This is a genomic window from Streptomyces sp. NPDC006372, from assembly GCF_040612515.1.
Classification (GTDB): domain Bacteria; phylum Actinomycetota; class Actinomycetes; order Streptomycetales; family Streptomycetaceae; genus Streptomyces.
This window is the reverse complement of sequence record NZ_JBEXQJ010000013.1, coordinates 1-55,830: the sequence shown is the minus strand read 5'-3', so window position 1 is coordinate 55,830 and position 55,830 is coordinate 1. Positions and strand designations below refer to the sequence as shown.

50 protein-coding genes and 1 pseudogene (1 of these 51 only partly in view) are annotated in these 55,830 nt (G+C 71.7%); 20 read left to right on the top strand and 31 right to left on the bottom strand.

Annotated features, from left to right (window positions below):
• Nucleotides 1-1,272, top strand: the 3' portion of a protein-coding gene (locus ABZ016_RS20625) for a zf-HC2 domain-containing protein (protein ID WP_356918078.1). The gene continues 84 nt to the left of window position 1, outside the view; 1,272 of the gene's 1,356 nt are visible here — the last part of the coding sequence; its start codon lies beyond the left edge, outside the window; the stop codon is at nt 1,270-1,272.
• A gap of 99 nt (nt 1,273-1,371) precedes the next feature.
• On the opposite strand, the gene purU is transcribed toward ABZ016_RS20625, so the two are convergent.
• Complete coding sequence (gene purU / locus ABZ016_RS20620) at nt 1,372-2,253, bottom strand: formyltetrahydrofolate deformylase (protein WP_356918077.1); 882 nt, start codon at nt 2,251-2,253, stop codon at nt 1,372-1,374.
• 46 nt (nt 2,254-2,299) lie between these two features.
• Nucleotides 2,300-2,800 carry a hypothetical protein gene (locus ABZ016_RS20615; protein WP_345662706.1) on the bottom strand — a complete coding sequence of 167 codons (501 nt, stop codon included), beginning with the start codon at nt 2,798-2,800 and terminating at the stop codon, nt 2,300-2,302.
• Nucleotides 2,801-2,917: 117 nt separating this feature from the next.
• On the opposite strand from ABZ016_RS20615, the gene ABZ016_RS20610 reads away from it, so the two are divergent.
• Nucleotides 2,918-4,228 (top strand): ABC transporter substrate-binding protein, encoded by a 1,311-nt coding sequence (locus ABZ016_RS20610; RefSeq protein ID WP_356918076.1) that lies wholly within the window; start codon nt 2,918-2,920, stop codon nt 4,226-4,228.
• 42 nt (nt 4,229-4,270) lie between these two features.
• On the opposite strand, the gene ABZ016_RS20605 is transcribed toward ABZ016_RS20610, so the two are convergent.
• Nucleotides 4,271-6,172 carry a hypothetical protein gene (locus ABZ016_RS20605; protein WP_356918075.1) on the bottom strand — a complete coding sequence of 634 codons (1,902 nt, stop codon included), beginning with the start codon at nt 6,170-6,172 and terminating at the stop codon, nt 4,271-4,273.
• A gap of 201 nt (nt 6,173-6,373) precedes the next feature.
• On the bottom strand, nt 6,374-7,759 hold the full coding sequence (locus ABZ016_RS20600; RefSeq protein ID WP_356918074.1) for a transcriptional regulator: 1,386 nt from the start codon (nt 7,757-7,759) through the stop codon (nt 6,374-6,376).
• Between the two features lie 427 nt (nt 7,760-8,186).
• On the opposite strand from ABZ016_RS20600, the gene ABZ016_RS20595 reads away from it, so the two are divergent.
• The 3 genes from ABZ016_RS20595 to ABZ016_RS20585 all read left to right on the top strand — a co-directional run bounded on the left by ABZ016_RS20595 (nt 8,187) and on the right by ABZ016_RS20585 (nt 11,335).
• A complete protein-coding gene (locus ABZ016_RS20595) occupies nt 8,187-8,849 on the top strand; it encodes a bifunctional DNA primase/polymerase (protein WP_356918073.1) in 663 nt (220 codons plus the stop codon).
• A 105-nt stretch (nt 8,850-8,954) separates the two neighbouring features.
• On the top strand, nt 8,955-9,746 hold the full coding sequence (locus ABZ016_RS20590) for an ABC transporter ATP-binding protein (RefSeq protein WP_356918072.1): 792 nt from the start codon (nt 8,955-8,957) through the stop codon (nt 9,744-9,746).
• The gene (locus ABZ016_RS20585) at nt 9,743-11,335 is read left to right on the top strand and encodes a transporter (RefSeq protein WP_356918071.1); all 1,593 of its coding nucleotides are present in this window, start codon (nt 9,743-9,745) and stop codon (nt 11,333-11,335) included. Before ABZ016_RS20590 ends, ABZ016_RS20585 begins: the two co-directional genes overlap by 4 nt.
• 24 nt (nt 11,336-11,359) lie before the next feature.
• On the opposite strand, the gene ABZ016_RS20580 is transcribed toward ABZ016_RS20585, so the two are convergent.
• Entirely contained in the window at nt 11,360-12,379 is a 1,020-nt protein-coding gene (locus ABZ016_RS20580; protein WP_356918070.1) for an alpha/beta hydrolase, read from the bottom strand.
• Nucleotides 12,380-12,964: 585 nt separating this feature from the next.
• Nucleotides 12,965-13,657: a metal-dependent transcriptional regulator gene (locus ABZ016_RS20575; RefSeq protein ID WP_356918069.1), complete on the bottom strand. Its 693-nt coding sequence runs from the start codon at nt 13,655-13,657 to the stop codon at nt 12,965-12,967.
• 303 nt (nt 13,658-13,960) lie between these two features.
• On the opposite strand from ABZ016_RS20575, the gene ABZ016_RS20570 reads away from it, so the two are divergent.
• Complete coding sequence (locus ABZ016_RS20570) at nt 13,961-14,716, top strand: SIS domain-containing protein (protein ID WP_356918068.1); 756 nt, start codon at nt 13,961-13,963, stop codon at nt 14,714-14,716.
• 39 nt (nt 14,717-14,755) lie between these two features.
• On the opposite strand, the gene ABZ016_RS20565 is transcribed toward ABZ016_RS20570, so the two are convergent.
• Nucleotides 14,756-16,219 carry a PAS domain-containing protein gene (locus ABZ016_RS20565; RefSeq protein WP_356918067.1) on the bottom strand — a complete coding sequence of 488 codons (1,464 nt, stop codon included), beginning with the start codon at nt 16,217-16,219 and terminating at the stop codon, nt 14,756-14,758.
• A gap of 75 nt (nt 16,220-16,294) precedes the next feature.
• Entirely contained in the window at nt 16,295-16,708 is a 414-nt protein-coding gene (locus ABZ016_RS20560) for a RidA family protein (protein ID WP_356918066.1), read from the bottom strand.
• Between the two features lie 73 nt (nt 16,709-16,781).
• Between ABZ016_RS20560 and ABZ016_RS20555 the strand changes: the two are divergent.
• Nucleotides 16,782-16,955: pseudogene (locus tag ABZ016_RS20555) on the top strand (LysR family transcriptional regulator); the annotation flags it as partial.
• Nucleotides 16,956-17,303: 348 nt separating this feature from the next.
• Nucleotides 17,304-17,777, top strand: a complete 474-nt coding sequence (locus ABZ016_RS20550; protein ID WP_356918065.1) for a diadenosine tetraphosphate hydrolase — start codon at nt 17,304-17,306, stop codon at nt 17,775-17,777.
• Between the two features lie 65 nt (nt 17,778-17,842).
• On the opposite strand, the gene ABZ016_RS20545 is transcribed toward ABZ016_RS20550, so the two are convergent.
• Nucleotides 17,843-18,943, bottom strand: coding sequence for a citrate synthase 2 (locus tag ABZ016_RS20545; protein ID WP_356918064.1), 1,101 nt, complete (start codon nt 18,941-18,943; stop codon nt 17,843-17,845).
• 286 nt (nt 18,944-19,229) lie between these two features.
• Between ABZ016_RS20545 and pdxH the strand changes: the two genes are divergently transcribed.
• Nucleotides 19,230-19,898: a pyridoxamine 5'-phosphate oxidase gene (gene pdxH, locus ABZ016_RS20540; protein ID WP_356918063.1), complete on the top strand. Its 669-nt coding sequence runs from the start codon at nt 19,230-19,232 to the stop codon at nt 19,896-19,898.
• Between the two features lie 40 nt (nt 19,899-19,938).
• On the opposite strand, the gene ABZ016_RS20535 is transcribed toward pdxH, so the two are convergent.
• The 8 genes from ABZ016_RS20535 to ABZ016_RS20500 form a co-directional block, all read right to left on the bottom strand.
• A complete protein-coding gene (locus ABZ016_RS20535; protein ID WP_356918062.1) occupies nt 19,939-20,550 on the bottom strand; it encodes a TetR/AcrR family transcriptional regulator in 612 nt (203 codons plus the stop codon).
• On the bottom strand, nt 20,538-21,272 hold the full coding sequence (locus ABZ016_RS20530) for an enoyl-CoA hydratase family protein (RefSeq protein ID WP_356918061.1): 735 nt from the start codon (nt 21,270-21,272) through the stop codon (nt 20,538-20,540). The genes ABZ016_RS20535 and ABZ016_RS20530 overlap by 13 nt, the downstream gene beginning before the upstream one ends.
• Nucleotides 21,269-22,837, bottom strand: coding sequence for a 4-coumarate--CoA ligase family protein (locus ABZ016_RS20525; RefSeq protein ID WP_356918060.1), 1,569 nt, complete (start codon nt 22,835-22,837; stop codon nt 21,269-21,271). The genes ABZ016_RS20530 and ABZ016_RS20525 overlap by 4 nt, the downstream gene beginning before the upstream one ends.
• 25 nt (nt 22,838-22,862) lie before the next feature.
• Complete coding sequence (locus tag ABZ016_RS20520; RefSeq protein WP_356918059.1) at nt 22,863-23,993, bottom strand: acyl-CoA dehydrogenase family protein; 1,131 nt, start codon at nt 23,991-23,993, stop codon at nt 22,863-22,865.
• Between the two features lie 70 nt (nt 23,994-24,063).
• Nucleotides 24,064-25,905, bottom strand: coding sequence for a biotin carboxylase N-terminal domain-containing protein (locus ABZ016_RS20515; RefSeq protein WP_356918058.1), 1,842 nt, complete (start codon nt 25,903-25,905; stop codon nt 24,064-24,066).
• An 11-nt stretch (nt 25,906-25,916) separates the two neighbouring features.
• Nucleotides 25,917-27,515, bottom strand: a complete 1,599-nt coding sequence (locus tag ABZ016_RS20510; protein ID WP_356918057.1) for a carboxyl transferase domain-containing protein — start codon at nt 27,513-27,515, stop codon at nt 25,917-25,919.
• Entirely contained in the window at nt 27,512-29,179 is a 1,668-nt protein-coding gene (locus tag ABZ016_RS20505) for an acyclic terpene utilization AtuA family protein (protein ID WP_356918056.1), read from the bottom strand. Before ABZ016_RS20505 ends, ABZ016_RS20510 begins: the two co-directional genes overlap by 4 nt.
• Nucleotides 29,176-29,970: a TIGR03084 family metal-binding protein gene (locus ABZ016_RS20500; RefSeq protein ID WP_356918055.1), complete on the bottom strand. Its 795-nt coding sequence runs from the start codon at nt 29,968-29,970 to the stop codon at nt 29,176-29,178. The genes ABZ016_RS20505 and ABZ016_RS20500 overlap by 4 nt, the downstream gene beginning before the upstream one ends.
• A 165-nt stretch (nt 29,971-30,135) precedes the next feature.
• Between ABZ016_RS20500 and ABZ016_RS20495 the strand changes: the two genes are divergently transcribed.
• Entirely contained in the window at nt 30,136-31,098 is a 963-nt protein-coding gene (locus ABZ016_RS20495; RefSeq protein ID WP_356918054.1) for a hypothetical protein, read from the top strand.
• A gap of 122 nt (nt 31,099-31,220) precedes the next feature.
• A complete protein-coding gene (locus tag ABZ016_RS20490) occupies nt 31,221-32,168 on the top strand; it encodes an aldo/keto reductase (RefSeq protein ID WP_356918053.1) in 948 nt (315 codons plus the stop codon).
• Between the two features lie 24 nt (nt 32,169-32,192).
• Here the strand turns inward: ABZ016_RS20490 and ABZ016_RS20485 are convergent, their stop codons facing one another.
• Nucleotides 32,193-32,651, bottom strand: coding sequence for a TIGR03618 family F420-dependent PPOX class oxidoreductase (locus tag ABZ016_RS20485; protein WP_356918052.1), 459 nt, complete (start codon nt 32,649-32,651; stop codon nt 32,193-32,195).
• A gap of 175 nt (nt 32,652-32,826) precedes the next feature.
• Between ABZ016_RS20485 and ABZ016_RS20480 the strand changes: the two genes are divergently transcribed.
• Entirely contained in the window at nt 32,827-33,207 is a 381-nt protein-coding gene (locus tag ABZ016_RS20480) for a VOC family protein (protein ID WP_356918051.1), read from the top strand.
• A gap of 33 nt (nt 33,208-33,240) precedes the next feature.
• Here the strand turns inward: ABZ016_RS20480 and ABZ016_RS20475 are convergent, their stop codons facing one another.
• The 3 genes from ABZ016_RS20475 to ABZ016_RS20465 form a co-directional block, all read right to left on the bottom strand.
• Nucleotides 33,241-34,224, bottom strand: a complete 984-nt coding sequence (locus tag ABZ016_RS20475) for an EamA family transporter (protein ID WP_356918050.1) — start codon at nt 34,222-34,224, stop codon at nt 33,241-33,243.
• A gap of 140 nt (nt 34,225-34,364) precedes the next feature.
• Nucleotides 34,365-35,510, bottom strand: a complete 1,146-nt coding sequence (locus tag ABZ016_RS20470; RefSeq protein ID WP_356918049.1) for a peptidoglycan bridge formation glycyltransferase FemA/FemB family protein — start codon at nt 35,508-35,510, stop codon at nt 34,365-34,367.
• A gap of 101 nt (nt 35,511-35,611) precedes the next feature.
• A complete protein-coding gene (locus tag ABZ016_RS20465) occupies nt 35,612-38,491 on the bottom strand; it encodes an FAD-binding and (Fe-S)-binding domain-containing protein (RefSeq protein ID WP_356918198.1) in 2,880 nt (959 codons plus the stop codon).
• A gap of 160 nt (nt 38,492-38,651) precedes the next feature.
• Between ABZ016_RS20465 and serC the strand changes: the two genes are divergently transcribed.
• Nucleotides 38,652-39,770: a phosphoserine transaminase gene (gene serC, locus ABZ016_RS20460; protein WP_356918048.1), complete on the top strand. Its 1,119-nt coding sequence runs from the start codon at nt 38,652-38,654 to the stop codon at nt 39,768-39,770.
• Nucleotides 39,771-39,865: 95 nt separating this feature from the next.
• Here serC and ABZ016_RS20455 read toward each other — a convergent pair whose 3' ends face one another.
• The 4 genes from ABZ016_RS20455 to ABZ016_RS20440 form a co-directional block, all read right to left on the bottom strand.
• On the bottom strand, nt 39,866-41,470 hold the full coding sequence (locus tag ABZ016_RS20455) for an alpha/beta hydrolase (protein ID WP_356918047.1): 1,605 nt from the start codon (nt 41,468-41,470) through the stop codon (nt 39,866-39,868).
• Nucleotides 41,471-41,698: 228 nt separating this feature from the next.
• On the bottom strand, nt 41,699-43,228 hold the full coding sequence (locus ABZ016_RS20450; protein ID WP_356918046.1) for a cellulase family glycosylhydrolase: 1,530 nt from the start codon (nt 43,226-43,228) through the stop codon (nt 41,699-41,701).
• 136 nt (nt 43,229-43,364) lie between these two features.
• The gene (locus ABZ016_RS20445) at nt 43,365-44,186 is read right to left on the bottom strand and encodes an ABC transporter permease (protein WP_356918045.1); all 822 of its coding nucleotides are present in this window, start codon (nt 44,184-44,186) and stop codon (nt 43,365-43,367) included.
• The gene (locus ABZ016_RS20440; protein ID WP_356918044.1) at nt 44,183-45,142 is read right to left on the bottom strand and encodes an ATP-binding cassette domain-containing protein; all 960 of its coding nucleotides are present in this window, start codon (nt 45,140-45,142) and stop codon (nt 44,183-44,185) included. The genes ABZ016_RS20445 and ABZ016_RS20440 overlap by 4 nt, the downstream gene beginning before the upstream one ends.
• Before the next feature lie 112 nt (nt 45,143-45,254).
• On the opposite strand from ABZ016_RS20440, the gene ABZ016_RS20435 reads away from it, so the two are divergent.
• Nucleotides 45,255-46,049, top strand: coding sequence for a TetR/AcrR family transcriptional regulator (locus ABZ016_RS20435; protein WP_356918043.1), 795 nt, complete (start codon nt 45,255-45,257; stop codon nt 46,047-46,049).
• 37 nt (nt 46,050-46,086) lie between these two features.
• Here ABZ016_RS20435 and ABZ016_RS20430 read toward each other — a convergent pair whose 3' ends face one another.
• Nucleotides 46,087-47,064, bottom strand: a complete 978-nt coding sequence (locus ABZ016_RS20430; RefSeq protein ID WP_356918042.1) for a WD40 repeat domain-containing protein — start codon at nt 47,062-47,064, stop codon at nt 46,087-46,089.
• 114 nt (nt 47,065-47,178) lie between these two features.
• Between ABZ016_RS20430 and ABZ016_RS20425 the strand changes: the two genes are divergently transcribed.
• On the top strand, nt 47,179-47,853 hold the full coding sequence (locus ABZ016_RS20425) for an SGNH/GDSL hydrolase family protein (RefSeq protein WP_356918041.1): 675 nt from the start codon (nt 47,179-47,181) through the stop codon (nt 47,851-47,853).
• On the opposite strand, the gene ABZ016_RS20420 is transcribed toward ABZ016_RS20425, so the two are convergent.
• Nucleotides 47,841-48,599 carry an aminoglycoside adenylyltransferase family protein gene (locus ABZ016_RS20420; RefSeq protein ID WP_356918040.1) on the bottom strand — a complete coding sequence of 253 codons (759 nt, stop codon included), beginning with the start codon at nt 48,597-48,599 and terminating at the stop codon, nt 47,841-47,843. The two genes, ABZ016_RS20425 and ABZ016_RS20420, sit on opposite strands and share 13 nt — an antisense overlap.
• Before the next feature lie 48 nt (nt 48,600-48,647).
• Between ABZ016_RS20420 and ABZ016_RS20415 the strand changes: the two genes are divergently transcribed.
• Complete coding sequence (locus ABZ016_RS20415) at nt 48,648-49,640, top strand: aldo/keto reductase (RefSeq protein ID WP_356918039.1); 993 nt, start codon at nt 48,648-48,650, stop codon at nt 49,638-49,640.
• Nucleotides 49,641-49,830: 190 nt separating this feature from the next.
• On the opposite strand, the gene thpR is transcribed toward ABZ016_RS20415, so the two are convergent.
• A complete protein-coding gene (gene thpR, locus ABZ016_RS20410; protein WP_356918038.1) occupies nt 49,831-50,403 on the bottom strand; it encodes an RNA 2',3'-cyclic phosphodiesterase in 573 nt (190 codons plus the stop codon).
• A 25-nt stretch (nt 50,404-50,428) separates the two neighbouring features.
• Here thpR and ABZ016_RS20405 point away from each other — a divergent pair, with 25 nt between their 5' ends.
• Together ABZ016_RS20405 and ABZ016_RS20400 are read left to right on the top strand one after the other, a co-directional pair.
• Complete coding sequence (locus ABZ016_RS20405; RefSeq protein ID WP_356918037.1) at nt 50,429-50,950, top strand: GNAT family N-acetyltransferase; 522 nt, start codon at nt 50,429-50,431, stop codon at nt 50,948-50,950.
• 95 nt (nt 50,951-51,045) lie between these two features.
• On the top strand, nt 51,046-51,633 hold the full coding sequence (locus tag ABZ016_RS20400; protein WP_356918036.1) for a Uma2 family endonuclease: 588 nt from the start codon (nt 51,046-51,048) through the stop codon (nt 51,631-51,633).
• 6 nt (nt 51,634-51,639) lie between these two features.
• Here ABZ016_RS20400 and ABZ016_RS20395 read toward each other — a convergent pair whose 3' ends face one another.
• On the bottom strand, nt 51,640-53,001 hold the full coding sequence (locus tag ABZ016_RS20395) for an MFS transporter (protein WP_356918035.1): 1,362 nt from the start codon (nt 52,999-53,001) through the stop codon (nt 51,640-51,642).
• A 30-nt stretch (nt 53,002-53,031) separates the two neighbouring features.
• Nucleotides 53,032-53,469, bottom strand: a complete 438-nt coding sequence (locus tag ABZ016_RS20390) for a MarR family transcriptional regulator (RefSeq protein ID WP_356918034.1) — start codon at nt 53,467-53,469, stop codon at nt 53,032-53,034.
• A 154-nt stretch (nt 53,470-53,623) separates the two neighbouring features.
• Between ABZ016_RS20390 and ABZ016_RS20385 the strand changes: the two genes are divergently transcribed.
• The gene (locus tag ABZ016_RS20385; RefSeq protein ID WP_356918033.1) at nt 53,624-53,806 is read left to right on the top strand and encodes a ribbon-helix-helix protein, CopG family; all 183 of its coding nucleotides are present in this window, start codon (nt 53,624-53,626) and stop codon (nt 53,804-53,806) included.
• A gap of 13 nt (nt 53,807-53,819) precedes the next feature.
• Here ABZ016_RS20385 and ABZ016_RS20380 read toward each other — a convergent pair whose 3' ends face one another.
• Nucleotides 53,820-55,271, bottom strand: a complete 1,452-nt coding sequence (locus ABZ016_RS20380; RefSeq protein ID WP_356918032.1) for an NCS2 family permease — start codon at nt 55,269-55,271, stop codon at nt 53,820-53,822.
• A 117-nt stretch (nt 55,272-55,388) separates the two neighbouring features.
• Between ABZ016_RS20380 and ABZ016_RS20375 the strand changes: the two genes are divergently transcribed.
• The gene (locus ABZ016_RS20375) at nt 55,389-55,685 is read left to right on the top strand and encodes a DUF2530 domain-containing protein (RefSeq protein WP_356918031.1); all 297 of its coding nucleotides are present in this window, start codon (nt 55,389-55,391) and stop codon (nt 55,683-55,685) included.
• Nucleotides 55,686-55,830 lie beyond the last annotated feature (145 nt).

The following is a 55,830-nucleotide window of genomic DNA, read 5'->3' as shown; positions in this document are numbered from 1 at the left end:
AACACCCGGAACACTCAGGACGAGAACGGCATTCAGGATGCGCCCGGCGGTCCGCCCCGGATTCCCCTGCCCCGGGCCTCCGTCGAGGACAGCGGTCTGCCGCTGCCCGAACCCGTGGACCTCGCGGATCTCGTGGACACGGCGCCACCGCCCGTGTGGCCCGTGCTCGAACACCCCGTGCTGAAGTCCCTGCTCGGCGCCTGGGCGCTGGCCGCCTGCTCGGCCGAGGAGGCCACGGCGGTCGAGCAGCACCTCGGGGAGTGCGGCGCGTGCGCCGACGAGGCGCGGCGGCTGCGCGAGGCGGTCGGGCTGCTGCAACGCCCCGAGAGCCTCGACCTGGACCCGGGCCTGCGCACCCGCGTGCTGGAGTCCTGCCTCGACCGCCGCCCGCCGCGCATCCCGGTGCCGGACTGGGCAGCGGCCTACGACGCCGAGACGGCTCGCCTGGACGCCCTGCTCCAGGACTTCGGCGACGCCGAGTGGCACGCGCCGGTGCGGCTGCGCTGGTTCCGGGGCGACGAGGCGACCAGCCGCCGCACCACCGTCGCCGGGGTCATCGCGCATCTGCTCAGCGTCGACGGCCTGGTGGCGGTCGCGCTCGGCCTCGACGACCCGATGGGCGACGTCACGTCCCAGCGGCCGACCCCGGCCGCCCGCACCGAGGCGTACTGGCGCGCCTCCCACTTCCCGCCCACCCGCGCGGTGCGGGCGCCCTGGCGGGAGCAGAGCCACCACCTCGTCCGCACGGTGTCCTTCACGGGCAGCGGCGTCGGCAGGATGCCCGTGCCGTACGGCGACTTCGAACTGCCCCTGCACGACGCGATGCTCGACCGGGCCTTCGAGTGCTGGGTGCACGCGGGGGACATCGCGGACGCGGTGGACTACCCCTACGATCCGCCCTCGCCCCGCCATCTGCACCGCATGATCGACCTGGCGGCCCGCATGCTCCCGGCCGCCCTGGCCCATCGCCGCCGCACCGGTCTGGCCGCCCCCGCCCACCACCGCCACCTGGTCGCGGCCGGCGAACCGGGCCGCAGCCTCCGCCTGGAGATCGAGGGCTCGGGCGGCGGCGAGTGGCTGATCCCACTGGACTCCCCCGCGGCCAAGGGCTCCGCCGAACACGAGGTGGCCCACATCGCCCTGGACGGAGTCGAGTTCTGCCACCTGGCAGCAGGCCACGTGCCGCCACAGGAGGCGGCGGCGGGTCAGGTGGGAGACAGGGACGCGATCAGGGACGTCCTGTTCGCCGCCGCATCATTGAGCAGGATGTAGAACCGACTGCGGGGCGGGACGCCCCCTCAGGGGCGCGGGGAACTGCGCGAACAACCACACACAACCCGCACCCGCCTCCGAAGGGAAGGCCCCGAGCTCCTAGGCGAAAATCACAGTCCGCCGCCCATTGAGCAGAATCCTCCGCTCGGCATGCCACTTCACACCCCGAGCCAGCGCCTGGCACTCGACATCACGCCCGATGGCGACCAGCCCCTCCGGCGTCACGTCATGCCCCACCCGCTCGACCTCCTGCTCGATGATCGGCCCCTCATCAAGATCAGCCGTCACGTAATGAGCGGTCGCCCCGATCAGCTTCACACCCCGGGCGTGCGCCTGGTGATACGGCTTCGCCCCCTTGAAGCTCGGCAGGAACGAGTGGTGGATGTTGATGATCCGCCCGCTCAGCTGCTTGCACAGGTCGTCCGACAGCACCTGCATGTACCGGGCGAGCACGACCAGCTCGACACCCTCCTCACGCACGATGTCGAGCAGCCGCCCCTCCGCCTCCGGCTTGGTGTCCTTCGTCACCGGAATGTGGTGGAACGGGATGTTGTAAGAGCCCACCAGCTCTTCGAAGTCCGTGTGATTGGACACCACTCCGGCGATCTCCACCGGCAACGCCCCGGTCTGCGCCCGGAACAGCAGGTCGTTCAGGCAGTGCCCGAACTTGCTCACCATCAGCAGGATGCGCATCTTCTGGTCGGCCCGGTTGATCTGCCACTCCATCTGGAAGGAGTCACCGATCGCCGCGAAGCTGGCCCGCAGCTTGTCCAGGCTCACCGGAGCGTCCGCCGAGAAGTGGACGCGCATGAAGAACAGTCCCGTGTCGTGGTCGCCGAACTGCTGGCTGTCCTCGATGTTGCAGCCGGTCATGAACAGGTAGCTCGACACGGCGTGCACGATGCCCTTGCGGTCCGGGCAGGAAAGGGTGAGGACGTACTGATCGGCCGGGACGGCGGCGCTGGTGGACTGCTCGTTCATGCAGGACAGGGTCCCACAAGGAGCCACGCCGCCGGCAATCGTCCCGTCAGGCGGACCTGGTCATGATCCGTAGCACTTCGAGGCTACGGGGCGGGGTGTCCGGCTCCTCGCCGTCGCTCGCGGCGAGCCGCGCGTGGGCGTCCCGGGCCGCCCGGACCGCCTCCGGCCACGCCTGGTGTTCGAGGTAGGCCGCGACCGGCGCGTCCGGCCCGACCTGGTGCATGATCCGCAGCACCCGCAGCACGGCGGTGTCGACGAGGGCCGCCTCCTGCGAGTCGCGGAAGATCGTGCCGACGTACTTCTCGGCGGACCAGTGGTCCAGCCAGGTGTCCTCCACCAGGCGGTACACCGCGTCGGTCACGTCGCCGTAGCCGTCCACGCCGGCCAGCCAGACGTCCCGCTGGAAGACGGGATCGGAAAGCATGTGCAGCGCCGAGCGCACGTTGCTGCGCCAGCGCCACCACGGCATGTCATTGACAGGCATGCCGCCCATGGTGGATGAGCGACGGCCACGACGGGAAGAGTTCTCCGAAGCTTGCACGGTCATCGATCGTACGTTCCCCTCCACATCAGTCACCCTTACCCCCGTAATTCACCTGCGCGTCACCCATTGTTGACCCGAGATCACTGACGGGTTAGTCATGTGGCGGAATCGTGCGGAACCATGACCGGCAGGCGACGCACCCGCAGCACATTCCTCCCCGGCCTCCTCACCCGTCACGCCAGACACGGCGTCCTCTCCGCGGGCACGGCGGTCGCGTGCGCGTCGCTGCTCGCCGGCTGCGGGGTCGTCCCCGGCACCACGGGGGGCGTCGGGGACGACCCGATCACCGTCATGACCTGGGCTCCCCAGGACACCAGGGCGACCAACAAGCCCGGCATGCCCGCCTTCGCCCGCGCCTACGCCCGCTGGGTCAACGCCAAGGGCGGGATCAACGGCCGCAAGCTCAACGTGCTGACCTGCAACGATCACAACGACAGCGTGGCCGCCGCGAAGTGCGCCCGGCGGGCCGCCAAGGAGAACGCCGTCGCGGTCGTAGGATCCTACAGCCAGTACGCCGACTCCTTCTTCCCGTCCCTGGAGGGCGCGGGCATCCCCTACATCGGCGGCTACGGCATCACCAACGCCGAGTTCACCAGCCCCCTGTCCTACCCGGTCAACGGCGGCCAGCCCGCGCTGCTCGCCGGTCTCGGCAGGTCGCTCGCCGACTGCGGGCCCGTGGCGCTGATCCGGCCCGACACCATCGCGGGCGACCAGCTGCCCCCGCTGCTCGACTCCGGCCTGAAGGCGGGCGGGCACCCGGCCTCCCGGGACCAGCGGGCGGCGGAGGACGCCACCGAGTACGACGGCCAGGCCGCGCGGGCGCTACGGGCGACGACCACCGACCCGGGGGACGAAGGGTGCGTGGTGCCCGCGCTCGGGGACCGCAACGGCACCTTCATGGACTCCTTCCGGCGGGCCCGCGAGGACTATCCCGGCGTCCGGACGGCGACCGTGCTCGGCAGCGTCGACCAGACGGTGATCGACGCGACGGGCGGGGCGTCGGGGCCGTACGAGGGTTCGTACATCACCGGCTGGTACCCGGTGGCGAGCGATGCGCGCTGGGACGGGATGAAGCGGGTCATCCGGGACGAGGCCTTCGACGACAACCGGATCGACCCGGCGGACGCCGGGGTGCAGACCACGTGGATCGCCTACACCGTGTTCCGGAAGGTCGTCGAGTCACTCGGCAGCGGCGAGGTGACCGCCGACACGGTGACGGAGGCCCTCGACAACGGCCTCAGGGTCAGCACGGGCGGTCTCACGCCCACGCTGCGGTGGCGGTTCCAGGACAAGCTCGCCTCCGTCGGCTTCCCGCGCCTGGTCAACGCGAACGTGACGCTCCAGGTGGTGCGGCAAGGGCGGCTGGTGTCGGCGCGCAAGGGCTTCGTCGACATGACCAGGACCCTGCAGAACGCCGACGTGAACTACTGAGCGCCCGGCGCAGCGGTTCGTCCCCGGCCGGATCGCCTCACGTCACAGCTGCGTCGGCCGGCGCTCGGTCAGGCCGTACTGCTTGGCGATCCCGTTCCACAGCTGGGCCGCCTTGGTCTTCTCGGTGCTCGCGACACCGCTGGCCCGGTTTCCGGCCTGGGTCTGGCCGGTGACCCGGGCCTGGCCCTTCTTGCAGCCCTTCTTGCCGGCGGTCTGGTCCGCCCAGGACGCGTAGTGGTTGTCGGCCGAGGCCGAGGCCTGCCACGCCTTGGTGAGGGCCGTGGTCAGCGCGGCGTGGTCGGGCAGCTTGTCGACCGTGATGCCGCCGAGCCGGGTGACCAGCTCGCCCCGCTGCCTGGCCGCGTCGCGCAGGTCCTTGGCGGCCTGGGCGAGGTTGTCGCAGGTCTTGACGTCGGCCACCGCGTTGATCACGGTGCTGCGGCTGTCCCCGCTGTCGGCGAGCAGCTTGTCCAGCTCGACCGCCTGCGCCCGGACCGGGTCGGCGGACGGTGAGGCGGACTTCTGCGTGGCGGGTGCCGAGGCGGCCACGGTCTTGTTGTCACCGCCGTCGTCGTCACCGCCTCCGCCACCGGCGAGCATCGCGCCCGCGCCGACGCCGAGGACGGCTATGCCGATGCCGACGGCCGCGATGACCGGCACGCGCGAGCCGGTACGGCCGCCTCGGCCGCCCCGGCCGCCGGGCTCGTCGGCCGGGGCGAAGGAGGGCTGCGGAGCGCCGTAGGAGGGCTGCTGCCTCGGCTGCGGCTGCTCGATGCGGGGCATCTGCTGGGTGGCCCCGGCCGGGCCCTCCGCGCCCTGCTCGCTGCGGAAGAGGTTCTCGAACCCGGCGGGCGGCTGCTGGTCCGTGCCGGGCACCGGCGCGATGTACTGCGTCGCCTCGGCGTCCGGGTTCGAGGCGGGCGGCAGCGGCCCGGCTCCCGCACCGGCCCGGGGCCCGGTCCCGAGGAAGGTGGTGGCTTCGGGGTCGTGTCCGGCGGGCGTCTCGGGCGGCAGTGCGCCCGGGCCCACCGGGGGTATGTACTGCGTCGCCCCCTCGTCGGCGGGTGCGGCGGCGACGGGCGGCAGGTACTGCGTGGCCGCCGCGGCCGCGTCCCCGGCGACGGGCGGCAGCGGGCCTCCCCCGGAAGGGGAGTTGTACGTGTCGCCGGCCTGCGGCTGCGAACCGCCCCCGGCCGGGGAGCCGTACGCGTCCGCGGCCGGCGGCAACGGGGCGCCCCCGGAGGGCGAGTTGTAGGTGTTCCCGGCCTGCGGCTGCGAACCGCCCCCGGCCGGGGGACCGTACTGGCCGGAGGGCGCGGGCAGGCCACCCCCGGCGGGAGCGCCGTACGGGTCGGCGGCCGGGGGCAACGGGCCTGCCCCGGACGGGGAGTTGTACGAGTCAGCGTTCGGCGGCTGCGAACCGTCCCCGGCGGCGGGGCCGTAGTGGCCCGGGGCGGCAGGCAGGCCGCCCCCGGCGGGAGCGCCGTAGGGGTCGGCGCCGGGAGTCGGGTGCGCCGTGCCCGGGGTGCCGTACGGGCCGGTTCCGGCTGGCGGCTGGGCGTCGCCCGCGGGGGTGCCGTACGGGTCGGTGTACGGGTTCGGGGGCTGGGTGCCCTCGGGGAACGCGCCGATGGCGGGCTGCTGGGCGTCCCAGGCCGGCGGTTCCGTCCACTGCTGGGGCGGCGGGGACTGCCAGCTCTGGCCCTGCGCCGGGGGCGGGGTCTGCTGGTCGGGACCCCACGGCTGGCCCCAGGTCTGGCCGCCGGCGGGGGCGGAGGCCGGGGGCTGGCCGGTCGGGGGCGGGCCGGGCCGGCGGCCGGCCGGGGCGTCACCGGGTCCGCCCGTCATGCCCGGCAGCAGGGGTTCGCCACCGTCGGAGGGCAGCACGATGCCTTCGCGCGCGGGGCGCGCCGAGGGCTCCTCGCCCTGTCCACTCTGCGTCACCGGGACTCCTACTTATGGGGGACCTTGTGAATCGTCGGGTCACGCTACCGGGTCCCCAGAGCCCCGTGCCACGCAGCACAGGGCCTGACCTCAAGCCCTGTGAGCGCGGTAACACAACCGGGTCATGGCGCGCTGTTCATGTCACCTCCTGCTCGCCAAGGGTCCGTTTCCCGCATGTTCACGCATCCGCGGACCCTGTGTTCACGCCGCCGTCTGGAGGTCCAGCCGCGCCCCGAACTCCCTGACCACCGCTTCGTCCCGGTACGGCTCCAGCCGCTGCTGGAAGTCCTCCAGGTACTCGGCGCCCCGGTTGGAGCGCACCCCTTCCAGCAGTTCCACGGCCTTCATGCCGGTGCTGCACGCCTCTTCGATCTCGCGCTGCTGCACCTGTGCCGTGGCCAACAGCACATATCCGATGGCCCGGCGGCGTGCCCGTGACTCGGGATGCCCGGCCAGCGACTCCTGTGCGCACCGCGCCGCCGCCTCGGCCTGCCCCAGGTCCCGGTGGCAGTGGGCCAACTCGTCGGCGAGGTAGGCCTCGTCGAAGTGCGCGATCCACACCGGGTCGTCCCCGGCGGCCGGGTCGGCCGACTCCAGGGCGCTCACCGCGCGCCCGGCCGCGACCTGGGCGGCGCGCGCGTCGCCCAGCAGGGCGTGCCCGCGCGCCTCCGCCGCGTGGAACATGGACTCCGCCCGGGGCGTCACGCGCCCCCGCGCCCCCTCCTGCGCCGCCCGCGCCAACTGGGCGATCTCCCGCGGGTTCCCGAGCTGCGCGGCGAGGTGGCTCATGGAGGCGGCCAGCACGTACCCGCCGTAGCCCCGGTCCCCGGCCGCCTGGGCCAGCCGCAGCGCCTGGATGTAGTAGCGCTGGGCCAGACCCGGCTGCCCGGTGTCCACGGCCATGTACCCGGCGAGTTCCGTCAGCCGCGCCACCGCCGCGAACAGGTCCCGGCCCACCGCCTCCCGGTACGAGCCCGCCAGCAGCCCGGAGACGACGCTGTTGAGGTAGTGCACGACGACGGGGCGCACATGCCCGCTGCCGTACTGGTGGTCGAGGTCCACCAGCGCCTGTGTCATGGCCTGCACCGCCTGCACGTCGGACTGCCCCACCCGCGGCCCCGCCGTGCGTGACACCTGGCCGTCGGGTGCGGAGATCAGCCAGTCGCGGCTGGGCTCGACCAGCGCGGACGCGGCGACGGACGAGCCGGACAGGAAGTCCCGCCGCCCCACGTCACTGCGCCACAGTTCGCAGACCTGCTCGATGGCCCCCAGCACCGTCGGCGAGAACTGCAGGCCCACGCCCGAGGCGAGGTTCTTGCCGTTGGCCATGCCGATCTCGTCGATCGTGACCGTACGGCCCAGCTTGCGGCCCAGCGCCTCGGCGATGATCGCCGGGGCCCGGCCCCGCGGCTGCTGCCCGCGCAGCCAGCGCGCCACCGACGTCTTGTCGTAGCGCAGGTCGAGACCGTGCTCGGCACCGCACATGTTGACCCGGCGGGCGAGGCCGGCGTTGGAGCATCCGGCTTCCTGGATGAGCGCCTGCAGCCGTTCGTTCGGCTGACGGGCGACGAGCGGCCTTGCGGCCATGGCGTACCCCCTGCTGTCTGGCGGTGCGCCTACGGGGCGCCGAAGCCTGTGCCGGGACGACGACCGTGCTCAGCCCTTCGGGTCTGCGCGCGCTCGTCGTCCCGGCACAGGCGCGCCCCTCGGCTCACCGCCGTGTGGCTGCGGTGCCTGCCCACGCACCGAGTTGACGTGTCTTCCGCGGCCGAACCCCTCGCGTCCCGGCGAAAAGATCCGGCCGTGAAGATCAATGCCCCGCCGACCAGGCGAAAATGCGAGGCATGTGAGGATTGCCGGGTAACGGCTGTTGCCGGCCCCACTCGTGGCTACCCAGCCGCGGCCACGGATCCTCCTGCGCGCCCCCGGACATGCACCCATGCGCCCCGACGACGGGCACGGTGCTCCTCCCCGCGCACGCGGGCGGGCGTAACCCCTGGTGACGACCAGAGTTGTGCTCATCGTGGAAGAGACGATCGCCGGCACCGAAGCCGCTCAGATCCCGAAGCAGCGCGGGGAATCGCTGCTGGAGACCGCTGTTCGCTACGCCGAGGAGCGCCACTGGGACGTGTTCCCCGGCACCTGGCTGGAAGCCGTCGACGGCGCTCAGCACTGCTCCTGCGGTGACGCCGCGTGCCCGGCGCCCGGCTCGCACCCGGCGCGCCCGGACTGGGCGACGCAGGCGACGGGCAGTGCGACCGTCGCGCGGCGGATGTGGCAGAAGCAGCCGACGGCGTCGATCCTGCTGCCGACGGGGCGGACGTTCGACGCGATCTCCGTGCCGGAGACGGCGGGGTTCCTCGCGCTCGCGCGGATGGAGCGGATGGAGCTGACGCTGGGGCCGGTGGCGTTGACTCCTGATCGCCGGATGGAGTTCTTCGTGTTGCCCGGTGCTTCGGTGAAGGTGCCTGATCTGGTGCGGAAGCTGGGGTGGTCGTTGGCGTCGCTGGATCTGACCGTGCTGGGGGAAGGGGCGTATGTGGCTGCGCCGCCCACGCGGTTCGGGTCGCGGGGGGCTGTGCAGTGGGCGTGCCGGCCTACGCCCGCGAATCGGTGGTTGCCGGATGCGGAGGAGTTGATCTCGCCGTTGGCTTATGCGTGCGGGCGGGATCGGTAAGCGCCCTGTCGTCTGCCTGGTTGCCGTTGTGTGGCGGCCGCGGGTTGTCCGTGGTTGATCGCGCAGTTCCCCGCGCCCCTGAAGAACGTCACCGTAGGGTGCAAGGTGACGGAGGGAGGCGCGGTGGGATCCAGCGCGGTGCGGGTGCGGGGGCTCTGGAAGCGGTTCGGGGAGCAGGCCGCTGTTGCCGGGGTCGATCTCGATCTGCCGGCGGGCAAGTTCATCGGGCTCGTCGGGCCGAACGGAGCGGGGAAGACCACCACCCTGTCGATGGTGACCGGGCTGCTCAGGCCCGACCACGGGACCGTCGAGGTGGTCGGGCACGACGTGTGGCGCGACCCCGTCGAGGTGAAGGCCCGGATCGGGGTGCTGCCGGAGGGACTGCGGCTGTTCGAGCGGCTGTCGGGGCGGGAACTGCTGGCGTACACCGGGCGGTTGCGCGGGCTGCCCGGGGCCGAGGTCGACAAGCGGGCCACCCAGCTCCTCGATGTTCTCGATCTCGCCGGTGCCCAGCACAAACTCGTCGTCGACTACTCGACCGGCATGCGCAAGAAGATCGGGCTCGCCGCCGCGCTCCTCCACAACCCCGAAGTGCTGTTCCTGGACGAACCATTCGAGGGCGTCGACCCGGTCTCCGCCCAGACCATCCGGGGCGTCCTGGAGCGGTACACCGCCTCGGGCGCCACGGTCGTGTTCTCTTCCCACGTCATGGAGCTCGTCGAGTCGCTGTGCGACTGGGTCGCCGTCATGGCCGCCGGGCGGATCCGTGCCACCGGCACCCTCGCCGAGGTGCGCGGGGACGCGCCCTCGCTGCAGCGGGCGTTCCTCGAACTCGTCGGGGCGCAGAGCCGGGACGCCGGGTCCGACCTCGACTGGCTGGGCGGCGGGTCGCGGTGAGCGCCCCCGCGATCACCCCCGTCTTCGTACGGCTGAAGCTGTCGCTGCTGCGGGGCGGGCTGCGGCAGTCCGGCGGGCGGAAGGCCGCCTACATCGCCTCGGCCGTCTTCGCCCTGCTGTTCGCCGCGCTGCAACTGATCGGCCTGATCGCGCTGCGCGGGCACGCGCACGCCGAGGCGCTGGTCATGCTGGCCGTGGCGGTGCTGGGACTCGGGTGGGCGGTGATGCCGCTGTTCTTCCCCAGCGGTGACGAGACGCTCGACCCGACCCGGCTGGTGATGCTGCCGCTGCGGCCCGGGCCGCTGGTGCGGGCCCTGCTCACGGCCTCGCTGGTGGGTATCGGGCCGCTGTTCACGCTGTGCCTGCTGATCGGTTCCGTGGTCGCGGTGGCGAGGGGCGGGGCGGCGTTCGCCGTCGGGGTCGTCGCAGTCGTCCTGGCGCTGCTGGTGTGCGTGGCCCTCGCGCGGGCCGTCGCCGCCGCCAACGTACGGCTGCTGACCAGCCGCAAGGGCCGGGACCTCGCGGTGCTGAGCGGACTCGTCGTCGCGATCGGCGCCCAGGTCGTCAACTTCGGCGCGCAACGGCTCGGCGCCTCGGGGCTCGGCGAGCTCGATCCGGCTGCGGACGTGCTGCGGTGGGTGCCGCCCGCGTCGGCGATCGGCGCCGTGCACGCGGTGGGCGAGGGGTCGTACGGGGTCGCCGCCGCCCAGCTGGCCCTGACCGCGGGTGCCCTGGCGGCGCTGCTCGCGGTGTGGTCCCGGCATCTGACCCGGCTGATGACCTCGCCCGACGGATCCACCCTGCCCACCGCCGGGACAGCCGCCCGCCGGAGGTCCTCGATCGGCCTCGGACGGCTGCTGCCCTCCGGCCGCACCGGCACGGTCATGGAGCGCAGCCTGCGGTACGTGTGGCGCGACCCGAAGACCAAGGCCGCGTGGGTGACGTCGCTGGCCATCGGCCTGATCGTGCCGGTGTTCAACGCCTGGCAGGGCACCGGGTCCGTGTACTTCGCCTGCTTCGCCGCCGGGATGCTCGGCATCCAGATGTACAACCAGTTCGGCCAGGACACCTCCGCGTTCTGGATGGTCGCGATGACGATCTCCTCGCCGCGTGACGCCTACGTCGAGCTGCGCGCCCGCGCGCTGGCCCTGCTGCTGATCACCCTGCCGTACGCCACCCTCGTCACCGTGGTGACGACCGCCCTGCTGGGCGACTGGGAGCGGCTGCCCGAGGCGCTGGGGCTGTCCTTCGCGCTGCTCGGCGCGATGCTCGCGACCGGGGCCTGGACATCCGCCCGCTTCCCCTACTCCATCCCGCAGGAGGGCTACAAGAACGTCGCCCCCGGGCAGACCGGGCTCGCCTGGATCTCCATCTTCGGCGGGATGATCGCGGCCGCCCTGCTGTGCGCGCCCGTCATCGCGCTCACGATCTGGCTGAACGTGAGCGCGGGGGGCGACGACTGGACGTGGCTGCTGTTCCCGGTGGGGTCGGCGTACGGGGCGGTGCTCACGGCGGCGGGGCTGCGACTGGCCGCTCCGCGGACGGCCCGGCGGCTGCCGGAGATCCTGGGGGCGGTCAGCAAGGGCTGAACCAGGGGCTGACCGCCGCCCGCGTCAGTCGGTGTCGAGGGCGTCCAGGAACGGCTGGATGGCCGCGCGCCAGGCCTCCGGCTGGTCGTAGTGCACCAGGTGGCCGGCGTCGGCGACCTCCGCGTACTGGCCTCGGGGCAGGACGCGGACCATCTCCTGTGCCTCGGCGCGGCCCAGCTCGCCGTCGAGGCCGCGCACCACCAGGGCCGGGCAGCGCACCTGGGCCAGCTCCTCCCAGTGCGCGTCGTACACCCAGGTCTCGCGGGAGCGGAGCATCTGGTCCGGGTCGAAGACGGGGCGCCAGCCGTCCGGGGACTCGGCCATCACCTCGGCGTAGAACTCGCCGCGGGCCGGATTGGGCCGCTCCACCCAGGGGTCGTCCTCGCCGAACCACTTGCGGACGTCGGCGAGCGTGGCGAACGGCAGCGGCCACGAGTCGAACCACTGGGCCCACTCGCGCTGCGACGCGGCACCGAGCGCGGAGGCCCGCATATCGCAGATGATCAGACCGCGGACCAGGTCGGGACGCCTGGCGGCGAGCTGCCAGGCGGTCAGCGCGCCCATGGCGTGGCCGATGAGGACGACCGGGGCGAGGCCGAGCTGTTCGAGAGCGGACTCGGCGTCGTCGACGTAGGCCTCGCGGGTGAAGGAGGCCCGCGGGGGCTTGTCGCTGCGGCCGTGGCCGCGCTGGTCGAGGGCGACCGCGCGGTACCGGCCGGAGAGCCAGCGGGCGGTGAACGCCCAGTGTGAGGCACGGCCCATGAGACCGTGCAGTAACAGCACGCCCGGGGAGCCGTTCGACGCGGACGGGGCGGCCTGCTGCCCGGCCGGGGCGGCTCGCCCGTCCTCCGGGGCCCGGCGCTCTCGGCCGTCCCTGCCGTCTCGGCGGTCCCTGCCGTCCTGAGGGCCATGCTCGCCCTGCGGGCCGTGGGCGTCCAGCGGCCCGTGGGCGTCCTGCGCCGGATCGGGCTTGGGCGGGTCGCCGAACTCCCAGGCCGCGAGGCGTACGCCGCCCGTCCCGGTCACGTCGATGCGTCGCGCCATGTCCTGGCACCCCCCAAGCTTCGCGCGGACCGTGGCCGTCGCGGGCCGGTCGGTCCTGTGAACCGTGTTCTGCCTGCTGTGCCTTGTGCTGTGCCTCTTGCTGAGTCTTGTGCTGAGTCGTGCGCTGTGACGGGCAGACTATCGAATGGGCATTCGAAGATGCTGTTCTCGCGGGCAACACCCCTCGTTCGAGTGACCATCCCTGGGGATTGATCGCCGCTGCCGAGGGGAGATCTTCAGCGGGAGGCGGACCGCTCGGGGAAACCGGTCCGAGGGGAATGACCCTGAGAGCTCGGGGCTCCGGGTCAGCACAGGGGAGGACAGGCCCCGGCGCCACACGGCGCCGGGGCCCTCCGCGTCTTCACGGCACATCCTCCCGCCCCTCCCCGGCCGGGCGACATCACTGCCGAGCCGCGGCCAAGCGCCCTCAGGTCATATGCCTCACGCGACAGCGTCGCACGGGAAGCGTACGAGCGCTGCCATTCGACGGACTGAACACCGGATCCGACAGGATCACGCCACAGCGCCAATCCCCACGAGAAGAGCGGGAGTTGACGCCGACCCCCGGCCGGCGGAAGGCCCGGATCAGGGCTTGGCCACGAACACGTGGGAGGCGATGTCCGACTCCAGCTCGGCCGCCTCGCCACCGCTGCCCACCAGCACACCGCCCGGCGACTCGGTCACGCTCACCACCGAGCCGGGCTGCACGCCCGCCCGGCGCAGCGTGTACATCAACTGCGCGTCCGTCTGGATCGGCTCGCCGATCCGGCGCACCACGACCGTCTTGCCCTCGGCACCCGGGTCGAGCGTGGCCAGCGACACCATGCCCTCGTCGAGGAACGGGTCCGCGCCGTCCTTCTCACCGAGCTCCTCAAGACCCGGGATCGGGTTGCCGTACGGCGACTCCGTCGGATGCCGCAGCAGGTCCAGCACACGGCGCTCCACGGCCTCGCTCATCACGTGCTCCCAGCGGCACGCCTCCGCGTGGACCTGCTCCCACTCCAGGCCGATCACGTCGACCAGCAGACACTCGGCGAGCCGGTGCTTGCGCATCACGCGCGTGGCGAGACGACGCCCCTCGTCGGTGAACTCCAGATGCCGGTCGCTGGCGACGGACACCAGACCGTCGCGCTCCATCCGCGCCACGGTCTGGCTGACCGTCGGCCCGCTCTGGTCGAGCCGTTCGGCGATACGCGCGCGCATGGGGACCACACCCTCTTCCTCCAGCTCGAGGATGGTGCGGAGATACATCTCCGTGGTGTCGATCAGTCCGGACATACATGCCCCTCGAATGAGTTCTGCCGGAGGCTGGACTGCTCACCGGCGCGTGCGCTGGCCCTCCACCCAATTCTGCCGGATACCACCGACAACCGTGCCGCGGTGGGAGAAGCAGGAGGTTACAAGGTCCGGCGGAAGGGTACGTACCGCCCCCACCGGCCCGTCGCACGCCCTCGGGAGCCCGCGCTCACGGCCTGTCCCGGCCCCTCGTGGCCCCCGACGGCCGTATTGACACCACCATGGTCCAGACCGCACCGTGATGCGCGACACGCGCCCACCGAGGCCACCCCGAAGGGACCCCAGATGAGCGACCGCGCGCCGGCCGGCCAGTTCCTCGACGCCGCGATCGGCCTGCTCCAGCGGGTCCGCGACGAGGAGGCCGACAGCATCGCGGCAGCCGGGACGCTCCTCGCCGACACCGTCGCCGACGGGGGCCGCCTCTTCGCCTTCGGCGCCGGGCACTCCTCCCTCGCCGCACAGGACCTCGTCTACCGCGCCGGCGGCCTCGCGCTCATGAACCTGCTCGCCGTACCGGGCGTCGTCGGCGTCGACGTCATGCCCGCGCCGCTCGGCTCCGCCCTCGAACGCGTCGACGGCCTCGCGAGCGCCGTCCTGGACAACTCCCCGCTCCGCGCCGGCGACGCCCTGCTGATCATCTCCCTCTCCGGGCGCAACGCACTCCCCGTGGAAATGGCCCTGCACGCGCGCGCCCTCGGCGCGAAGGTCATCGGCGTGACCTCGGTGGCGTACGCCTCGGAAACGAAGTCCCGGCACAGCTCGGGGACCTACCTCAAGGACCACTGCGACCTCGTCCTCGACTCGAAGATCGCCGTAGGCGACGCGGAACTCACCCTCGACAACGTCCCGGCCCCCTTCGCCCCCGCCTCCACGGTCGTCACCTCGGCCCTCCTCCAGGCCGTCATGGCCACGGCCTCCGCCACCCTCGCCGACCGCGGCATCGAACCCCCGCTGCTGCGTTCCGGCAACGTCGACGGAGGCCACGACTGGAACGACCGCGTGATGCGGCAGTACGCGGACCGCATCTTCTACCGGCACTGAGCCCAGCCCCCCCCCGGACGGGGAAGCCGAGGCCGCCGCTCACTCCGGCTCAGCCAACCCCGCGAGATCCAGCGCCGCGGCGATCCGCACCGCCACGTCCTCCGCGTACACCGCGTCGGAACGCTCGAAGGCACTGCGCCCCGCGCCCCGCAGGAACGTCACCACACCCAGCGTCCGGCCCCGGCTGCGCAGCACCGCGCACAGGGCATGCACGGCGTCCTGCGGCCACTGACGGGCCAATGCCCAGCCCCGGGCCTCCTCGGCCGGGACCGCGCCCGCGCTCGCCCGGACCGCACCGACCCGCTCCACACACTGCAACGCCGGATGCCCCTCCGCGTACCGCACGGGCAGACCCGCCCGGCCCGCCAGCCTGCTCGGCCCCGGCGCACCCGACGGGGTCGCCGCGACCCGGACCAGCCGCACCGGCCCCTCCGCCTCCGCATCCGTCAGCGCACCCCCGGCCACCCTGTCGATCAACGCGTGATCCGCGAACCCGGCCAGGGCGAAGTCCAGGTGGACGGTCGCCGCCTCCGCCGGATCCTCGCACTCGGCGGCGGCCCGCGACGCCCGGTGCAGCTGCTGCGTACGGAACCGCAGCAGCGACGCCTCCTGCTCACCCTGCTTGGCCTCCGTCACGTCCTGGAACAGCCAGCCCACACCCAGCGGCACCGGCTCCTCCGCCAGCGGCGACGCCAGCCGCAGGAACCCGCTCCGCCAGCAGCGCCGCCGCTCACCCTCCGGCGTACGCACACTCACCCACACCTCGGCCGGCGCGGGCGGCGCACCCTCCGCCAGCACATGCTGCAGCGCGCTCTCCAGCTCCTCCACGCCCTGCGCCAGCAGATCCCCGAGCGGCCGCCCCAGCACCGACGTACGCCCCGTACCCAGCGCCTTGGCCGCGTGCGCGTTCACCACGGCCGGCCGCAGATCGACGTCCACCAGCACCACACCCCAGCTGGCGTCCTCGAACAGCGCCTCGCTCAACGCGATCGACCGCTCCAGATCGATCTGCGCGTGCACCTCGCTGAAAGCGCAGTACACCCCCGCCGGCTTCCCGTCGGGCCCCAGCACCACCGCCGACTGCGTCCGCACGAGCACCCGCCCGCCGTCCTTCGTCACCAGCGCGAACTCGTGCACCTGACGCCCCGGGGCGTGCATCGCCGACAACAGCCGGCTCTCGACCTCCTCGGCGTCCGCACTGCGCACCGCCCACCCGGCCAGCCCACGCCGCCCCACGGCCTCGTCCGCGCTCCACCCCAGGATCCGCTCGGCCTCACGGTTCCAGTGCGTCACGACCCCGTCGGCGTCGAAGGCACACAGCGCCGCGTCCATACCGTCCAGCAGGGCGGCGAGCAGATCCGAACCGCCCGAGGCCGCACCGTCCCGCTCGGGCTCGTCGGGCCCCAGCTCGTCGGTGGTCCCACTACGCCGGGAAGCACTCACCTGAACCCCCTGCAGGCCGCGTCCGCACGTACCGCACGTCGGTTCGCTACTTGCAATCATTCAACTGGAAGGTGACCCAGCGCACACCGAGTTCCCACAACATTGAAAGAATCGTTGTACGAGGCGATCCCCACGTCAACGCCCCGGAGACGAGTCCCCGCCGCCGCTCCCCCTACGCGCGTCCACCTCGATCTCGATCTTCATCCGGGCATCCGCCAGCCCGCACACCACCATCGTCGCGGCCGGCCGAACCTCCCCGAAGCACTTTCTCAGCACCGGCCAGCACGGCTCGAAGTCCTCCCGATCGGACAGCAGGTACCGCACCCGCACGACATCCGCGAACGACGACCCGGCCTCCTCGAGAGCGGCCCCGATGTTCCGCAGACACTGCTCGGCCTGCTCCACCACGTCCTCGGAGATCGTCATGTCCGCGTAGTCGAACCCGGTCGTCCCCGACACATGGATCCGGTCCCCGTCCACCACGGCCCGGGCATACCCGATCCGCTCCTCGAACACCGAACCGCTGAGAATCGCCCGCCGCTCTGTCATGCGCCGAACGCTAGGGCGGAGATCGTCCATACGTCCACTACGAACCGAGGCATGCTCTGATGCCTCTGCCGATATGGACCGCCGCCCCGAACTGCTCGCCCTCCCGCAGTTCCACGCCTTCGTCGTCCTGGCCGAGGAACTGCACTTCGGACGCGCGGCCGACCGCCTCGGGATCGCCCAGCCACCTCTGAGCCAGGAGATCCGCCGCCTCGAGGACAAGGTGGGGTGCCCCCTGTTCACCGCGCGAGGGCCGGCAGGACCCTCTGGTGGCGCATCTCCTGGAGAGGATCTCCGTCGGATTCCACGCGCCGTCAACATCTCGAAAAAGCGGTTGAACGGCCGGACGGCGCTATCTAGGGTGGCAATCACTTCAGAAGGGAGGTGGTTCGGCAGATGTATGCATACCGGACGGAAGAGGTGGCTGCGGGCTAGCGGCCCGACACCACACACTGTGCGGTGCCGGACCAGCGCGTGAGGGATACGCGCAGCCGGCCCAATCTCCAGCAGTCACCCGACCCGCGAGCCGCCGGTACGTCCGGCCGGCCCTCCTCAGGAGGACCAGGCTCGCGGGTCGCCTGCGTTTTCGGGGGTGGTCGTGCAGGACGAATGGCGTGAGGACCGGGTCGGCAGTGCCCTGCGGGGTGCGAATCCGGCGGTGCTGCGGCGGCTGGACGCCGGGTTCGCGGTGATCGGGGATGTGCAGTTCCTGCCCGGTTACTCGGTGCTGCTGACGGACGACCCCGACGTGCAGCGGTTGTCCGAGTTGCCGCGGAGCAGGCGGCTGGCGTTCCTGGCCGACATGGACCGGCTGGGGGAGGCCGTGGAGCGGGCCTGCCGGCGGGTGGAGAGCGGGTTCCGGCGGGTCAATCTGGAGATTCTCGGGAACGCCGACGGGTTTCTGCACGCGCATGTGTGGCCGCGGTACGCCTGGGAGCCGGAGGACCTCGTGCGGCTGCCCGTGTGGCTTTATCCGCGGGAGTGGTGGAGCGAGGAGCGGTATGCGCTCGGGCCGCGGCACGACCGGATGCGGGAGGCTCTCGGGGAGGAGCTGGACCGGCTCGCGGGGTGAGGCGCGTACGGGCGGCAGCGCGCGGTGCCCGGGGGGCTTCGCGTGCTGCCGTCCGGAAGCCGAGGTCAGTGGGCGATGTCCTCGTAGCCCTCGATCTCGCGGGGATTGCGGGAGCCGGGGCCGGTGTAGCGGGCCGAGGGGCGGACGAGGCGGCCGGTGCGCTTCTGTTCGAGGATGTGGGCGGACCAGCCGGCCGTGCGGGCGCAGGTGAACATGGACGTGAACATGTGGGCCGGGACCTCGGCGAAGTCCAGGACGATCGCGGCCCAGAACTCGACGTTCGTGGCGAGGACGCGGTCGGGGCGGCGGGCGTGGAGCTCGGCCAGGGCCGCCTTCTCCAGGGCCTCGGCGACCTCGAAGCGGGGGGCGCCGAGTTCGCGGGCGGTGCGGCGCAGGACCCGGGCGCGGGGGTCCTCGGCGCGGTAGACGCGGTGACCGAAGCCCATGAGGCGTTCGCCCTTGTCGAGGGCGTTCTTGACGTAGGCCTCGGCGTCGCCGGTGCGCTCGATCTCCTCGATCATGCCGAGGACCCGGGACGGGGCGCCGCCGTGCAGCGGGCCGGACATGGCGCCGACGGCTCCGGAGAGCGCCGCCGCCACGTCGGCGCCGGTCGAGGCGATCACGCGTGCCGTGAACGTGGACGCGTTCATGCCGTGCTCGGCGGCGCTGGTCCAGTACGCGTCCACGGCCGCCACGTGCTTCGGGTCCGGCTCGCCGCGCCAGCGGATCATGAAGCGTTCGACGACGGAGTGGGCCTTGTCGATCTCGCGCTGCGGGACCATGGGCAGGCCCTGGCCGCGGGCCGACTGGGCCACGTAGGACAGGGCCATGACAGCGGCTCGTGCCAGGTCGTCGCGGGCCTCTTCGGCGTCGATGTCCAGGAGGGGTTTCAGGCCCCACACGGGGGCGAGCATGGCCAGGGCGGACTGGACGTCGACGCGGATGTCGCCGGAGTGCACGGGGATGGGGAACGGCTCGGCGGGCGGCAGGCCGGGGTTGAAGGCTCCGTCGACGAGCAGGCCCCAGACGTTGCCGAAGGAGACGTGGCCGACGAGGTCCTCGATGTCGACGCCCCGGTACCGGAGTGCGCCGCCCTCCTTATCCGGTTCGGCGATCTCCGTCTCGAACGCGACGACTCCCTCGAGCCCGGGTACGAAGTCGGACATCAGGCGGCTCCTCATGATGTAAGTGACAGATGGTGTTGATGTGGGGTGAGACCTGCGAACCATGTGTCAGTCAGCTTGCGAAGCGGGCTGCCGTCCGATGGATCCACGGTCGTGTGCGCGACTCGCGGTCCTGGCCGGTCTCCCCCTGTGATGCCCCGTACGGCTGGCGGTCACCCAACCGGAACGGCACCAGAACGATATCCCTGAGTGCCATTGTTGGGGAGGGTTCGCGGCACTCAGTGCCACTCAGTGACGAAGGACACCGTCCATACGGCAAGATGACCGGGTGACCGACCGCGACGCCGTCCCCTTCGACCTGGCCTCGATGCGCAAGCAGTACCGGGCCGAGGGGCTCTCCGAGACCGAGCTGGCCGCCACGCCCGTCGAACAGTTCGCGCGCTGGTTCAAACAGGCCGCGACGGACGGCGGACTGTTCGAGCCGAACGCCATGGTCGTCTCGACGGCCGACGCCGAGGGGCGGCCCAGCGCCCGTACGGTGCTGCTGAAGCACTTCGACGAGCAGGGTTTCGTCTTCTACACGAACTACGACTCCCGCAAGGCGCGTGACCTGGCGGAGAACCCGTACGTCTCGCTGCTGTTCCCCTGGCACCCGATGGCCCGGCAGGTCATCGTGACCGGGGTCGCGCGGCGTACCGGGCGGGACGAGACGGCGGCGTACTTCCGCACCCGCCCGCACGGCTCGCAGCTCGGCGCCTGGGCCAGTGCCCAGTCCTCGGTGATCGCCACGCGGGCGGACATCGACGGGGCGTACGCCGAGCTGGCCGCGCGTTATCCGGAGGGCGAGCAGGTGCCGGTGCCACCGCACTGGGGCGGTTTCCGGGTGGCGCCGGAGACGGTGGAGTTCTGGCAGGGCCGCGAGAACCGGTTGCACGACCGGTTGCGGTATGCGGCGCAGCCGGACGGGAGCTGGCGGGTGGAGCGGCTCAGCCCCTGACCGGCCGTGGTCCCGATCGCCTGGGAGCGGTCACCCGTGGTCAGCCCAGCGTCTCCTCCAGCACCCCCGCCCACTGCGCCACCACCCGTTCCCGGCGGGCGGTGTCGTCGGTGAGGAGGTTGGCGAGGCCCAGGCCGCGGGCCATGTCGAGGAGGCCCTGGACGGTTTCGCGGACGCCGGGGACGGTTTCGTCGGCGGCGAGAAGGTCGACCGCTATGCGGTGGGTCTCGCGGCCGACGCGGGATTCGAGTTCGGTGACGCGGGGGCGGAGCTGGTCCTCGTTGGAGGCGGCGACCCAGAGGTGGAGGGCGGCGCGGAACAACGGCCCCGTGTAGAGGTCGACGAGGGCGGCGACGACGGCGTGGCGGTCTCCGGCCGCGCCTTGGGGGAACAGGGCGCGCAGGGCGGTGGAGCGTTCCTCGGCGACGTACTCGACGGCTGCCGTGAAGAGGTCCTCGCGGGTCGGGAAGTGGTGCTGGGCGGCGCCGCGGGAGACGCCGGCGCGTTCGGCGACCACGGAGACCGTGGAGCCGGCCCAGCCGTGTTCGGCGAGGCAGGACACGGCGGCTTCCAGGAGCCGCTGCCGGGTGACCCGGCTGCGGTCCTGTTTGGGGACCCGCTCCGCCCGGTCCGCCGTGCTCACACCACCCATGCCGGATCCCGTCGTTCGAGGAAGGCCGTCATCCCCTCGCGGGCCTGCGGGGAGGAGAAGAGCCGGGCCGAGAGCGCGGTCAGGTCCGCCGCGTCCCGGTCGAAGGCTTCCAGCACCCTAGCCGTGAGCAGCCGTTTCGTCTCGGCCAGGGCGTCGGGGGCCGCTCTGCGCAGGCCGTCGAGGAGGGGGGCCAGTGTCGCGTCCACGTCGTCGCCGTGGGTGGTGAGCAGGCCGGTCGTGGTGGCGGCGGCCGCGTCGAAGCGTTCGCCGGTGAGGTAGTAGCGGGCCAGGGCGCGTGGGTCCGTGCGCGGGAGGAGCGGGAGGGAGATGACCGCGGGGGCCACGCCGATGCGGACCTCCGTGAAGGCGAAGGTGGCCCCGGTGGCGGCGGCCGCGATGTCGCAGGCGGCGAGGAGACCGAGGCCGCCCGCGCGGACGTGGCCGGTGACGCGGGCGACGATCGGTTTGGGCAGTTCGACGATCTGCCGGAGCAGGGCGACCAGGGCCTCGGGCGGCGGTGGGTCCTTGAGGTCGGCGCCCGCGCTGAAGGTGTTGCCGGTGTGGGTGAGGAGGATCGCGCGGACGTCGGTGTCCTCGCCGGCGTCGGTGAGGGCGTCGGCCAGTTCGTGGACCAGGGCGGCGGAGAGGGCGTTGCGGTTGTCCGGTGAGTCGAGCGTCAGGGTCTGCACGGCACGCGTGCGGCTGCGGGTCACGAGGGTCATGCGCGCTCCCTGAGCTGTCGGCGGAGGATCTTGCCGGAGGCCGCCCGGGGGACTCCGTCGATGAAGGTGACGTGGCGGATCCGTTTGTAGGGGGCGACGCGTTCGGCGACGTACATCATGATCTCGGCCTCGGTGAGGCCGGTGGCGGTCGGCTGGCGGACGACGTACGCCTGCGGGGCCTCGTTGCCGTCGTCGTCGTACCTGCCGATGACGGCGGCGTCGGCGATGCCCGGGTGGGTGAGGAGGAGGGCCTCGAGTTCGGCGGGGGCCACCTGGAAGCCCTTGTACTTGATGAGTTCCTTGACGCGGTCGACGACGAACAACCAGCCGCCGGTGTCGACATGGCCGACGTCGCCGGTGTGCAGCCAGCCGTCGCTGTCGATCATGGCGCTGGTGGCGTCGGGGCGGCCGAGGTAGCCCTTCATGACCTGGGGTCCGCGGATGAGGATCTCGCCGGACTCGCCGGCGGGCAGGTCCTTGCCGGGGTCGTCGAGGGAGACGATGCGCATCTCGGTGCCGGCGATGAGCTTGCCGACGGTTCCGGGCGGTGCGTCGCGCATGGCGTCCAGGGGGACGACGTGGGTGCCGGGCGACAGTTCCGTCATGCCGTAGGCCTGGCCGACGGGGGGCAGGCCGAGCCGTTCGGAGCAGGCGGCGGCGAGGCGGGCGTCCAGGGGTGCGGCGGCGCTGACGATGTACTTCAGGGACGACAGGTCGTACTGGGCGACGGCCGGGTGTTTGGCGAGGGCGAGGATGATCGGCGGGGCCACGTACAGGGCGGTGATGCGGTGGTTCTGGATGGCGGCGAGGAACTGTTCCAGGTCGAAACGGGGCAGGACGACGACGGTGGCGCCCTGCCTCAGCGGTGCGTTCATCAGGGCCGTGAGGCCGTAGATGTGGAAGAAGGGGAGAACCGCCAGGACGCGGTCGCCCGGGCCGGCGGGTATCGCCGGGTGGAGCTGGGCGAGGTTGGTGGCGATCTGCCGGTGGGTGAGCATCACGCCCTTGGGGGTGCCGGTGGTCCCGGAGGAGTACGGGAGGGCCGCCACGTCCGTCACGGGGTCGATGCCGACCTGGGGTTCGGGGGCGGCGGAGGCCAGCATGTCGATGAGGGAACGGTGGCCCGGCGCACTGTCGCACACGAAGATCTCTTGTACGCCGCCCGCGAGTTCGGCGGCCCGGCGGGCGGTTTCCAGCAGGGGTGAGACGGTGACGATCCAGCGGGCCGCCGAGTCCGTCAGTTGCTTGGCGAACTCCTGGGCGGTGGCGAGCGGGTGCACGGTGGTGACGGTGGCACCCGCGCGCGTGGCGGCGTAGAACGCGGTGGGGAAGGCGATGGTGTTGGGGCTGTGCAGGGCGAGGACGTCGCCCTTGCGGACCCCCGCCTCGGCGAGGGCGGCGGCGATACGCCGGTGGAACCGGTCCACCTGTTCGTACGAGAGGGTGGTGCCGTCGGTGCCGTCGATGAGGGCCGGGAGGTCGCCGAACTCTCCGGCCCGGGCCAGGACGGCGTCGTGGATGGGCAGGTCGACGGGTGGGACGTCTGCGTACTCGCTGCGGAACATGGTTCCTCCTCGCGCGCGGGGCCCCTCAGTACGACTTGGGCAGGCCCAGGGTCTGGTGGGAGACGTAGTTGAGAATCATCTCCCGGCTCACCGGGGCGATACGAGCCACGCGCGAGGCCGTTATCAGCGAGGCGAGGCCGAACTCGCGGGTGAGGCCGTTGCCGCCGAGGGTGTGCACGGCCTGGTCCACGGCCTTCACACAGGCCTCCCCGGCCGCGTACTTGGCCATGTTGGCGGCCTCCCCGGCGCCCATGTCGTCGCCGGCGTCGTACAGCTGGGCGGCCTTCTGCATCATCAGGCGGGCGAGTTCGAGGTCGATGTGCGCCTGGGCGAGGGGGTGGGCGATGGCCTGGTGGGCGCCGATGGGGGTGTTCCAGACCTGCCGGTCGCGGGCGTACTCGACGGCTTTGGCGAGGGCGTGGCGGCCCATGCCGATCGCGAAGGCGGCCGTCATGATGCGCTCCGGGTTGAGGCCGGCGAAGAGCTGGAGGAGACCCGCGTCCTCGTCTCCGACCAGGGCGTCGGCGGGCAGTCGTACGTCGTCGAGCGTCAGCTCGAACTGCTTCTCCGCGGCGTGGAGTTCCATGTCGATGGGGTGGCGGGTGAAGCCGGGGGTGTCGCGCGGGACGATGAACAGGCAGGGCTTGAGGCGGCCGGTGCGGGCGTCTTCCGTGCGGCCGACGATGAGGGTCGCGTCCGCCAGGTCCACGCCGGAGATGAAGACCTTGCGGCCGGTGAGGATCCAGTCGGTTCCGTCGCGGTGGGCTGTGGTGGTGATGCGGTGACTGTTGGAGCCGGCGTCGGGTTCGGTGATGCCGAAGGCCATGGTTCGGGACCCGTCCGCGAAGCCCGGGAGCCAGTGCTGTTTCTGTTCTTCCGTACCGAAGCGGGCGATGACCGTGCCGCATATGGCGGGTGAAACGACCATCATCAGGAGCGGGCAGCCTGCCGCGCCCAGTTCTTCGAGCACGATGGAGAGTTCGGTGATTCCGCCGCCTCCGCCACCGTGTGCCTCCGGCAGGTTGACGCCGAGGTAGCCGAGCTTTCCTGCCTCGGACCAGAGGGCTTCACGGTCGTAGGTGCGGCCGTGGCGTTTGCCGAGGGCTGCTACGGCTGCACGGAGGGCCTTGTGTTCGTCGGTTTCGATCGTGGCCATGTGACTCCTTCGTCGTGGCTGATCGCGCTCGCGCGGCGGAGCCGCATATTCCATACAGCCCCGCGCCCCTTCAGGTCTCCTGCACAACCGCCAGTAGTGCGCCCGGGTCCACCTGTTGGCCTGGTACGACGCACAGGTCGCTCAGCGTTCCGGTGACCGGGGCCGTGATCTTGTGTTGCATCTTCATCGCCTCCAGCCAGAGGAGGGGGTCGCCGGCCTTCACGGGGGTTCCCGTGGTCAGTCCTTCGGCTATGCGGACGACCGTGCCGGGCATGGGGGCCAGGAGGGAGCCCGGGGCGTGCTGGGTGGTGGGGTCGGGGAAGCGGGGCAGGGCTGTCAGGGCGGTGGTGTTGACGTAGACCTGGTCGTCGTAGCGGGCCACTTCGAACCGGCGCCGCACTCCGTCCACTTCGAGTACCACCAGCCGCGCGTCGGCGTGCACCACTCGCACTCCGTCCGCCTCCAGGCCCTCTCGGGTGTGGCGGTAGCGGGCCTCGTGTTCCTCGCCCGCCATCAGGTAGCGCTTGGTCTGCGGCTGGGAGGGGACGTTGCGCCAGCCGCCGAAGCGGGAGTGTCCGGCCGCTTCGGCGAGGGCGGCGGCCAGGGGGGCGTGAGGGTCGGGCGTCGGCTCGGTCAGGTCCGGCAGGTGGCGGTCGTAGAAGCCGGTGTCCATGCGGGCCGTGGTGAACTCCGGGTGGCGCAGGGAGCGGACCAGGAGGTCGCGGTTGGTGACGGGGCCGTGGATCGCGGCCCGTTCCAGTGCGGTGGCGAGTTTGCGGACGGCTTCCGTGCGGGTGGGGGCATGCGCCACGACCTTGGCGAGCATCGGGTCGTAGTGGACGCCGATCTCGTCGCCGTCCACGTAGCCGGTGTCCAGACGGACGCCGTCGGGTACGGCCAGGCGGTGCAGGCGGCCGGTCTGCGGGGACCAGTCGCGGGAGGGGTCCTCGGCGTACAGGCGGGCCTCGATGGCGTGGCCGTGCGCGCGTGGTGGGTCGGCGGCGAGGGCGTGGCCTTCGGCGACGCGTATCTGTTCGGCTACGAGGTCGAGGCCGAACACCGCCTCCGTCACGGGGTGTTCGACCTGGAGGCGGGTGTTCATCTCCAGGAAGTGGGCCTTGCCGTCGGCGACGAGGAACTCGACCGTGCCGGCGCCCACGTAGTCCACGGCCCGGGCGGCCCGGACGGCCAGGGCGCACACCTCGTCGTCGAGTTCCGGGGACAGGCCGGGGGCTGGGGCCTCCTCGATCACCTTCTGGTGGCGGCGCTGGAGGGAGCAGTCGCGGGTGCCGAGCGGCCGGACGGTGCCGTGGGCGTCGGCGAGGATCTGCACCTCGACGTGGCGGCCGTTCTCGACGTACGGCTCGACGAACACCTCGCCGTCGCCGAAGGCGCTCGTGGCTTCGGCGCGGGCGGCGGCCAGCTCGGTGTCCAGGTCCGCGAGCCGGCGTACGACGCGCATGCCGCGTCCGCCGCCGCCCGCCGCCGCTTTCACCAGCACGGGCAGGTCGGCCTCGGTGACGGTGGTGAGGGGCTGGATGCCCATGAGCCGCTTGGCGCGGGTCTTGGAGGCCATGGCCTCGATCGCGGCCGGGGGCGGGCCGATCCAGAGCAGGCCCGCGTCCCGGACGGCCCGGGCGAAGCCGGCGTTCTCGGAGAGGAAGCCGTAGCCGGGGTGCACGGCGTCCGCGCCGGCGGCGACGGCGGCCTTCACGATCAGGTCGCCGCGCAGGTAGGTGTCGGCGGGTGCCGCCCCCGGCAGTCGTACGCTCGCGTCGGCCATGCGCGTGTGCAGGGCGTTCTCGTCGGCGTCCGAGTGCACGGCGACCGTGCGGATGCCCAGCTCGCGGCAGGTGCGGAAGACGCGGCACGCGATCTCGCCCCGGTTGGCGACCAGCAGAGAAGTGATCACGGAAGGGTCCCTCACATCCGGAAGACGCCGAAGCCGCCGCGCGCGCCCTCGTAGGGGGCGGTGTGGATCGCGGACAAGCACAGGCCGAGGACGGTTCTGGTGTCGCGCGGGTCGATGACGCCGTCGTCGTAGAGCCGCCCGGAGAGGAACATGGGCAGTGACTCGGACTCGATCTGCTGCTCCACCATGGCGCGCAGCGCGGCGTCCGCCTCCTCGTCGTACGGCTGTCCCTTCGCGGCCGCCGACTGGCGGGCGACGATCGAGAGCACTCCGGCGAGCTGCTGGGGGCCCATGACGGCGGACTTGGCGCTGGGCCAGGCGAAGAGGAAGCGCGGGTCGTAGGCCCGTCCGCACATGCCGTAGTGCCCGGCGCCGTAGGAGGCGCCCATGAGGACGGAGAGGTGGGGGACGCGGCTGTTGCTGACCGCGTTGATCATCATCGCGCCGTGCTTGATGATGCCGCCCTGCTCGTACTCCTTGCCGACCATGTAGCCGGTGGTGTTGTGCAGGAAGAGCAGGGGGATGTCGCGCTGGTTGGCGAGCTGGATGAACTGGGCGGCCTTCTGCGACTCCTCGCTGAACAGCACGCCCCGGGCGTTCGCCAGCACGCCGACGGGATAGCCGTGGAGCCTGGCCCAGCCGGTCGTCAGGCTCGTCCCGTACAGCGGTTTGAACTCGTCGAAGTCGGAGGCGTCGACGATCCGGGCGACGACCTCGCGCGGGTCGAAGGGTGTCCTGAGGTCGCCGGGGACGATGCCGAGGAGTTCGTCGGCGGGGTACTTGGGGGGTTCGGCCGGGCCCGGATCGGCGTACGCCTTGCGGTGGTTGAGGCGGGCGACCACGCGCCGGGCCTGGCGGAGCGCGTCCTGCTCGTCGACGGCGAAGTGGTCGGCGAGGCCCGACACGCGCGCGTGCATCTCGGCGCCGCCCAGGGACTCGTCGTCGCTCTCCTCGCCCGTGGCCATCTTCACCAGCGGCGGACCGCCGAGGAACACCTTGGCCCGCTCCTTGACCATGATCACGTGGTCGGACATGCCGGGGATGTAGGCGCCTCCGGCGGTGGAGTTGCCGAAGACGACCGCGACGGTGGGGATGCCGGCGGCGGACAACCGGGTCAGATCCCGGAAGACGGCGCCCCCGGGGATGAAGATCTCCTTCTGGGAGGGCAGGTCGGCGCCGCCCGACTCCACCAGGCTGATGCAGGGCAGCCGGTTGGCGAGCGCGATGTCGTTGGCGCGCAGGGCCTTCTTCAGGGACCAGGGGTTGCTCGCTCCCCCGCGCACGGTCGGGTCGTTGGCGGTGATCAGGCATTCGACGCCCTCGACGACGCCGATGCCGGTGACGAGGGAGGCGCCGACGGTGTAGTCGCTGCCCCAGGCGGCCAGCGGGGACAGCTCCAGGAACGGCGTGTCCGGGTCGAGGAGCAGCTCGATGCGCTCACGGGCGAGGAGCTTGCCGCGCCCCCGGTGCCGCTCGACGTACTTCTCACCGCCGCCCGCGAGGGCCTTGGCGTGCTCGGCGTCCAGTTCGGCCAGCTTGGCGAGCATCGCCTCGCGGTTGGCCCGGTACTCGGGGCCGCCGGTGTCGAGCGCGGAGGTCAGGACGGTCACAGCAAGGCCTCCGGTAGGTCCAGGTGGCGGGAGCGCAGCCATTCGCCGAGGGCCTTGGCCTGCGGGTCGAAGCGGTGCTGAGCGGCGACGCCCGCGCCGAGGATCCCCTCGACGACGAAGTTGAGGGCGCGCAGGTGGGGCAGGAGGTGCCGGGTCACCTTCAGCCGGCGGCTCTCGGGTATCAGCTCCCGGAACTTCTCGGCCGTCAGCTCGTGCGCGAGCCACCGCCACGCGTCGTCCGTGCGCACCCACACCCCGACGTTGGCGTTGCCGCCCTTGTCCCCGCTGCGGGCACCCGCGAGGAGGCCGAGGGGGGCACGCCGGGTGGGCCCGGGAGGCAGCGGCTCGGGCAGGGGCGGCTCCGGCACCTCGTTGAGTGCGGCGGTGTCGTGGGGCGGCGGCACGGAGATCCGGCGTCCGTCCTCGAGGACCGCCACATGGTCGACGGCCCCATGGGGGACGTACACATCCTCGAAGACCCCATAGGGCGAGCCCTTTCCGGGTGGGGCCAGCACATGGAAGCCGGGGTAACTGGCGAGTGCCAGCTCGACGGCCGCCCCGCTCAGCGCACGCCCGACGACCTCCTGGTCGGGGTCGCGTACGACGACCCGGAGCAGCGCGCTCGCCGTCTCCTCGGTGGGCGCGTCGGGCCGGTCGGTACGGACCAGTTCGAAGCGCACGTCGTCGGCCTTGCCGAGGGCGGGTTCCAGCTGCTCCCGCACCAAGGCGGCCTTGGCCTCGATGTCGAGGCCGGTGAGCACGAAGACGACCTCGCCCCGGAAGCCCCCGAGCCGGTTGAGGCCGACCTTGAGCGCCGGGGGCGGGGCCTCGCCCCGGACTCCCTCGATCCGGACGCGGTCGGGGCCGTCCTGGGTGAGCCGGACGGTGTCGAGACGGGTGGTGACGTCGGGACCGGCGTACCGGGCGCCCTGGGTCTCGTAGAGGAGCTGCGCGGTCACCGTACCGACGTCGACGAAGCCGCCGGTGCCGGGGTGTTTGGTGATGACACAGCTGCCGTCCGCGTGGAGTTCGGCGAGGGGGAAGCCGGGGCGGCGCACGTCGCCGTCCCGGAAGAAGGCGTAGTTGCCGCCGGTGGCCTGCGCCCCGCACTCCAGCACGTGCCCGGCGACGACGGCCCCGGCGAGCCGGTCGTGGTCGCCGGGCTGCCATCCGAAGTGGGCGGCGGCGGGGCCGGTGACCAGGGCGGCGTCCGTCACGCGTCCGGTGACGACGACGTCGGCCCCCTCGCGCAGACAGGACGCGATACCGAAGCCGCCCAGGTAGGCGTGGGCGGCGAGGGCGCCCGGGTGGGCGGCGGTGAGGTCGTCGCCCTCGACGTGGGCCACGCGTACGGGGATGCCGAGCCGGCCGGCCAGGGCCCGTACGGCGTCGGCGAGTCCGGCGGGGTTGAGTCCGCCGGCGTTGGTGACGATCCTGACGCCCCGTTCATGGGCCAGTCCCAGGCAGTCCTCCAACTGCCGCAGGAAGGTACGGGCGTACCCGGCGGTGGGGTCCTTCAGCCGGTCCCGGCCGAGGATGAGCATGGTCAGCTCGGCGAGGTAGTCGCCGGTGAGGACGTCCAGCTCACCGCCGGTGAGCATCTCGCGCAGGGCGTCGAAGCGGTCGCCGTAGAAGCCGGAGGCGTTGCCGATGCGCAGCGTCACGGGGCTTCCCCCTTCGGCGTACGGCCACCACCCGGCGGTCCCGCGAACGCCTGGGCGATGTCCAGCCAGCGGTCGGCGTCGGGCCCGTCGGCGTGCAGGGCGAGGTCGCAGCGGTGGGCGCGCTGGGTGACGAGGAGACAGAAGTCGAGGGCGGGCCCGGTGACGCGCTGCGGGGCGTCCTCGGGACCGTAGGCCCACAAGTCGCCGGAGGGTGCGCGGAGTTCGACGCGGAAGGGGTCGGCGGGCGGGGTAAGCCCGTGCGTCCCGTAGGCGAAGTCCCGGGTGCGCACCCCGAGCCAGGCCACATGCCGCAGCCGGTCGGTGGGTGGGCGCACCACACCCAGGGCGTCGGCCACGTCCTGGCCATGGGCCCAGGTCTCCATGAGACGGGCCGTCGCCATGGAGGCGGCCGACATGGGTGGGCCGTACCAGGGGAAGCGCGCCTTGGGCGGGGCGGCCCGCAGCGCCCTCTCCAGCGCGGCACGCCCGTCCCGCCACCGCGCGAGCAACTCGGCGGGCGGGAGCCCGGCGTCCTCCTCGGCGCCGTCGTCGACGAAGGAACCCGGTGCCGTGAGGGCCTTCTCGACCAGCGCGCGGAAGCCGTCGGCGTCCGTGACGGCGAGCAGGGCCGAGCGGTCAGTCCAGGCGAGGTGGGCGATCTGGTGGGCCACGGTCCAGCCGGGCGCGGGCGTCGCGAGCGCCCAGTGCTCGGCGCTCGACTCGGCCACGAGGCGGTCGAGTTCCTCGCTCTCCTCGTGCAGATCGTCGATCACGGAGGTCGGATCGGACACGGGCGCTCCCCTCGGGGCACGGCGGTGTGCGGGGTGGTGCGGCGGCTTGAGGAGCATGGCAGCGGCCGCAGAAACAATCAAGCGTGCTTGCATGAAACTGTTCCGGTGGCCGGAAACGTGTCATGAAGGGCGTTCCACGGGCCATGTATCGGGGGAAGAACAAGGATGAGCAACTGGAACGGGGGCGGTCAGCCGCCGCATCACCCGCACGGCGGGCAGCCGTACCCACCGCCGGCGCCCGGACCGTACCCGCCGGGACCGTATCCACCGCCCCCGCCGGGACCGTATCCACCGTCGCCCGGCCCCTACGTACCACCACAGCCGCAGCCCGGTGGCGGCCACCCGCCCCACCCCTGGCCACCGCAGGCCCCGCCCCCCGGCCCCTTCACCCGGCTGCGGCGGCGGATCGGCCCCGTCCACACCGCGCGCCGGGTCTTCAAGCCGTCGCGGCCGGACCTCGTCGAGGACCCCTTCATCGCGCGCATGCAGAAGATCCGCACCCTCGTGGGGCTCGCCGCGGTGGCTTGGATGTCGGTGGCCTACAAGATCGCCCACTCCGTGGAGGACGTCGCGAGCGAACGCCTCGACCAGTCGTGGATCAGCGTGCTGGTGCTGTGCGTGACGCTCCCGGTCGTCGTGGGTGTCCTGCTGGCCCTGACGGCTCCTTCGGCCCGCCGGGACCTCCTGCGCCGGGCCGGTAAGTCGTTCGGCGCGATGGTGGCCCTCGTGGCGGCGGTCTTCGTCTTCCCGGCGTCCGTGCTCACGGGTTTCATGGACGGGAAGTTCGCGACCAACCCGGTGATGGCCGCGGTCACCGGCCTGGGTATGGCGATCACGTTCTTCTGGGTCCTGCCGTTCATCATCTGGGGCATCGGCCTGGCCCTGGTCCACGTGTTCCGCACGGCCGACATCCACCAGACGATGCCGCCGCTGCTGGCCATGACGCTGGTGTGGGAGATGGCCCTGATCGACCTGTTCACCGGGGCGTACGCGGGCGTGCCCGGGCCGGTGCGCCTGGTGTTCGTGCTCGGCGCGCCGGTCTCGGTGACGGCGGTGGCGCTGTGGGAGCTGCGGCGGCTGCGGGTGCGTTACGGGATCACGGTTCGGGGGGTGCTGGTTCGCCAGTAGCCGCTCCGGCAGGAGGCGGGACGAACAACCTCCTTGCCCTGGAGTGCACTTCAATTGCCAGGATGCCCGGCGCGCACTGCGAGTCTTCGCCATTCGCCATTCGCCAGGGAGGGACCTGAGCCATGCCCGATGTGAACTTCGCGCTGGGAACGATGAAATTCGGCACCACGGTGGACGCCACCACGTCGTTACGTCTGCTCGACCGGTTCGCGGACGCCGGCGGGACGATCGTCGACACGGCCGACTGCTACGCCTTCTGGTCCGACCCGGACAGCCGCGGCGGACAGAGCGAGGAGGTCATCGGGCGATGGCTGGCCCGCCGTCCCGGTCTGCGCGACCAGGTGTGTCTCAGCACCAAGGCGGGTGCCCAGCCCGTCGGCCCCGGCGACTGGCCGGCCAGCCGCGAAGGACTGTCGGCACGGGCCGTCAGGGCCGCTCTGGAGGGCAGCCTGCGCCGGCTGGGAACCGACCGGATCGACCTGTACTGGGCCCACATGGAGGACCGCGCGGTCCCCCTGGCCGAGTCCGCCGAGGCTTTCGGCGCGCTCGTCGCCGAGGGGGCGGTGGGCCGGCTGGGCTGCTCCAACCACCCGGTGTGGCGCGTGGAACGGGCCCGGCAGATCGCCAGGGACAACGGCTGGGCCGGCTACACCGCGCTCCAGTTGCGCCATTCCTATCTCCAGCCCCGCCCCGGCGTGCCGGTGCCCGGCCAGGCCCACCGGTTCGGCTGGGTCACCGACGAGGTCATCGACTACGTCGACAGCGAACCGGACGTGTCCCTGTGGGTGTACACCGCCCTGTTGCACGGTTTCTACAGCCGCCCGGACCAACCGCTGCCCGATGCCTACGACCACCCCGGCACCTCCCGGCGGCTCGAGGCCCTGGACAAGGTGGCCGGGGACCTCGGAGTGAGCCGGAACCAGGTCGTGCTGGCCTGGCTGACCGGCGGTGAGCCGGCCGCCACCCCGGTCGTCGGCGTCAGCACACCGGAGCAACTCGACGAAGCGCTCGCCGGGGCTCGGCTGCGGCTGCCCGCCGAACATCGCCGACTGCTCGACGAGACGGTCTGACTGCCGGACACCGGTTGTCGGGTGTTACCCGTCGATGTCGAGGGCCGTCCCGTACAGCCGGTCCACCTTCAGGCGGACGACCACCCGGCGTTCGGCGACCAACTGCTCCAGGAACGCGGCCTCGTCCTCCGGCCGGGCACCCTCCGGGACGATGCCGAGCAGTTCCCGCCCCACCTCGTCACCGGGGACCGTGGTGACGTCGGAGACCTCGGCCTCGCCCTCCGCGACGGCGAACGACCAGACGTTGCCGCCCTGCACGTGCAGCGCGGCCTTCGGGTCGTGCCGTAGTTGTCTGACCTTGACGCGGTCGGCTGTCGTCGAGAACCGCACGATGCGGGCCTCCGGGTCCCAGTGGTAGAGCATGGTGGTCAGGTGGGGGCGGCCATTGCGCTTGACGGTGGCGAGGGTGCCGAACTGCTGTGTTCCGAGCAGCTGGGAGAGGGCTTCGTCGGACAGGGGGCGAGGCGCCGGGGTTTGGGTCATGGTCGGCTCAACTCCGCTCCCGGTGCGGATATTTCGGGGTGGGAGACGCCCGAAAACCCGTCGCGCCCGTCCGGCCTCGCCGGGTACGGTCTCGGGCGTGTGCCCCGTGCGGGGAGCCCACGGGTTCCGCGCACGGGCCGACCGGCAGTTCCCACGCTGAGAGTAGGTCCCGTCCATGGCATGTCGTATCAGTGAACTCGTGCTCGGCTGCCGCGATCCCGAGGCGCTGGCGCGGTTCTGGTGCGAGGTCCTGGACTTCGTGGTGCTCGACCGTGAGGAGAACGAGTACTTCGAGATCGGGCCGCGTGAAGGGTTCGGCGGCCCCCAGCCGACGATCGTCCTCAGCCGCAGGGACGAGCCGGAGCCGGGGAAGACCCGGCTGCACATCGACGTCAACGCCACTGACCGCGATCAGGACGCCGAGCTCGAACGCCTCCTGAAGCTGGGGGCGCGCCCGGCCGACATCGGCCAGACGGGCGAGGAACCGTGGCATGTGCTCGCGGACCCCGAGGGCAACGAGTTCTGCCTGCTCAAGGCCCGCCTCAACCCGCTCTGACGGTTCTGCCCCCAGGGCATGAGCCCTGGGAACCTAGCCTTCCAGCCCCGTGCTCTCCAGTGCCGCCGTCTTCTTGCGGCCACGGCCGCGGCCCACCTGGGTCCGTACCGCGCCCATGCTCGCCGCGATGACGAGCGCGATGGCGGCGGCCTGCATGGCCGTGAGGGCCTGGTCGAGGACGAGGAAGCCGGCCGCCGCGGCTATGGCCGGTTCGAGGCTCATGAGGATCGCGAAGGTGGAGGCGGGCAGGCGGCGCAGGGCGAGCAGTTCGAGGGTGTAGGGCAGCACCGAGGAGAGCAGGGCCACCGCCGCGCCCAGGCCCAGCGTCACCGGGTCGAGCAGCTTCGCACCGGACTCGGCGATGCCCAGGGGCAGGAAGAGCAGCGCGCCCACCGCCATCGCCAGGGCCAGGCCGTCCGCCTGCGGGAAGCGGCGGCCCGTACGGGCGCTGAAGACGATGTATGCCGCCCACATGGCTCCGGCGCCCAGGGCGAAGGCCGCCCCTGTGGGGTCGAGACTGCTGAAGCCTCCGCCGCCGAGGAGGAAGACACCGGCGAGGGCGAGCGCCGCCCAGACGGCGTTGATCGCGCGGCGGGATGCCAGGACCGAGAGGGCGAGCGGGCCGAGGACCTCCAGGGTGACCGCGGGACCCAGCGGGATGCGGTCGACGGCCTGGTAGAAGAGGCCGTTCATCCCGGTCATGGTGATGCCGAAGACGACGACCGTGCCCCAGTCGGTGGGCGAGTGGCCGCGCAGCCGCGGACGGCAGACCAGCAGCAGGACGACCGCCGCCACGAGCAGGCGCAGCGCCACCACTCCGAGGGCACCCGCACGCGGCATCAGGGTCACCGCCAGTGCCCCGCCGAACTGCACCGAGATCCCGCCCGCGAGCACCAGTCCCACGGGCCCGAGGGACCCCGGTGACCCGAGAGGGCCGAGGCGGCGCGGCGCACCGGCCGGTGCCGGGGCGACGGAGGTCGCGGGCTGGGACGTGGTGGCGCTGCCGGGGGTGGTCACGGGGCGGTCCTGTGCTCGGTTCGGGTGCGGGCGTACCGTGTTGCACGGTGACGTGCACCCAGGTGTACTGTCAAGTCCAGAGTAATGGACTCGGTCAGGGGCGTGAACCGTTTATGCCCCTGTCTCGGAATGCGGGCTTCTCAGCGCCGCGCCAGGTACAGGTTCAGCGCCTTGTAGAGCAGCCGGTTGAGCGGGAAGTCCCATTCGCCGAGGTACTCGACGGCCTCACCGCCGGTGCCCACCTTGAACCGGAGCAGGCCCAGCAGGTGGCTGGACTCCTCCAGGGTGTCGGTGATGCCGCGCAGGTCGTAGACGGTGGCGCCGAGTTCGTGGGCGTCGGTCATCATGCGCCACTGCACGGCGCTGCTCGCCTGGACCTCGCGCCGGCGGCCGGTGGAGGCGCCGTAGGAGTACCAGACGTGGTCGCCGACGGTCAGCATGGTCGCGGCGGCCAGCACCTCGCCGTCGTGGGACGCGAGATAGAGCCGCATGCGGTCCGGGTGCTCGGCGGTGAGCGCGTTCCACATGCGCTGGAAGTAGGGCAGCGGCCGCGGGAGGAAGCGGTCCCGCTCGGCGGTCTCCGTGTACAGCTCGTGGAAGGCCGGCAGGTCCGCGTAGTCACCGCGTACGACCTTCACGCCGGCCTTCTCCGCCTTGCCGATGTTGCGCCGCCACTGCTGGTTCAGACCCCCGCGGATGTCGTCCAGCGAGCGTCCGGCGAACGGCACCTGGAAGACGTACCGGGGCTGTCCCGCGGCGAAGCCGTCCTCGCCGCCGGGTTCGGTCCGCCGCCAGCCCGTCCGGCGCAGGATGTCGGCGACCTGGTCCGCGCCGGGGTCGCACGACGTCGGCCGGACGTCACTCAGCCGCCGGGCCTTCGGATCCGCGATCCCGGCCTTGACCGCCTCGGCGTCCCAGCGGCGCACCACGACCGGCGGGCCCATACGGACCGCGAAGGCGCCGCGCCGCCGCAGGTGCTCGACCAGCGGCCGCAGCAGACGGTCCAGGCCGGGCGCCTGCCAGTCGATCAGCGGGCCCTCGGGCAGGTAGGCGAGGTACCGCCGCAGTCCCGGCAGACTCGGCCCGGGCAGGGGGCGCAGCAGGACCAGCCCCGCGCCGACGAGCTGCCCGCTCTCGTCGAACCAGCCCAGGCTGTCCGCCCGCCAGTCGGGCTTCACCTCACCCCAGGACGGCACCTGGGTGTGGCTGGCGGAGGGGCGGGCCCGGACGAAGGCGAGGTGCTCGTCGCGGGTGATGGGCTGGACGCGGACGTTGGTGGGCGGCATGGGCGGGCTCCTTCGGTTGGCTGGTGCCGAGAGCCTAGGAGCGGCTCCGGCCGTCCCCGGGCCGAGACACTCGCGTCCGCCCGTCCCGTGGCCCGAACGACTCAAGCGTCCGGTCGCTCCGCCTCCAGCGCGTCCGCGAGCACCTCCGCCAGATGCCTCCCGCGCACGCCCGCCAGCTGCTCCAGCTGCGTACGGCAGGAGTAGCCGTCCGCCAGGAGCACCGCGCCGTCCGGGGCGTCCCGTACCGACGGGAGGAGCTGGTCCTCCGCGCACGCGGTGGACACCTCGTAGTGGCCCTTCTCGAAGCCGAAGTTCCCGGCGAGGCCGCAGCAGCCGCCGCTGAGTTCACCGGAGAGGTGAGCGGCCGCGCGCAGCCGGCGGTCGGCGGCGTCGCCCAGGACCGCGTGCTGGTGGCAGTGGGTCTGGCCGGCCACCGGGCGGTCCACACGCGGCGGGGTCCAGTCCGGGGCGTGGCGCTCCAGCGTCTCCGCGAAGGTGAGGACCTTGGCGGCGAGGCGGGCCGCGCGCGGGTCGTCGTGCAGCAGCTCGGGGAGGTCGGTGCGCAGGGCCGCGGCGCAGCTCGGCTCCAGCACCACCACCGGGGCACCGGTGTCCAGCACCGGCTCCATCAGGTCCAGCGTGCGGCGCATGACGGCCCGGGCCCGGTCCAGCTGGCCCGTCGACACGTACGTCAGCCCGCAGCAGACCCGGCCCCGGCCCCGCAGCAGGGACAGCGGGTCGAGGGCGACCGTCCTGCCGTCGCCCACCGGGGCTTTCTCCAGACGTACCGTCGGAGGCAGCGCGACCCGCAGCCCGGCCGCCTCCAGCACCCGCACTGCGGCCTGCCCGACGGAGGGCGAGAGGTGCTCGGTGAAGGTGTCGGGCCACAGGACGACCAGGTCGCCGCGCGATCCCTCCGCAGCGCCCCGCCGCCGCTCCCACCACCTGCTGAAGGTCCGTGTCGCCACCCGCGGGATCTCCCGCTCGGGCGCGATGCCGCCCAGCCGTTTCGCCGTCCACGCGAGGGGGCGTGTCCGGGCGAGCAGGTTGACCAGCGCCGCCGTGCGCGTACGGGACACGGCACGGAGCCACAGCGGCAGCCGGCCCATCGCGTAGTGCGCGGCCGGGCGGCGGCGGCCGGCGTAGTGGTGGTGGAGGAATTCCGCCTTGTACGTGGCCATGTCGACCTCGACCGGGCAGTCCGAGCGGCAGCCCTTGCAGGACAGGCACAGGTCCAGGGCGTCCCGCACCTCGGTCGAGCGCCAGCCGTCGGTCACGACCTCACCGGCGAGCATCTCGTGCAGCAGCCGGGCCCGCCCGCGCGTGGAGTGCTCCTCCTCGCCGGTCGCCCGGAAGGACGGGCACATGACGGCGGAGCCGGACACCGACGTCGTACGGCACTTGGCGACACCCACGCAGCGCCGCACCGCCGCCGAGAAGTCACCGCCGTCCGAGGGGTAGCCGAAGGCGACGTCGACCGGCTCGCGCGGCAGGACGGAGAAGCGCAGGCCCGTGTCGAGGGGAGCGGGGCGCACCAGCATCCCGGGATTCAGCAGGTCGTCCGGGTCCCACACCCCCTTCGCCCGCTCGAAGAGGCCGACCATCTCCGGCCCGTACATCCTGGGCAGCAGCTCCGCCCGCGCCTGCCCGTCGCCGTGCTCCCCGGAGAGCGAGCCGCCGTGCGCCACCACCAGCTCCGCGAGCTCCTCCGAGAAGCGGCGGAAACGGGCGACGCCCGGCTCCGTCAGCAGGTCGAAGTCGATCCGGACGTGGATGCAGCCGTCGCCGAAGTGCCCGTAGGGCGTGCCGCGCAGCCCGTGCGCGGTGAGCAGCCCCCGGAAGTCCCGCAGATACGCTCCGAGCCGGGCGGGCGGCACCGCGCAGTCCTCCCACCCCGGCCACGCCTCTCTGCCGTCCGGCATCCTGGTCGCCGTACCGCTCGCGTCCTCCCGGATCCGCCACAGCGCCCGCTGCCCCGCCGGGTCGGTGACCACGAGCGCGTCCACCACGTCGGCCGCCCGCACGATCGCCTCCGCACGCGCGCGTGCCTCCTCGGCCGACTCCCCGCCGGTCTCCACGAACAGCCAGGCCCCGCCCCGGGGCAGCGCGGTCGCGGACGGCACCAGGTCCGCCGCCATGCCCTCCACCGTCAGCGGCCCGAACGGCAGCAGCCCGGCGGCGGCCTCCGCCGCCGCGCTCTCGTCGGGATACGCCAGCACGGCCAGCGCACGGGCGCGGGGCGCCTCGACCAGTCGTACGACCGCCTCGGTCAGGACGCCCAGCGTGCCCTCGGAACCGCAGAAGGACCGGGCCACGTCGGCGCCCCGCTCGGGCAGCAGGGGGTCCAGGGCGTACCCGGAGATGCGGCGGGGCAGCTCCGGGAAGCCCGTACGCAATCGGGCCAGTTCCCCGTCGACCAGCTCTCGCAGCCCGTCCGGCGCCCCGGCCCAGTCCGGACCGAGCCGCAACCGCCGCCCCCGCGAGGTGATCACGTCCAGCTCGCGCACACTGTCCGCGGTGGTGCCCCACGCCACCGAGTGCGAGCCGCACGCGTTGTTGCCGATCATGCCGCCGAGCGTGCACCGGCTGTGCGTGGACGGATCCGGCCCGAACCGCAGCCCGTGCGGGGCGGCGGCCTCCTGGAGCCGGTCGAGCACCAGCCCCGGCTGCACGACGGCCGTACGCGCCGCGGGATCCAGGGACACGAGCCGGTTCATGTACCGGGTGAAGTCCAGCACCACCCCCGTACCGGTCGCCTGCCCCGCGATGGACGTCCCGCCGCCCCGCGCCACCACCGGCACATCCCGCGCACGGCACACCTCCAGCACCGCCGCCACGTCATCGGCGTCTCTCGGCGCCACGACCCCGTGCGGCACCCGCCGGTAGTTGGACGCGTCCATGGTGAGAAGCGCCCGCGCGGTGACCCCGAAGCCGACGTCACCGCGGACGACCTCGCGCAACTCGCCTTCGAGAGCCGTCAGATCCGTGCCGTGCCGAAGATCCGTCATGCCTCCAGCATGCACGCGACCACTGACAGTGACGACCCCGCGCCCGCGCACCGGCCGCGCCACCGTCCAGACGCCGTCTCACCGGACGGACGAGGTTTCGCCCAGGTTTCCGGAAACGGCTACGCTCCCCTCCGTGGCTGAGATCCAGATTCCCGCTGACATCAAGCCCGCCGACGGACGTTTCGGCGCGGGCCCCTCCAAGGTGCGGACGGAAGCGCTGGACGCGCTGGCCGCCACCGGCACCTCCCTCATGGGCACCTCCCACCGCCAGGCACCCGTCAAGAACCTTGTCGGCAAGGTGCGCGAGGGCATCCGTGAGCTGTTCCAGCTCCCCGACGGCTACGAGGTGGTCCTCGGCAACGGCGGCTCCACCGCGTTCTGGGACGTCGCGACGCACGGCCTGATCGAGAACAAGTCGCAGCACCTCAGCTTCGGCGAGTTCTCCTCCAAGTTCGCGAAGGCCGCGAAGCTCGCGCCCTGGCTGGCCGAGCCGGACGTCATCTCCAGCGACCCGGGCACCCACCCCGAGCCGGTCGCCGAGGCGGGCGTCGACGTCTACGCCCTCACCCACAACGAGACCTCGACCGGTGTGGCCATGCCGATCAAGCGCGTGGCCGATGCCGACGAGGGCGCCCTGGTCGTCGTGGACGCCACCTCGGGCGCCGGCGGCCTGCCCGTCGACATCGCCGAGACGGACGTCTACTACTTCGCCCCCCAGAAGTCCTTCGCCTCCGACGGCGGCCTCTGGATCGGCGTCTTCTCCCCGGCGGCGATCGAGCGCGCCGAGCGCGTCCACGCGTCCGGCCGGCACGTCCCGGAGTTCTTCTCGCTGCCGACGGCGATCGACAACTCCCGCAAGAACCAGACGTACAACACCCCGGCCCTCGCCAGCCTGTTCCTGCTCAACGAGCAGCTGGAGTGGATCAACGGCCAGGGCGGCCTTGACTGGTCGGTGCGCCGCACCGCCACCTCCGCGCGGACGCTGTACGGCTGGGCCGAGGACGTCAAGTTCGCGAACCCGTTCGTCACCGACCCGGCCAAGCGCTCGGCGGTCATCGGCACGATCGACTTCACGGACGAGGTCGACGCGGCCGCCGTCGCCAAGGTCCTGCGCGCCAACGGCATCGTCGACACCGAGCCCTACCGCAAGCTCGGCCGCAACCAGCTCCGCGTCGCGATGTTCCCGTCGATCGACCCGGCGGACGTCGAGGCGCTGACGAAGTGCGTCGACTACGTGATCGAGAAGCTTTGATCTTCTCCCGCACGTGACGGAGGGCGCCCCGCGTGTGCGGGGCGCCCTCTCTTCATGCTCGGGTCATGCTCGGGCAAGGGCCACGAGAGGCACGGTCAGCGGCCGGACCCCAGGATCCCGGGCAGACCGGCACCGGCCGTCGCGGCCGTCGACTGCGTCGCGCTCGGCGTCTTCCGCGCCGTCGCCTGCGGCTTCGGGTCGGCGGTCTTCTTGCAGACCGCGTCGGCCACGCCGCTGCCGTGCGGGACCTTGCCGTTGGTCAGGTACGTGGCGAGGTGCTTGTCGAGGCAGGCGTTGCCGCTCAGCGTGATGCCGTGGTTGCCGCCGCCCTGCTCGACCACCAGGCTGGAGCCCTTCAGCAGCCGGTGCATGGTGACACCGCCCTCGTAGGGGGTGGCCGCGTCGTCCGTCGCCTGGAACAGCAGCACCGGCGGGAGCTTGGCATTGGAGACGTTCACCGGCTTCAGCGACTTCGTCGGCCAGAACGCGCACGGCGCGTTGTACCAGGCGTTGTTCCAGGCCATGAACGGAGCCTTCTCGTACACCGCCCAGTTGTCCTTGCGCCACTGCTTGAAGTCGCGCGGCCAGGACGCGTCACGGCACTGCACCGCGGTGTAGACGCTGTAGCCGTTGTCGCCGGAGGCGTCGATGGCGGCGATGTCGTCGTACGCCTTGACCAGCGCGGCGGTGTCGTGGTCGTTGACGTAGGCCGCGAACGTCTGCGCGAGGGTGGGCCAGTAGGCGTTGTTGTAGCCGCCGGGTATGAAGATGTCCTCCAGTTCGGAGGCGCCCACCTTGCCGCCCGCCGGCTTCTTGGCGAGGGCCGCCCGCATGGCGTACCACTTGGCCTCGATCGCGGCCGGGTTCTTGCCGAGCTTGTAGGTGGAGTCGTACTTGGCGATCCAGGCCATGAGCGCCTTGTGACGCTTGTCGAAGGCGTAGTCCTGCTGGAGGTTGTCGTCGTACCAGACGCCGGTCGGGTCGACGATCGAGTCCAGCACCAGGCGCCGGACCCGCTCGGGGAACAGCTTGGCGTAGACCGCGCCGAGGTAGGTGCCGTACGAGTAGCCGAAGTAGTTGATCTTCGATGCGCCGAGGGCCTTGCGGATCGAGTCCATGTCCTTCACGGCGCTGACCGTGTCGATGTACGGCAGGACGTCCTTGTACTTCTCGCCGCAGGCCTTGGCGAAGGACTTGGCCCGCGCGATGTTGGCCTTCTCCAGCGCCGGCGTGCTGGGCACGGAGTCGGGGCGCACCGGGTCGAAGTGGCCCGGCTTGCAGTCGAGGGCGGGCTGGCTCTTGCCCACTCCGCGCGGGTCGAAGCCGATGACGTCGTACTGTGCGGCGACCTCCTTGGGCAGCGAGGACGCGACGAACCCGGCCAGGGACAGGCCGCTGCCGCCGGGGCCGCCGGGGTTGACGAGCAGCGGGCCCTGGGACTTCGGCGCGGTGTGCGGCACGCGGGACAGCGCCAGCGTGATCTGCTTCCCCCGCGGCTTCGCGTAGTCGAGCGGCACCTTCACCGACGCGCACTGGAGCGTCGGGACGTCGTCCGTACCGCACTTCTTCCAGGTGAGCTTCGCGGCGGCGGTCAGGGCGGTGTTCGCGGAGTGCGACGCGCTGGCGCTGGCGGGGACGGCGGTGAGCGTCCCGGCCAGTACGACGGTCGCGCCGCACAGTACGGCTGCGCTTCTTCTCATGGAGTTCTCTCAGAACGGTGAGGGGGGTCAGGCCCGCGAGTGACGCGGGCCGTGCCGCATCGTTTCGGAAGAGCGCGCCACGCACGTACGTTTTCGACCAAGACTTGACCGAATCGAGTCATAGCCTGCTCTCAGACTCCCCTCAGACAGGGGGAGTTCCGGCAATACCGACAAAGCACTCCATGGGGGCGCCCGGCGAGCACCGGGCGCCCCCGCGTCACCCCGCGCTCAGGTCGCCGTACAACTCACACTCGGCGCGCCCCCGCCACCGGGCGCACCGCCGAAGCCGAAGCTCGCAGAACCCCCGACCGGCACGCTCCCGTTGTGCGCGGCGTTCACCGCCGTGACGGTCGCCCCGCTCTGGGTGTGCGACGCGTTCCACATGCTCGTGACCTTCTGGGACCCGCTCCACGTCCAGCTCACCTTCCAGGACTTCAGCGGAACGGCACTCGTGTTGGTCACCTTCACCTCGGCGTTGAAGCCGCCGCCCCATTCGCTGCTGACGGTGTACGCGGCGGTACAGGCGGCCGTGCCGCCGCCGGGGCCGCCCGGGTCACCCGGGTCGCCCGGACCGGGCCCGGAGCCGCCGCCTGTGAAGCCCGGCGCCTTCACGGCCGCCAGGTACCCGTCCTTCACCGTGTCCACGGTCTGCCAGTCGTCCTTCAGGATGCCGCCCGTGTCACCGGAGTTGGGGTTCCAGGACCAGAACGTCCACTGGAAGCTGTCGGCGCCGTACGTGGAGGTCGAGCGCAGGTACTTCACCAGCTCCGCCAGCCACTTCTGGTCCACCGCCGACTGGAGCGTCGTGCCGAACTCGCCGAGCCACACCGGCGCGATGTTCTGCTTGAAGACGTATCCCCAGTACTTGTCCCAGATCCCCGGCAGGTTGGACGGGAAGGCCGGGTCGCTGAACCACGGCTGCTGGGCCACCGACGTGGCGTAGTCATGGGCCGAGTAGACCAGCCGGCCCGGAACGTCCAGCTGGACCGGGTACTGGGCGACGCCCATCAGGTTGCCGCCCCACCAGCCGTTCGTGCCGTTGTACGACTGCACACCCTCGACCATGATCAGCAGCTCGGGGTTGGCGGACAGCACCGCGTTGCCCGCGCGCTGGGCGGCCAGCCGCCAGTCCCGGGCTGTGTCGCCGCAGCCCCAGCAGGCGGGGTCGTGGGGCTCGTTGTGCAGGTCGATGCCGACGACCGTGGAGTTGCCCTTGTAACGCGTCGCCAGAGCCTTGAGGTTGGTGATCCACGTCGACTCGGGGACCGACGCCGTGTACCAGAGCGCCGACTGGCCCGCCGCGTCCGGGCGGTGCCGGTCGAGGACGATCTTGAGTCCGGCCTGTCCGGCGTAGGCCACGATCCGGTCCAGGACCTGCAACGACGTCAGCCCGCGCAGGTCGGTGTTCTTGCCGTCGAAGTTGATGCTGTCGGGCATGGTGCCGGACTTGAGGATGTCGTCGCTGTAGGGCATCCGGATGGTGTTGTAGCCCAGCGACTTCATCTGGTCGATCATGCTCTTGTAGTCGCGGGCCCACAGGCCGTGGACGACGTGGCTGTCGGTCTCGAAGCCGAACCAGTTGATGCCGGCGATACGGACCGGCTGCCCGGCCGCGTCCAGGATCTGCCGGCCGCTGGTGTGCCAGTAGCCGCCGCCGGCGGCCTTCGTGCCCGCGTCGGCCTGTGCCGACTGCACACCGGCGAGCGGTAACAGGAGCGCCGCGGCAACACACAGCGCTCTGCGCAGAGTGCGGAACATGTGGCTGCTTCCTCTCGGGGGAGGCACGGCACCCGGAACTGAATGGGAGCGCTCCCATCATGCCGCGCACCTCCCAGAGAACTGACGCAACATGAGCACGTCAAGACTCCGGGAGGTGTCGCATCCACCAAGCCCCCTACCGGCTCAGCTTCTTGAACCGCCGCACCGCCAACGGCAGGAAGATCACCGTCAGGATCACCGGCCACACTCCGGCCATCAGCAGCGCGTGCTGCTCGACCCACGAGTCGCCACCGCCGACCGGCGTCCCGAACAGGTCGCGGGCGGCCGCCGCCGTGGAGGAGATCGGGTTCCAGGCCGCCACCCAGCCCAGCCAGTCGGGCATGAGCTGCGGGGCGACGAAGACGCTGGAGATCATCGTCAGCGGGAAGGCGACCGCGAACAGCCCGCCCGCGGCCTCCGGGTTGGGCACGAGCAGCCCGAGCCACACCCCGATCCAGATCAGCGCGAATCGCAGCCACAGCAGCAGCCCGAACGCGGCGAGGAAGTTGAAGCCCCCGTCCGGCCGCCAGCCCATGGCCAGCGCGGTGAGCATCATGATCGCCAACTCGGCGCAGGCGACGATCAGATCGGTGACCCCGCGCCCGGCCACCACGGCGGAGGAGGCCATGGGCATGGAACGGAAGCGGTCGATGACACCCTTGGTGGAGTCGTAGACCACGACGGTCGCGGTGTTCATGAAGCCGAACGCCATCGTCATCACGAACATCCCGGGCATCAGGAAGTCCTTGTAGTCCCCGCCGCCCGGCACCTTCATCGCGCTGCCGAAGACATAGCCGTAGAGCAGCACGGAGAGGATCGGGAAGCCCAGCTGCCAGGCGATGTTGGCGGGCTGGCGCTGGTAGTGGGTCAGGCCGCGGCGGACGATGTTCCAGCAGTCCGCGAGCAGCCAGTACGTGCGGCCGCGCGCGGCGGGGCCGGTCAGGTCGACGGCGCTCATGCGGTGGGCTCCTTCTCGGTCCGGTGTCCGGTCAGGCGCAGGAACACGTCGTCGAGGCTGGGCCTGCGCAGCCCGATGTCCTCGACGCGGACGCCCTCGTCCTTCAGGGTCCGCGCCACGTCGGTGAGTGCCGTGACCCGGTCGGCGACCGGGGCGTGCACCCGCAACTCGGTCTCGTCGGACTCGGGTTCGCCGTCCGCGACCCGGGCGACCACCTTCACCACCCGCGGGATCTCGGCCCGCTCGGCGACCACCACTTCGATCCGGTCGCCGCCGACCAGGTTCTTCAGACCGTCCGGGGTGTCGTCGGCGATGGCCCTCCCCTGGTCGATGACGGTGATGTGCGAGGCGAGCCGGTCGGCCTCCTCCAGGTACTGCGTGGTCAGCAGCACGGTGGTGCCGCCCGCCACCAACGCCCGTACGGAGTCCCAGACCTCGCCACGGCTGCGGGGGTCGAGACCGGTCGTCGGCTCGTCGAGGAAGAGGACCGCGGGGGCGAGGATCATCGACGCGGCGAGGTCGAGGCGGCGCCGCATGCCGCCGCTGTACTTGCCGACGCCCCGGTCGGCGGCGTCGGTGAGGTCGAACTGCTCCAGCAGTTCGGCGGCCCGCAGCCGGGCCCGCCTGCCGCCCAGGTGGAACAGGCGGCCGAACATCTCCAGGTTCTGGCGGCCGGTGAGCACCTCGTCCACCGCCGCGTACTGCCCGGTCAGCCCGATCTGGGCCCGCACCTCGCGCGGCTGCCGGGCCACGTCGAGACCGGCGACCGTCGCCCGGCCCCCGTCCAGCCTGATCAGGGTGGACAGGATACGGACGGCGGTGGTCTTGCCCGCCCCGTTCGGCCCGAGCAGACCGTGCACCGTGCCCTCGCGCACCTCCAGGTCGAAACCGTCGAGGGCGTGTTTCTCGCCGTACCGCTTCTCCATCGCCTCCGCCCGCACCGCGTATCCGTCCATGCTGCCCCTCCCGTGTGCCCGTGCCCTCTGCCGGCACCGAACTGAGTACAGCGTACTCGATTACGCGTACGTCGTACTCAGTTTTTTGGACGCGGGACCTAAGCTGGGCTCCATGACGAGCGGCACGAGCGGTACGAGTGGCAGCGGCGGTACCGAGACCAGCGGCAGCGGCGACATCGCCCGCACCCTCGAACTGCTGTGGGACACCGGCCGGCGGCCCAGCCGGGGCCCCAAACCGACCCTCACCCTGGACCGGATCGTGGAAGCGGCCGTCCAGGTGGCGGACGCGGAGGGCCTGGAGGGGCTGTCCATGCGCCGCGTGGCCGCGGAACTCGGCACCGGCACCATGTCGCTGTACCGGTACGTCCCCGGCAAGGGCGAACTGCTCGACCTCATGCTGGACCGGGTGCAGCACCGCTCCGACGACCCGGCCGACCTCGGCGACGGCGGCTGGCGCGCCGCTCTGGAGGCGCTGGGCCGCTCGACCCTCGCCCTCTACCGCAGCCACCCCTGGCTGCTCCAGGTCAACCAGTCCCGGCCGGTCCTCGGCCCGGGTGCCCTCGACGGCATGGAGAAGGTCCTCACCCGGATCCGCCCGATGGGCCTGACCGACCCCGAACTGCTCTCCGCGATCATCATGATCGACGGGTATGTCGTCGGGGCCGCCCGCACGCAGCTGTACGAGCGGGAGGCGGAGCGCCGGACGGGCCTGACGGACGCCGAGTTCTGGCAGGCGCAGGTGCCGCACCTGGAGAAGGCCATGGCCTCGGGCCGCTACCCGGTCATGGCGTCGCTCTCCGAGGACACCTTCGGTCCCGACTTCGACCACTTCGAGTTCGGGCTGCAGCGGATCCTGGACGGACTGGAGGTGCTCGTGGCGCGACGCCGCCGCGAGTCAGCCCCGTGAACAGCCCATGAGCAGCTTCTGAGCAACCCTCTGCCCGCTACCTCCGGCGGCGCAGCCCGCGCAGACCGAGCAGGGCGACGCAGGCGACGGCCACGGCGATGGCGCCGGTCTTGAGGTTGCCGCTCAGCCCGTCGCCGCTGTCGCCGCCGTCCCGGGCGGCCGAACTCCCGCTGCCGGACGACGCGTTCCCGCCGCCCCCGGGCGCGTCCTGCCCTTCCACGGAGCTGTCGGCTCCCTCCGCGCCGTACATGAGCCGCTTGCCGTCGGCGGTGTAGGTGACGGACTCGCCCTGCCCGAGGAACGGCACACCGAGCCGCTGCTTGCGCTTGATCTTCCCGCCGTTCCAGTCGTACGCGATCGCGCCGAAGTAACTGCGGACGACGAGGTGTTCGCCGTCCGGGGAGAGCGTGGCGTCGGTGGCCTCCAGGTCGGGGACGGCCGCGACGGGCTCGAAGACGTTGGTCCCGGAGGCGGAGAGCTCGGCCGGCCCCTCGTAGAGGTGTCCGCCCTTCTCGTTCTTGTCGACGATGTAGACACGGCCGGTCTTCGGGTGCACGACGAGGGACTCGGCGTCGCGGGCCCCGTCGGAGTACTTCACGACGTACTGCGTGGCCCGGATCGTCTGGTCCTTCAGCGTCTTGGGCTCGGGCAGTTCGTAGATCCACACGTGGGGCCAGCTGCCGCCGAGGTTGTCCCCGATGTCGCCGACGTAGATCCGGTTGTCCGGCCCGATGGAGATGGCCTCGACGTCCCGGGGCGTGCCGATGCCGGTGAGGGTGAGGCGGGCGACGGTCTCGCCGGTCCTGCTGTCGACGGCGTAGATGTAGGGCCCGTCGTCACTGTCGTTGTGCGTCCAGTAGATGCCGGGGTGGAGGCGGGAGGCGGCCAGTCCGCTGGACTCCGTGATGCGCGGGTCCTTGATGGTGAAGTCCTCGTCGGCGTCTGCGGCGGAGGCGGGCACGGCGAAGGCGCCCACGAGGAGGGCCCCGGCGAGGAGGGCGAAGGGTCTGCGCATGCCCCAAGACTGCCATCCCGCTCGGCGGTTCAGCGGGCAGAGCACGAACGGCCGGGCACCGCGCGTGGCCCGACTCACACCCCACCCGGCGTGGTGATCCAGGATGATGAGCGGATGCTCAGGTTCATGCCCGTCGGTGACTCCATGACGATCGGAAGCGCGGGCGAACACACGTGGCGCTACCGGCTGTGGCAGCACCTGTCCCGGTCCTGCGGCGGCCCCTGCACCCTCGTCGGTCCGCGCGAGACGCTGTACGACAAGCTCACCGAGGCCCCGGAGTCGTACGCCTACGCCGAACCTGACTTCCCGCGTGGCCATCTGGCCGGCTGGGGCGAGGGCTGGCTGCACATGGCGCCGCTGATCGGCGAGGCGGTGCGGTCGTGCCGCGCGGACGTCCTCCTGGTCTCCCTCGGCCTCATCGACCTGGGCTTCTACACGAACGCCGAGCAGACCGCCGACAACGTCCGGGCCTTCACGGCCGAGGCGCGGGCGGCGAACCGGCGGGTGCGGATGGTGTGGCTGCCGGTGATCCCGAACGTACGGGCCGAGACGGACGCCCCCTTCGCCGGCGAGGTCGCCCGCTTCAACGAACTGCTGGCGAAGACGGCCGCCGACCTCGACGAGCCCGGCTCCCCCATCCTCCTCGCCTCGCTCCCGTCGTCGTACGCCGTCGACATCGACACCTACGACGGCACCCACCCCAGCGCGAGCGGCGAGCACAAGATCGCGGCGGCGTTCGCGGAGGCGATGTACCAGGCCTGGGACCTGGCCGAGCCCTACGCCGAGTAACTCCCGTTGATCATCCGGGCCAGGAACTCCGCGCAGGCCCGGGGCGCCAGGCCGTCCCAGCGCTCTTCCTCCTCCCCCAGGTAGACGGCCCGGGCGTGGGCCAGGGCGGGCCGGTGCCCGGCGGGCAGCCGTCCGATCGCCCACTCGGCGGCGGCGTCCTTCGACCGGATGCTCCCGGTGTCGAGCGTGGTCCACACCCGGGCGAGGGTGAGCAGCACGTTGCGCGTGTCGGTCTCCACCTCCGCCATGAGCTCCGGCACGCCGGCGACGATGGCCCGCCGCAGGTCGGCGACCGGCACGGGGTCGAGCAGTTCGGCGGGCCGGGGGCCGTACAACGGGGCGTCGGCGAGCAGGACCATCGTGAGGACGGGGGCGAGATCGGGGTTGGGCCCGGGCGCCGGGGTGGCCCCGCGCACGAACTCCTCGCGCAGCCACTCCCCGTAGAGGAACTCGCAGGCGGGCGGGTACCGCCAGGGCCGTATGTCGTCCTGCACGACCAGGGTCATCTCGACAGGCCGCCGCCCCTCCCCCAGCCCCGACACCTTGAGCAACTCCTCGACGAGGCGACGGCGTTGCCCGTGCGTCGTGTGCTCGCGCACCACCGCCAGCACGTCCACGTCACTGTGCGGGCGCAGGCCGCCGAGGGTGGCGGAGCCGTGGAGACAGACTCCGAGGAGGGAGTCGCCGAGGGTGGTGACCAGGAGCTGGACGAGGTGCTCGGTGTCGGGCTGTTCGGTCATGTCCATGGAGATACCGCTTGCCTGGAGCGCACTTCAAGACGTTGGCTGGGCAGCATGAAGTACACGCAGCTCGGACGCACGGGACTCAAGGTCAGCCGGCTCGTCCTCGGCACCATGAACTTCGGCCCGCAGACCGACGAGGCCGACAGCCACGCCATCATGGACGCGGCTCTGGACGCGGGCATCAACTTCTTCGACACGGCCAACGTCTACGGGTGGGGCGAGAACAAGGGCCGCACCGAGAGCATCATCGGCAACTGGTTCGCCAAGGGCGAGGGACGGCGCGACAAGGTCGTGCTCGCCACGAAGGTGTACGGGAACATGGGCGCCGACGGCCCGGCCTGGCCCAACCACGACAAGCTCTCCGCCGTCAACATCCGGCGCGCCGTCGACGCGTCGCTGAAGCGGCTCCAGACCGACCACATCGACGTCTACCAGTTCCACCACATCGACCGGGACACCCCCTTCGACGAGATCTGGCAGGCGATCGACGTCCTGGTCCAGCAGGGCAAGATCCTCTACGTCGGGTCGTCGAACTTCCCCGGCTACAAGATCGCCCAGGCCAACGAGATCGCCGCCCGGCGCGGCGGAACCATCGGGCTGGTCAGCGAGCAGTGCCTGTACAACCTCGCCGAGCGGCGCGCGGAGATGGAGGTCATCCCGGCCGCCCAGGACTACGGGCTCGGCGTGATCCCCTGGTCGCCGCTGCACGGGGGTCTGCTGGGCGGTGTGCTCAAGAAGGAGGTCGAGGGCAAGCGCCGCGCCTCCGGCCGCGCGGCCGACGCGCTCGCCGATCCCGGGACCCGCGCGCAGATCCAGTCCTACGAGGACCTGCTCGACAAGCACGGCATCGAGCCCGGCGAGGCCGCGCTGGCGTGGCTGCTCACCCGTCCCGGCGTGACCGGCCCGATCGTCGGCCCCCGCACCGCCGACCAGCTCGCCTCCGCCGTCCGCGCCTCCGAGCTGGAACTCCCCGAGGACCTCCTGACCGGCCTGGACGAGATCTTCCCGGGTCCGGGCCCGTCGCCGGAGGCCTTCGCCTGGTGAACGCCCCGTAAGGGGCGCGGGGAACTGCGCGACAAGCCCCCACCGGCCCGCGGCCGGAAAGCAGCCGTCCGCAGTTCCCCGGCCGCCGCCCTACCTCCCGAGCACGGAAGCCAAGGCGACAACAAGAAACATCAGCACAAGCACACCGGCCATGATCCGGTTCCGGGTTTTCGGGTCCACGCCACCGAGCCTAACCGGCCCCGCCGAGCCCCCAACGCCCGACCGCCTCGTACCGGGGCTGCTCCCCCGCAACCCCCGAGGTCGGCAGCCTGCTCCGCACCAGCGCCAGCTCGTCCACCGTCCAGGCCCGCCCGGCGAACGCGTCGAGAGCGTCCAGGTAGGCCCGCACGCTCCCCGACTCCCGCCGACGGGCCAAGGTCAGATGGGCCTTGTACCGCCGGTGCTCCCCCATCGGCACCCCCGCCTTCCGCGCCGCCGCCTCCGCCCGCTCGGCGAGCAGCCGCAGGGTCGCCAGGTCCCCCTCGGCCCCGGCCCACAACGCCTTGCCCCGCCCGAACTGACCGCCCCCACGAAGGGCCAGCGAAAACGGCTCGGTACGGTGCGCGGCGCGCTCCAGCCGGGCCGACAGCTCGGGCACGAGGGACTCGTCGACCTCACCGTAGAAGGCCAGCGTGAAGTGCCAGCCGGGGCGGCCGGTCCAGCGCATGCCGTCGGCGCCGGGCAGCGCGCGCAACGCGTCGACCACGACGCCGAGCTCCCGGCGCACCTCGTCAGGGGGCAGCACGGCGGCGAAGAGTCTCATGGGTCCAGCCTGGCACCATGAGCCCATGCGGATCACCATCCGGGACGGCGGGCCCGACGACATCCCCGCGATACTCGGCATGCTCGACAGCTGTGTGGAGTGGCTGGTCGCCCAGGGGCGCACGGGGCAGTGGGGGACGAAGCCGCTGTCACAGAGCCCCAAGACGGTGGAGTCGGTCCGCCGGTACATGGCGGAGGGCAGCGTGTTCATGGCCGACGCCGACCGTGTCCCGGCCGCCACCCTCACCCTCACCGACTCGCCCGGCGCCTGTCTGTCCCACCTCTCACCACCCGGCGAACCCGAGCGCTACATCCACTGGCTGGCCTCCGACCGCCGCTTCAAGGGGCACGGCGTGGGCAGCGCGCTCCTCGCACACGCCGCCGAGGAGACCCGTCGGGCCGGGGTGGGCCTGCTCCGGGTGGACTGCTACGCCGGCGACGACGGCAAGCTCGTCCGCTACTACGAGGCCAACGGCTTCACCCGCACCGAGGCCTTCACGCTCGGCGAGAACGACTGGCCGGGGCAGTTGCTGGCGCGGCGGGTGTAGACGGCCTCCAGGTCCGGGCGTGCCCCGGTCGCCCTGCGTCTCGTTGTACCGCGCGGCCGGATCCATCCACGGTGCGGCCGGGGAGGAGCGCCACTATGAGTGCCCTTGACGACAGGATCGACATGGCCGACAGCAGCGGCGAACTCACCCTCGACATGATGTTCGACTGGGTGGAGACGATGCCCGTCCCCGAGGGGTACAAGGTCGAGATCGTCGGGGGGAACATCTTCACGGCGCCTCAGCGGGACACCCACTGGGACATCATCGCGGACCTCATCGAACAGCTGCGCGCCAAGCATCCGCGCAACCGCGTGAAGTCCGACGTCCGCGTCGACTACCCGGGCCACCTCAACGGCTTCGCCTCCGACGTGACCGTGATGGCGGAGGGCGCGGCGAAAAACGCCAAGGGGTTGTGGCGCTACGAGGACGTCGAGTTCGTCGCCGAGGTGATCTCCAGGAAGACCGCGGCGAACGACTACGGTCCGAAGAAGGACGCCTACGCCGAAGCCGGCGTGCCGGTGTACCTGATCGTGGACCCGTACACCGGCCGCTGGCACCTGCACACCAAGCCCAAGGACGGCGAGTACCGGGGCGAGCTGAGTCTCGACTTCGGGGACGAGATCGACCTGACCGGCACCGTGGTCGGCCTCGTCCTCAGGACCGGCGAGTTCCCCCGCGACTGAGCCGGGCTACGCCGCCGGAGCCAGTGCCTCCTGCTCCCGGGGAACGAACCGCACCCGCGGGTGGCCGCCGTGCCAGCCGACCGACAGGCGGAGGTTGCCGACCCGGGCCAGGATCAGGCCGATGACCGCCGCGGCGACCGCCGCCACCGCCCCGCCGGTCGCCAGGCCGACCCGCGCGCCGTACGTGTCGGTGATCCAGCCGACGATCGGGGCGCCGACCGGGGAGCCACCGAGGAAGACCATCATGTAGAGGGCCATGACGCGGCCGCGCATGGCCGGGTCCGTGGACATCTGGATGCTGGTGTTCGTCGTGACGTTGACCGTCATGCCGAACAGACCCAGCGGGACCATGAGCAGCGCGAACATCCACAGCGTCGGGGTCGTGGCCGCCAGGATCTCCAGGGTGCCGAAGGCCATGGCCGCCAGGATCAGCAGACGCAGCCGGGCCGTGCCCCGCCGCGCCGCGAGCAGCGCGCCCACCACCGAGCCGACCGCCATCAGCGTGTTGAACATGCTGTACGCGCCCGCGCCCGCGTGGAACACGTCGTCCGCGAAGGCCGAGAGGTAGACCGGGAAGTTGAAGGCGAACGTGCCGACGAAGCCGACCAGGACGATCGGCCAGATCAGCTCGGGCCGGCCGGTGACATAGCGCACGCCCTCCCGCAGCTGCCCCTTGCCGCGCGGGGCTCGCTCGACGACGTGCAGGTCGCGGGCCCGCATCAGCAGCAGGCCGGTGAGCGGCGCGACGAAGGACAGGCCGTTGAAGAGGAAGGCCCAGCCGGTGCCGACGCCGGTGATCAGCAGGCCCGCGACGGCGGGGCCGACCAGGCGGGCGGACTGGAAGTTGGCGGAGTTCAGGCTGACCGCGTTCTGCAGCTGCCCGGGGCCGACCAGTTCGGAGACGAAGGACTGCCGGGCCGGGTTGTCGACGACCGTGGCGAGACCGACGGCGAAGGCCGCGACGTACACGTGCCACACCTGGACCTGGCCGGTGAGGGTCAGGACGGCGAGCGCGATCGCGGTGACGCCCATCGCCGACTGCGTCACGAGCAGCGTGGGCCGCTTGCGCAGCCGGTCGACGAGGACGCCGCCGTAGAGGCCGAAGAGCAGCATCGGCAGGAACTGCAGCGCGGTCGTGATGCCGACGGCGGCGGAGGAGCCGGTGAGGCTGAGCACCAGCCAGTCCTGGGCGATGCGCTGCATCCAGGTGCCGATGTTGGAGACGACCTGTCCCATGAAGAACAGGCGGTAGTTCCTGACCTTCAGGGAGGAGAACATCGAGGACTTGCGCGGGAGCGTGTCGGAGGTGGGCGGGGAGTCGTGGGGATCAGGTGCGGGGGCGGAAGCTGCTCCGGGTCCCGTACTCAAAAGGGTTCGCCTCCTTGCGACGACTACGGCTTACAGATGCGCGAGCTTCTCCAGCACGGGGGCGGCGGCGCGGAGTTTCGCCCACTCGTCCTCGTCGAGGTTCTCCACCAGCGCGGCCAGGAACGCGTTCCGCTTGGCGCGGCTCTCCTCGAGCATGACCTCGGCCCGCTCGGTGCGCGTCACGACCTTCTGGCGCCGGTCCTCGGGGTGCGGCTCCAGACGGACCAGTCCCTTGGACTCCAGCAGCGCCACGATGCGGGTCATCGACGGCGGCTGGACATGCTCCTTGCGAGCGAGCTCACCCGGTGTGGCGCTGCCGCACAGGGAGAGGGTGCCGAGCACCGACATCTCGGTGGGGCTGAGCGACTCGTCGACCCGCTGGTGCTTGAGCCGACGGGACAGCCGCATCACGGCGGATCGGAGGGAGTTCACGGCGGCTACATCGTCGCCATGGTTGAGGTCCGGCATGTTCTTTAGAGTAACTCATTACTCAAACTAAAGACCAACCCGGGACGCACAGAACACCCGTGACGTCGGCCACTGAACCGTGACACCACTCGTATGGGTGATCCGGTGGTGAACGGGACACACCGCACGACGGGATGCCGCGACCCTCGTGGTCATGGGGACCAGCGTGCTCAGCCTGCGCATAGACCACGATCTGCTCGAACGGCTCCGGCATCACGCCGCCAAAAGCGGAACGAGCGTCCAGGACTACGTCGTCCGGACGCTCGTTCGAGATGACTTCGACCAACGGTTCCAGGCCGCCGTCGAGGAGACGGAGAGGTTCTACGGCGTCACCTGACGGGCCCGGCGTCTCACGTGAGACCCAGTGCCGGCATCAGGTAGTAGAAGGCGAACACCGCCGCCACCGCGTACATCGCCGCCGGAACCTCCCGGCCCCGCCCGGCCGCCAGGCGCAGCACCACGAAGGTGACGAAGCCCATGCCGATGCCGTTGGTGATCGAGTACGTGAACGGCATCATCAGCATCGTCACGAACGCCGGGATGGCGATCGTGTGGTCCGCCCAGTCGATCTCCTTGACCGCGCCGGCCATGATCAGGAAGCCGACCGCGAGCAGGGCCGGGGTGGCCGCCTGGGAGGGCACCATCGTGGCGACCGGTGTCAGGAAGAGGGCGACGGCGAAGAGCCCGCCGGTGACCACGTTCGCGAGGCCGGTGCGGGCCCCCTCGCCGACGCCCGCCGTGGACTCGACGAAGGCGGTGGTGGCGGAGGAGGAGCTGGCACCACCGGCGGCGACGGCGAGTCCGTCGACGAACAGCACCTTGTTGATGCCGGGCATCTGGCCCTGCGCGTCGGTCAGCTTCGCCTCGTCGGAGACGCCCATGATCGTGCCCATCGCGTCGAAGAAGCACGACAGCAGCACGGTGAAGACGAAGAGCACACCGGTCAGCACACCGACCTTGCCGAAGCCGCCGAACAGACTGACCTGGCCGACCAGGCCGAAGTCGGGGCTGGCCACCGGGTTGCCGGGCCACTTCGGGGTGGTGAGACCCCAGCTCGGCACCTTGGCGACCGCCTCGATGGCCACGGCGACGACGGTCATGGCGACGATCGAGATCAGGATCGCGCCGGACACCTTGCGCACGATGAGGGCGAGGGTGAGCAGCACGCCCAGGACGAAGACCAGGACCGGCCAGCCGTTGAGGTGACCGTCGCCGCCGAGCTGGAGCGGGACGGTGGTGTGGGCGGCGTCCGGGATCCGGGAGACGAAGCCGGAGTCGACGAGGCCGATCAGCATGATGAACAGGCCGATGCCGATGGAGATGGCCTTGCGCAGCCCGTAGGGGACGGCGTTCATCACGCGCTCGCGCAGCCCGGTGGCGACCAGCAGCATGACCACCACACCGGCGAGGACCACCATGCCCATCGCGTCCGGCCAGGACATGCGCGGGGCCAGCTGGAGGGCGACGACGGAGTTCACGCCGAGACCGGCGGCCAGCGCGATGGGCACGTTGCCGATGACACCCATGAGGAGCGTGGTGAGCGCGGCGGTGAGGGCCGTCGCGGTGACCAGCTGCCCGTTGTCGAGCTGGTGGCCGTACATGTCCTTCGCGCTGCCGAGGATGATCGGGTTCAGCACGATGATGTAGGCCATCGCGAAGAAGGTGGCGAGGCCGCCCCGGACCTCGCGGGACAGGGTGCTGCCCCGCTCGGAGATACGGAAGAAGCGGTCGAGTGCGCCGTACGTGGGCCCGGCTCCCCCTCGTTCAGGGGCGGGGACCTTGGCGGGAGCCGAGGACGACATGTGTTTGGTGTTTCCTACGAAGAGAAGTGGTCAGACACAAACCGTTTCAGTATGAACATATAAACTCCCAATCGGCTATCTCCGCGCGTAGACCTGATCGCCTCGTAAGCTGTCCCCATGGCGAAATGGACCCCCAGACACGAGGCGCCGGAGCCCCTGGAGGGCCCCGTGGTCGCCACGATCACCGGCGGCACGATCCTCTGGTTCGTCCTCTTCCTGGTCCAGCTCCCCTTCTACGGCTGGTTCGACGACCACGGCCACACCTGGTGGCTGTGGACCTGCCTGGCCGGGGGCGGGCTCGGCTTCATCGGCATCTGGTACGTCCGCAGGCGCGACGCCGCGATCAAACGCGCCGCCGCCACCCAGGACCCGACGGCAACTGACCCGACCCGCTCAACCCCCTCGGCCCAGTAAGCCGATAGGCGGCCCGCCACCGCGCGCCCGCAGCCGCGTACGCACGGAAGGGGACGTGTCGGGGGGTGTCCGCCCGCAGCGGTTGGCGCGTCAACGCCAGTGAGTCGGTGTGACACCCCATCGCGCCGTTCCGAGGACGGACACC

What these genes read in the sequence shown, in the direction of transcription:
- ABZ016_RS20375 (WP_356918031.1), top strand. Translation starts at nt 55,389, where the DNA reads ATGGCGAAATGGACCCCCAGACACGAGGCGCCGGAGCCCCTGGAGGGC.
- ABZ016_RS20490 (WP_356918053.1), top strand. Translation starts at nt 31,221, where the DNA reads ATGCCCGATGTGAACTTCGCGCTGGGAACGATGAAATTCGGCACCACG.
- ABZ016_RS20435 (WP_356918043.1), top strand. Translation starts at nt 45,255, where the DNA reads ATGACGAGCGGCACGAGCGGTACGAGTGGCAGCGGCGGTACCGAGACC.
- thpR (WP_356918038.1), bottom strand. Translation starts at nt 50,403, where the DNA reads ATGAGACTCTTCGCCGCCGTGCTGCCCCCTGACGAGGTGCGCCGGGAG.
- ABZ016_RS20570 (WP_356918068.1), top strand. Translation starts at nt 13,961, where the DNA reads ATGAGCGACCGCGCGCCGGCCGGCCAGTTCCTCGACGCCGCGATCGGC.
- ABZ016_RS20575 (WP_356918069.1), bottom strand. Translation starts at nt 13,657, where the DNA reads ATGTCCGGACTGATCGACACCACGGAGATGTATCTCCGCACCATCCTC.
- ABZ016_RS20440 (WP_356918044.1), bottom strand. Translation starts at nt 45,142, where the DNA reads ATGGACGGATACGCGGTGCGGGCGGAGGCGATGGAGAAGCGGTACGGC.
- ABZ016_RS20455 (WP_356918047.1), bottom strand. Translation starts at nt 41,470, where the DNA reads ATGAGAAGAAGCGCAGCCGTACTGTGCGGCGCGACCGTCGTACTGGCC.
- ABZ016_RS20450 (WP_356918046.1), bottom strand. Translation starts at nt 43,228, where the DNA reads ATGTTCCGCACTCTGCGCAGAGCGCTGTGTGTTGCCGCGGCGCTCCTG.
- ABZ016_RS20485 (WP_356918052.1), bottom strand. Translation starts at nt 32,651, where the DNA reads ATGACCCAAACCCCGGCGCCTCGCCCCCTGTCCGACGAAGCCCTCTCC.
- ABZ016_RS20520 (WP_356918059.1), bottom strand. Translation starts at nt 23,993, where the DNA reads ATGGCCACGATCGAAACCGACGAACACAAGGCCCTCCGTGCAGCCGTA.
- ABZ016_RS20425 (WP_356918041.1), top strand. Translation starts at nt 47,179, where the DNA reads ATGCTCAGGTTCATGCCCGTCGGTGACTCCATGACGATCGGAAGCGCG.
- ABZ016_RS20470 (WP_356918049.1), bottom strand. Translation starts at nt 35,510, where the DNA reads ATGCCGCCCACCAACGTCCGCGTCCAGCCCATCACCCGCGACGAGCAC.
- ABZ016_RS20530 (WP_356918061.1), bottom strand. Translation starts at nt 21,272, where the DNA reads ATGACCCTCGTGACCCGCAGCCGCACGCGTGCCGTGCAGACCCTGACG.
- ABZ016_RS20565 (WP_356918067.1), bottom strand. Translation starts at nt 16,219, where the DNA reads ATGATTGCAAGTAGCGAACCGACGTGCGGTACGTGCGGACGCGGCCTG.
- ABZ016_RS20495 (WP_356918054.1), top strand. Translation starts at nt 30,136, where the DNA reads ATGAGCAACTGGAACGGGGGCGGTCAGCCGCCGCATCACCCGCACGGC.
- ABZ016_RS20380 (WP_356918032.1), bottom strand. Translation starts at nt 55,271, where the DNA reads ATGTCGTCCTCGGCTCCCGCCAAGGTCCCCGCCCCTGAACGAGGGGGA.
- ABZ016_RS20610 (WP_356918076.1), top strand. Translation starts at nt 2,918, where the DNA reads ATGACCGGCAGGCGACGCACCCGCAGCACATTCCTCCCCGGCCTCCTC.
- ABZ016_RS20600 (WP_356918074.1), bottom strand. Translation starts at nt 7,759, where the DNA reads ATGGCCGCAAGGCCGCTCGTCGCCCGTCAGCCGAACGAACGGCTGCAG.
- ABZ016_RS20420 (WP_356918040.1), bottom strand. Translation starts at nt 48,599, where the DNA reads ATGGACATGACCGAACAGCCCGACACCGAGCACCTCGTCCAGCTCCTG.
- ABZ016_RS20560 (WP_356918066.1), bottom strand. Translation starts at nt 16,708, where the DNA reads ATGACAGAGCGGCGGGCGATTCTCAGCGGTTCGGTGTTCGAGGAGCGG.
- ABZ016_RS20390 (WP_356918034.1), bottom strand. Translation starts at nt 53,469, where the DNA reads ATGCCGGACCTCAACCATGGCGACGATGTAGCCGCCGTGAACTCCCTC.
- ABZ016_RS20405 (WP_356918037.1), top strand. Translation starts at nt 50,429, where the DNA reads ATGCGGATCACCATCCGGGACGGCGGGCCCGACGACATCCCCGCGATA.
- purU (WP_356918077.1), bottom strand. Translation starts at nt 2,253, where the DNA reads ATGAACGAGCAGTCCACCAGCGCCGCCGTCCCGGCCGATCAGTACGTC.
- ABZ016_RS20580 (WP_356918070.1), bottom strand. Translation starts at nt 12,379, where the DNA reads ATGGCGCGACGCATCGACGTGACCGGGACGGGCGGCGTACGCCTCGCG.
- ABZ016_RS20415 (WP_356918039.1), top strand. Translation starts at nt 48,648, where the DNA reads ATGAAGTACACGCAGCTCGGACGCACGGGACTCAAGGTCAGCCGGCTC.
- ABZ016_RS20525 (WP_356918060.1), bottom strand. Translation starts at nt 22,837, where the DNA reads ATGTTCCGCAGCGAGTACGCAGACGTCCCACCCGTCGACCTGCCCATC.
- ABZ016_RS20545 (WP_356918064.1), bottom strand. Translation starts at nt 18,943, where the DNA reads ATGTCCGACTTCGTACCCGGGCTCGAGGGAGTCGTCGCGTTCGAGACG.
- ABZ016_RS20480 (WP_356918051.1), top strand. Translation starts at nt 32,827, where the DNA reads ATGGCATGTCGTATCAGTGAACTCGTGCTCGGCTGCCGCGATCCCGAG.
- ABZ016_RS20385 (WP_356918033.1), top strand. Translation starts at nt 53,624, where the DNA reads ATGGGGACCAGCGTGCTCAGCCTGCGCATAGACCACGATCTGCTCGAA.
- ABZ016_RS20535 (WP_356918062.1), bottom strand. Translation starts at nt 20,550, where the DNA reads ATGGGTGGTGTGAGCACGGCGGACCGGGCGGAGCGGGTCCCCAAACAG.
- ABZ016_RS20430 (WP_356918042.1), bottom strand. Translation starts at nt 47,064, where the DNA reads ATGCGCAGACCCTTCGCCCTCCTCGCCGGGGCCCTCCTCGTGGGCGCC.
- ABZ016_RS20445 (WP_356918045.1), bottom strand. Translation starts at nt 44,186, where the DNA reads ATGAGCGCCGTCGACCTGACCGGCCCCGCCGCGCGCGGCCGCACGTAC.
- ABZ016_RS20615 (WP_345662706.1), bottom strand. Translation starts at nt 2,800, where the DNA reads ATGACCGTGCAAGCTTCGGAGAACTCTTCCCGTCGTGGCCGTCGCTCA.
- ABZ016_RS20400 (WP_356918036.1), top strand. Translation starts at nt 51,046, where the DNA reads ATGAGTGCCCTTGACGACAGGATCGACATGGCCGACAGCAGCGGCGAA.